The organism is Rhizobium sp. WYCCWR10014, from assembly GCF_001657485.1.
In the GTDB taxonomy this organism is placed as follows: Bacteria; Pseudomonadota; Alphaproteobacteria; order Rhizobiales; family Rhizobiaceae; genus Rhizobium.
Genome location: NZ_LXFU01000050.1, coordinates 1 through 55828, shown reverse-complemented (window position 1 = coordinate 55828; position 55828 = coordinate 1). Strand labels below are relative to the sequence as shown.

The window sequence follows — 55828 nt, the reverse complement described above, 5'->3', positions numbered from 1 at the left end:
GAGCCGGTCATCAGGATGCCGACCTTGCCCGAGGCGAAGGCCTCGACGGCATTGTTGCCGTTGCCGGAACGCGAGGTCGGATGGATCGCACCGGCCTTCCACATATCGCGATAAGCAGCGATGGTCTCACGCAGCGCCGGCGTATCGACCGTGGCGCTGCGGCCGTCATCACTCAGCACATCGGCATTGGCGGCCCACAGATGCGGCAGGAAGTCGTAGATCAACCAGCTTCCCGAATTGGCGACGAAATAGAAGCCATAGGTCTCGTTGCCGAGCGCGGCGATCTTCTTAGCGTCGGCGGCAATCTCCTCCATCGATGCCGGCGCCTTGTTCGGATCAAGGCCGGCCTTGGTGAACAGATCGGTATTATAAGCAATGATCGAGGCATCCGGCAGGGCCGGCACGCCGTAGATCTTGCCGTCATAGGTGGCAAGACGGATGTGCGACGGGCTCATGGCCGCGGAATACGGCAGGCCCTTCACGAAGTCGGAGATATCCTCGAGACCGTCCGCGGCGGCAAAGGTCGGGAGATAGATCAGATCGAGCACGGCACCGTCAGGAGCCGCGCTGCCCGCAATCGCGGCACCCAGTTTCGGCACCATCTGCTCGGCCGTGATCTGGGTGACATTGACCTTGTCGGAGTGGGAGGCGTTGTATTTGTCGGCTAGGCCCTGAAGGACGGCGCCGGACGACGTGCGCACCCATAGGGTGATTTCTTCGGCGCTGGCGAGAGAAGAGCTTGCCAGCAGTGCAAGAGCGGTGATCGTCGTTTTCAGTCGAAGCATGCTTGTTCCCCTTTTTCTCGTTCAGGCCCAAGGCCATCGGACGAAATGAACGTTAGATCAGAAATTTTTTGATGTCGACAGTCTGTGTGCATAAATCTGATGTGCGATTGATAAAACCTTTTAACAGCTCATTTTTTTCTGCTAAAAGCTTTTATCATGGATCGAACACGAGGTAGATCTTGAAGAATACGGGCGATCGCAGACGGACGATTTATGACGTGGCAAAGGCTGCGGGCGTCAGCATTTCGACGGCGTCAAACGCACTGAACGGCACCGGCCGGACGAATGCCGAGACGCGCGAGCGGGTTCGGCGCGTGGCGGAGGAGATCGGATTTCGGCCTAATGCACTCGCTCGTGGGTTGCTGAGCAAGCGAAGCCATGCGATCGGCATGCTGACGAACGACACCTATGGGCGACTGACGCTGCCGATGGCGGCAGGGGTATCGGAGGTACTGGTCGATCACGGCGTCTCCGTCTTCCTATGCGCCACCAACAATGATCCAAGGCTCGCCCAGCTGCATCTGGAGGCGCTTCTCGACCGGCAGGTCGACGGTATCATATTCACCGCGACCCGCCTCGATCTCACGCCGCCAGTCCAGCTGTCCCGCTTGCCGATACCCGTCGTCTACGTCTTTGCCGAGGGTCCGGCTGACAGCGTCACCTTCTTTCCCGATGACGAACAGGGCGCCCGCCTCGCCGTCGATCACCTGAAAGAGCTCGGTCGATCGCGGATCCTCCACATCACCGGGCCGCGGGATTATCTGGCCGCTCGTATCCGTGCCCAATCCTATCTCGACGCCTGCGGTGACGGTGCCGAAGCGATGTTCGGCGACTGGTCGGAGGAATGGGGTCACGAGGCCGTTCAGACGGTGTTTGCCCGGCCCGGCGCAAAGCCCGACGCCATCTTCTGCGGCAGCGACGAGATCGCCCGTGGCGTCATCGACGCGCTGCGCGACCTTGATGTGGAGATTCCGACGGATGTCGCCGTGGTCGGCTTCGACAATTGGGAGGTCGTCGCACGGCAAACGCGCCCGCCGCTGACCACCATCGACATGGAGTTGAAGGAACTGGGCCATCGCGCCGGCCTGGCAATCCTCAGCCTCTCCAAGGGTGAACCGGCCCCTGCCGGCATCACCAGATTGCCGTGCCGCCTAGTCGTGCGGCAGTCTTGCGGCAGCCCCCTTCAATCCGACTGAAAACGACGGCAACGAACAGAGACACGGCGCCGCCGTCCCTATTATCTATCTGTGGAATTGCCTGAACGGGTCAGGCTGTTGCGGCTGACCAGCGACGGTATCTGGAAAATATGCTCGGAAGCGGTGCGGCCTTCTATTCTGGAAATGAGGGCCCGGGTTGCGACCTGACCGAGTTCCCTGCCCGACTGATCGATGCTTGCGAGATTGACGAGGCCGAGTGCTGCGGTCGGGGAATTGTCGTATCCGATGACGGCGAGATCGTCGGGCACGCGCACGCCCATTTCCATAGCCAGGCTCAGAAGGGTGATCGCGTCGAGATCGCTCCAGCAGAATACGGCGCGCGGCCTGTCCTTCCTCGATAGGAATTTTCGCATCGCCTCTTCCCGCTTCGGCGAAGCAATGGGAATTTTGCCGATCGCTGGCGAGGAGCCGAGGCCGCCACGCTGCATCGCCCGGCGAAACCCGATCTCACGCTGGCGTACGACGGAGACCGCGTGCCCCTGGCGCTCGCCAAGGCTCAGCATTTCGATGTCGCGATAGCCGCAGGCAAGAAGCGCTTCGACGGCGATCTCCGCTCCGCGCTGATCGTCGGCATTGACGGTATCGAAGGCCGTAGCGCTGGCATCATGGTAACCGACCGCGACGATCGGTATCTGGACTGCGAACTTTGCGAGGATCTCCGAGGGCAGACGCGGCGCAACGAGGATAAGGCCGTCCATCTTGTAGTCGATCATCGATTCGATCAGCGACGTCTCCAGCTGCACGCGCGCATCGCTGACGCCGATCATCGCCTGGTAATGCGAGGGCGCCAGCACCCCGTTCACGCCGGCAATCACCTCCGGAAGGAAAGGATTGCGGATATCGATCAGGAGCACTCCGATGGTGAAACTCCGGCCACGCAGCCCTCTAGCTGCCCGCGAGGGGCGATAGGCAAGTGCTTCGATGGAATCAGTCACCCTTGCGCGCAGCGCATCACTGACGCCATAGGCATTTCGCATCACCTTGGAAACCGCTGCAACCGATACGCCTGCGTGAGTTGCCACGGTCCGGATCGTCACGCGATCGTTTCGTTGCGGCTTTTGTTTGTCTTCGATTGACATGAAATCTCTGGCTTGCTGCGGGTCGTCAACATCGCCCGCAGAATCACCATGGCAGACTGGTAACGAAAATTCTATTGCACTTCCGAAGAAGATGTAGAACGTTATATGGAGAACGTTCTACAACTCGTCGGGAGGACTTGATGAACTTTCAGCCGGCAGCCATCAGCGGCAACCTCGTTTCGCGCGTCTGGTCTGGGGACATGATCGCGCCGCTATCGGATGGCGGTCAGGGAACGGCCGCAAGCTTCGTCTCCAAGACTTTCGAGCATGATGGCGCTAAGCTTCCCCTCGAGCTCTTTATATCAGCACTTGGCCTTTATCGCTGCTTCATCAACGGCGTTCGTGTCGGCAGCGACCTGTTGACACCCGGCTGGACGAACTACGACGATCGCCTTGCCTATCAGCGATACGACGTCTCGAACCTGATCAAGCCGGGGATCAACCGGATCGAGATCTGGCTTGCTGACGGATGGTATCGGTCGCCTTTGATGTGGGGCGCCCAGGCGATCCCGAATTGCTGGGGCGACAGGATCGGCGCCATTGCGGATCTGATCGGACCGGATGGCACCGTTCTTTCCACTGACACCACATGGCGAAGCGGCGTTCTGCCGATCCTGAAGTCTGGAATCTACTTCGGCGAAATCTATGATGCCCGCCAGGAAAACTACCTCGAGACCCACGGCACCGAGAGATTGCCGTTCGACAGAGAACTGCTCGTCGCGCATGAAACTGCTGCGGTGCGCGAATTGCGGCCACTCGCCGCGGTCGAAAGCTGGACCGACAATGAGGGCAGGACGATCTATGATTTCGGCCAGAATGCCGGCGGCTACATCAGATACACGGTCCGCGGCACTGCCGGCACCGAAGTCCGGGTGGAGCATTCGGAAGTTCTCGGTCCCGACCGTCATTTCGACAATCGCAACTATCGCACGGCTGCCGCGCACACCGTCTACACCATGCGGGGAGACGGCGACGAGACCTACGCGCCGCATTTCACCTTTCACGGCTTCCGTTATGCCAGGGTGACGATCAAGGGCGATGCGAAGATCCTCGCAATCGCGTCCATCCCGATCTCGTCGGTGCCCGAGCCTGCCGGCGGTTTCACCTCGGGCAATGCGCTGGTCAATCGCCTCGTCGAGAATACCATCTGGTCGCAGCGCGCCAATTTCGTCGAAGTGCCGACCGATTGCCCGCAGCGCGACGAGCGCCTCGGCTGGACGGGCGACGCCCAGGTGTTTGCCGCAACCGCATGCTGGCTGAGCGACAGCCAATCGTTTCTGAGGAAGTATCTGCGGGATGTGATGGCTGATCAGCGCGAGGACGGCGCAGTCTCGCACTTTTCACCGGATCCGACGCGCTTGCATCCGGCCAATTTCCCGGGCTATGCCGGCTCGACCGGCTGGGGCGACGCGATCGTCGTCATCCCCTGGGTACTCCATACCCATTACGGCGACCGGGCCGTCCTGTCGGAGTGCCTGGATTCCATGGTGCGCTGGGTCGATTTCGTCTGGTCGATCTCGGATGGTCCGCTCGTGCGTCCGCCGTCGCGCTGGGGCGACCGCGGCTTCACCTTCGGCGACTGGCTGCAGCCGGTCGGCGACAATCGAAAGCCTCGTCCGACGATCGCAGACGACTGCGCGGCCACGCTTTACCACTTCATCTCGACCGACCTTCTGGCAAGGATCGCAGCCACTCTCGGCGAGCATGCGCTTGAAGAGAAGATGAAACAGCGCGCAAACGAGATCCGGCGGACATTCGCCAACGAGTTCATCACGCCGGCAGGACGGCTCGCACACAACGACCAGACGTCCTATGCCCTGGCCTTCCTCCACGACCTGATACCGGTGGAGCACACGCAAGCCGCACAGCAGCATTTCCGGCAGGTGATCATCGATGCCGACTACAAGATCGGCACCGGTTTCATCGGCACTCCCGCCCTGCTGCCGGCGCTGACGAAGCTCGGCATGGACGACCTTGCCGAAAAGGTTTTCCTGCAGGAGGATGTGCCGGGCTGGCTCTACCAGGTGTCGAAGGGGGCGACGACGATCTGGGAGCGTTGGGATTCCATGGCGCCTGACGGCACCATCTACGAACCAGATATGAACAGCTACAACCACTATGCCTATGGCGCTGTCTGCCAGTGGCTGTTCGAAAGCGTCGCCGGAATTTCGCCGAGCCCGAGCGCACCCGGATTTGCCGAGGTGATCGTCGATCCCGCGCCGATTCCGTCCCTTTCGCCGGTTTCGGCCTATCATGATATCGGCCAGGGACGCATCGAGGCCGGCTGGCAGTGCGACGGCAACAAGGTCACCTATGTGCTGACCCTTCCGGAGGGCTGCATCGGCCGGTTCCGGCCCGGAAAACGGCATCAAAACCCGTCGCTCAACGGAGAGCCTGTTGTCGAGGAAGCCATTCTTCCCTCCGGGACGCACCAGCTGGTCTTTTCCCTACCCAATTCTTGAGGAGCATACACGTCACACCGTTCAGAGGAGGAACGTCATGACACATCGCATAAAACTCATTCTTGCGGGTGCCTCCGCGCTTTTGGCACTGGTCGCGGCTGGCCCGTCGCATGCAGACACCACGCTGTCATTCCTGATCGACAACAACCCGGACACCGTCGCGGCAGCCGAGGCACTGGTTGCCGCCTATCAGGCAAAGGCGCCTGACGTGACGATCGAAATCGAGCCGCGGGCCGGTGGCGGCGAAGGCGACAACATCGTCAAGACACGCCTGGCAACGGGGGAGATGTCCGATGTGTTTCTCTACAATTCCGGCTCGCTGCTACAGGCGCTGAAGCCGACACAGACGCTTGTCGATCTGAGCGGCCTGTCGTCGCAAGCGAAGGTCGACGAAGGTTTCAAATCGGTCGTCCGTGCCGATGGCAAGATCTATGGCGTTCCCTTCGGCACGGCGATGGCGGGCGGCATCCTCTACAACAGGAAAATCTACCAGGACCTCGGCCTCTCCGTCCCGAAGACATGGGCGGACTTCATGGCGAACAACGCTAAGGTCAAAGCATCAGGCAAGGTCGCCGTGGCGCAGACCTATCGCGATACCTGGACCTCACAGCTGTTCGTTCTGGCGGACTATTACAACCTGCACGCGGCCGTGCCGAACTTCGCCGCAGACTATACCGCCAACAAGGCAAAATATGCAGAGACGCCCGCAGCCTTGAAGGGCTTCGAACGGCTGAAGGACGTTCACGACGCCGGCCTGATGAACGAAGATTTTGGCGCGGCAAGCTACGACGATGGCTTGAGAATGGTGGCAACCGGCGAGGCAGCGCATTATCCGATGCTGAGCTTCGCGGTCGGCGCGCTTAAACAGAATTATCCAGAAAACCTCAACGATGTCGGCTTTTTCGCGCAGCCGAGCGACGACGCCGCAACCAACGGCTTGACGGTCTGGATGCCGCCAGCTCTTTACATTCCGTTGACCAGCCAGCACGCCGAGGAAGCGCGGAAATTCGTCGATTTCGCCGGAAGCGTCGAGGCCTGCAAGATCATGGTGGAAACCAATGCCGTTCAGGGGCCTTCCCTGATCGACGGCTGCGACCTGCCAGCCAGCGTACCGCCTGCGATAAAGGACATGCTCCCCTATTTCGAGGCCAAGGACAAGACGACCCCGGCGCTGGAATTCGTGTCGCCGATCAAGGGACCGGCTCTCGAGCAGATCACCGTCGAAGTCGGCTCCGGTATTCGCCAGCCGGCCGACGCGGCAAAACTTTATGACGACGACGTGCGCAAGCAGGCCAAGCAACTCGGTCTGCCCAACTGGTAGCGGTCTTTCGGGTCAGTTAGCCTCGCTCCTAAAGGGGCGAGGTTCCACCCGATCGAAGAGGTAGTCATGACAGAGACACGCCCCCGCTCGCGCAAATCGCCCTACCCGCTGTGGTTTTTCATTCCGGCCGCAATCATCTACGGCGTGCTGTTTCTGGTTCCCACGGTATCCTCTCTCTGGTTCAGCCTCACCCGCTGGGATCTGTCGACCGCCGAATTCATCGGACTCGAAAATTTTCAGCAGTTCTTTTCCGAACCATTCCTGGTCAAGGGACTGGTCAACACACTGATCTATGCCGTGACGACATCCGGCCTAAAGACGGTCTGCGGGCTGCTGCTTGCCGTGCTCCTGACGAGCAATATCTTCGCCCGCGGCTTCCTGCGCACGCTGGTCTTCTTTCCCGTCCTGGTCTCGACGATCGGCATCGGCATCACCTTCACGGTGATGATGCATCCGACCAGGGGCATTATCAATGTCACGCTCGAGACGCTCGGCGTTCCCGGCCCGGGATGGCTGACCAATCCGGCGCTGGCGCTTTTTTCGGTGGCTTTGGTCGATGTCTGGAAGGGAGTCGGCCTCGCCACCCTGATCTTCATCGCCGGGCTTGCCGCGATCAGCCCCGACTATTATGAGGCGGCGAGGATCGACGGGGCCACGCGTCTCCAGCAATTTTTCCGGATCACCCTGCCGCTCGTGCGTCCTGCCACCGTCATCGTGGTAACATTGTCGCTGATCGGCGGGCTTCGATCCTTCGATCTGATATGGGCCATGACCCGCGGCGGGCCTGGTTTCTCCTCCGATGTGATCGCCTCGGTCATCTACAAACAGTATCAGGCGGGCTTCTACGGTCTGTCGACGGCCGGAAACGTCATCCTGTTCGCGCTGATCGCCGTAATCATCCTGCCATTCACCCTGTGGTTCAACCGGCGCGAGGTCGAGGAATGAGAAGCACCCGCCCTTACGTGACCGGCGCGATAGCCCTTGCGGTGGCGGTCGTCATCTTCGTCATGCCTTTCGTTTTCGTCGCTCTCCAGGCAGTCAAATCGAAATCCGAAGCCTCTCGCCTCGATTTCGAATTGCCCGAGCATTGGCTGCTCTGGGATAATCTGATCGCCGTCTTCAAGGCGCGCGACTACCAGCTCGCGCTTGCCTATTTCAACTCCACGCTGATCACCGTCGTCTCCGTCACGATCCTGATCCTGCTGTCGGCAATGGTCGGCTATGTGATGCAGCGCCGCAAGACCGTCTGGAACAGGGTGGCTTCCATTGCCCTGTTCATGGGTCTAATGATGCCGCCGGCCGTCGTGCCCACCATCGGCCTCTTGCAAGAGATCGGTCTCTTCAAGACCATGACCGGGATGATCCTGATCCAGGTCGCCTATAATCTCTCCTTCTCGACATTGCTCTACCGGTCGTTCATTTCGACCATACCACGCGACCTCGACGAGGCGGCGCTGATCGATGGTGCCAAACCCCGACAGATTTTCTTCAGAGTGATCCTGCCGCTCTTGAAGCCGGTGACCGTCACCAACATCGTCGTCCAATCGATTGCGATCTTCAACGATTTCACCAACCCTCTCTACTATCTTCCCGGCAAGGAGAACGTGACCGTGCAGCTGACGCTCTATAATTTCCAGAGCATGTATACGAGTCAGTACAATCTGCTCTTCATGAATATCCTCCTCGTGACGATCCCGCCGCTGATCGTCTTCATCTTCTTCAACCGGCAGATCGTCGCCGGCATGACGGCCGGCGCAGTAAAAGGGTAACCGAATGGCTGAGCTCACTCTCAAGCAAGTTCGCAAGAGTTTTGGCGCCCTTGAAGTCATCAAGGGAATCGATCTGGAGGTTGCCTCCGGCGAGTTCGTCGTTTTCGTCGGCCCGTCGGGATGCGGAAAATCGACGCTGCTGCGGATCATCGCCGGCCTGGAGGAGACGACCTCAGGCTCGCTGACCATCGGCGGCAAGGACGTGACCTATGCCGAACCCTCCGAGCGTGGCATTGCCATGGTGTTCCAGAGCTACGCGCTCTACCCGCACATGACCGTGGCCGAGAATATCGGCTTCGGCCTTTCACTCGCCCGCCGCCCAAAGGCGGAAATCGCCGCCAAGGTCGCGGCGACGGCTGAAACGCTGCAGCTCACCCAACTGCTGGAGAGAAAGCCGAAAGCACTCTCCGGCGGCCAGAGGCAGCGCGTCGCCATCGGCCGCGCGATCATCCGCGATCCCAAGGTCTTCCTGTTCGACGAGCCGCTCTCCAATCTCGATGCTTCGCTCAGAGCCCAGATGCGCCTTGAGATCGCCGATCTGCACGCCCGCCTGAAATCGACGATGATCTATGTCACCCACGACCAGGTCGAAGCGATGACGATGGCGGACAAGATCGTTGTCCTGAAGGGCGGCGCGGTCGAACAGATCGGCAGCCCGATGGAACTCTACCGCAATCCCGCAACACCATTCGTCGCCGGCTTCATCGGCAGCCCGAAGATGAACCTCTATGGCGGCGAGACAGCGCGGCGATTGAACTGCACGACCTATGGCATCCGCCCTGAGCATATCAGGCTTTCGAAAAGTGTCGGGCAATGGCAGGGCAGGATCCGGCATCTCGAGCGGCTTGGCGCCGACGCGATCCTCTACCTCGACGTCCCCGAACTCGGCGAGATGGTGGTGCGCGCCGAAGGCGAGACGCCGTTTGCGCCTGGAATGACGGTCTGGGCAAATCCGGTCGAGGGAGCGGAGCATCGGTTTTGAGGGTGGAGAGGATTAGCCTTGTTGCGGTTGTTTGTTTGAGAGCGCCGCCAAGTCCTCTTTGAGCCGGACCGGGAGATCCATGCGTTCATGAAGAATGCTCATGACACCAAGATCACCGCTCTTAAGCTCCCGAAAGAACACATAGTGATGCTCGTAGCGACCGAAATAGGCAGAACGCTTGATGTCTGCCGGGACCGCCAGACGTTGCGGAAGCTGTCGCCAGATCAGCCGATCCTCGCATAAACGCTGCAAATAGGCGTGCAGCCCGAGAATATAGGCGTCCGCCTGCTTTTCTCCCCACGCCTCAACCGTATCGCGCCAAATCTTGTCCTGCGCGGCATCGGCGCGCGGATAAAATCGATAGGCCACCACCATGGTTATCGGCGCTTGTTACGGCGGAGGACGTCTTCAGCCGAAACGGCGACAAATTCGCTGTCATCGGCCCTCATCGCAGGCGCAAGCTCCTTTTGCAGCATATCCCACGCCTCATCACGCGTCTGCAAATCTCGCCGGATCAGAGCGCGGATATATTCACTGGCGTTTTCATAGAGGCCGTCATCGCCGATCTGCTGCTGGATATGATCCTGCAACTGCCCGCTGACCTTCACATGAATGCTACCCGATGCCATCGGCATATCTCTTTCGTTCCGCCCTTTATCATTGGCGGCGTAGCATATATTGTCAATATTCATCATATCTGATTTCACCCTGAGCACATCACCGGCTCAGAACCGATCGGGACGCAGGGGCGCCAGATCGACAGCCGGGGCCAGTCCCGCGACCAGTTGGGAAACGAGATAGCCGGTCAGAGCCGACAGCGTCAGACCGAGATGGCCGTGGCCGAAGGCATAGGTGACGCGGGGCAAGTGCCGGGAGCTGCCGATCACCGGAAGTGAATCCGGCATGGACGGGCGAAAACCCAGCCACTCGTCGCTGCCCTGTCCGGCTGCCGGGAGGAGCATTTTCACGCCGTCACGGATCATCGCAGTCCGCCTGGGGTTCAAAGGAGGGGCAAGGCCGCCGAGTTCGACGGTTCCGGCCGCGCGCAATCCATCTGCCATCGGCACCATGTAGAAGCCGTGTTCGGGATAGCAGACCGGGCGCGACAGCAGATGGCCCGCTTGCGGGAACAGGACATGATAACCGCGCTCGGTGTCGAGCAGGACGCGATCGCCTATCGATGCCGTAAGCTTGCGTGAATGGGCGCCGGCGGCGACGACCGCATGGTCCGCAAGGAATTCCGTATCCGCGATCCGCAGGCAGATGCCATTGTCACGCGGCTCGATCCCCGAGACTTCGCCGCGGACGATCTCCCCATTGCCGTTTATAACAGCCTGGGCGAGCGCGAAGGCGAGCTGCTTGGGACTGGAAAACACATAGGCGTCACGGAACAGCACGCCCTTGTGGTAAAGCGGCGCAAGATGAGGCTCCATGTTCTGGATATCGGCCCGCTCCAGCGGGTCCATGGCGACGCCATGACGCTCACGCAGCGCGTTTTCGGCGTCAGCCGTCCGGAATTGCGCTTCGCTCTTGTAAAGATACAGGCAGCCGTCATGCCGCTTCAGCCCTTCGGCGCCTGCCTGCATCACAAGCGGTTGCCAGGCGGTATCGGCGTGGGAAAGCAGCGCTGCCAGGGTGCCGGCGATCCGCTCGACCTCTGCTTTCGTGCTCGATGCCAGGAAGGCGCGCAGCCAAGGGACCAGGTGCGGCAGGTATCTCCAGACGATCGCAAGCGGACCAAGCGGATTGAGCAGCATTCCCGGCACACGCCAGATAACGCCTGACGTCGCGACGGGAACGACGCCGTGCGGGGCAAAGGTGCAGGCATTTCCGTAGGAACAGGCCTGCCTGTAGGATGCATCGCCCAAGGGCGGCGCCGGATCGATGATCGTGACCCGGTGCCCCATTCTTTGCAGCCAGAGGGCCGTGCAGAGGCCGACCAGTCCGGCACCGACCACGGCCAAATGCCGGCGCTCGGCGTCGGGCAAGGGCTGAAGCTCCGGCAGCGGCTTGTTCATCGGCTAGACCAGGCCTGCCAGAGCGCGGGGGCGATCGTTCAGCGTGGCGGCAATGATGCGCAGCGCCGTTGCAAGTTCGTCCCGCGACGATGCGCAGCCGACATTGACGCGGACCGCATGCTCGACCGGCTGGCGGTCACAGGCAAAGGCGGTGGCGGCCATGACGGCAACGCCATGGGCGCGCAGATTGGCGGCAAAATCCTCGCACCGCCATGGCGCCGGCAGCCTCAGCCATAAAAACATGCAGCGCGGATCGGCGGAGAAGGAATGGCCGGCAAGGATTGTCGTGACGATCGCATAGCGCGCGCGCAGCTCCGTAAGCTGGGCCTTCAGGATCGCTTCGGCCGTGCCGTCCTCCAGCCAGCGGGTCGCTAGCAGCAGCGGCAGTGGAGAGGGCATCCAGGCGGTTGTGCGGACCGCCTCGGCAGACAGCAGCGCCCGGCCGGGCGGGCACAAGAGATAGCCGACGCGCAGACCTGGCGCCAGCGCCTTGGAGAGTGCTGATATATGGTAGGTTCTGGTTGGAGCAAGCGTGATCAGCGCGTTTGCGCGGCTCCCGAGCATCGGTCCATAGACATCGTCCTCGATGATGACGAGATCGTGCTTTTCCGCGACGTCGACCAATTCCCGCCGGCGAGCCTCGCTCATGGTGACGACGGTCGGATTGTGCATCGAAGGAACCGTGAAGACCGCGCGCACGCTCTCCCGGCCGCAGATATCGTCCAGCTCCGCCGCCGACATGCCCTGATCGTCACTTCCGATGCCGATGATGCGGAAGCGGAACATCTGGGCAAGCGCGATCAGGCCATAATAGGTCAGCCGATCGCAGACGATAGTGTCACCGGGCTCTATCAGACTGCTGATCACCGCCAGCAAAGCATGCTGGGCGCCACTGGTGACGACGATATCGTCTTCGGACGGATCGAAGCCGTTGAGCGATATCCATTTTCTCGCGGCGTGGCGCGCCCAGGCAGGACCTTCCGGCGGTTGATACTCCTGCATCTGGCGGAAGCGCCGGTCCGATGAAAGGTCGGGCAGGGATTGGGCGAGGCGCTGCTGGAAATCGTCGACGGCCGGCCGGTTGACCGTCAGATCGATGATACCGGCCGGGCTCGCTGCCCGGTCAACCCGCGGCATGGCGCCGTCGCCGATGACGATCGTGCCGCGCCGGGTGCTGCCCATCACAAGGTTGAGGTTTTGCAATTCGCGGTAGGCGCGCGTGACTGTGGATACGTTGAGCGACCGCTCCCGCGCGAGGTCGCGCTGCGGTGGGAGCTGGCTGCCGGGGGGCAAGGCGCCCGAGCGGATCCTCGCCTCGAGCTCGTTTGCGAGCTCCAGATAGGCCGGTGTCCGCGTTTCCCGCTCCTGATTTGTCCGGGTCACTTCCGATCTTTCAGACATACAATTCCTGTAACAGCGGCATAAATTCCATAGGCCGGACGCGCGTATCAATCCCCGAGACGCTACGATTCAGCTTGCTTTCGTGCGACATAGCACGCTTTCCCTGTGTTTTCGAGACCCTGCCGCTGCCGCCACACAAAATTATTTGTGTGGCTTGACAAGCAGAAATAGACCGAGACAATATGACCTAGCATCGAGACAAAGAGGCAGGGACCCGGCCGATGCAAACAGGAGGACTTCATGAGTGAGCGCTTCATTGCTTTCGAGGGCGTGCGTAAATCCTATGACGGCGTCAGCTATGTCGTGCGCGGCCTGGACCTCGAGGTCGCCAAAGGCGAGTTTCTGACCCTTCTCGGCCCTTCCGGATCCGGCAAGACCACGACGCTGATGATGCTGGCCGGTTTCGAGGCGCCGACCGACGGGACGATCACTCTTGCCGACAACAGGATCGACAGTGTCCCGCCGCATCGCCGCAATATCGGTGTCGTCTTCCAGAATTACGCGCTGTTCCCGCATATGACCGTTGGCGAGAATGTCGCTTTCCCGCTGAAAATGCGCCGGCTCGGCAAGGCTGAGATCACCGAGCGGGTGCGCCGCGCCCTCGACATGGTGCGCATGGCGAGTTTCGAAACGCGGCGACCCAACCAGCTTTCCGGCGGACAACAGCAGCGCATCGCGCTCGCCCGGGCTCTCGTCTTCGAGCCGCAGCTCGTGCTTATGGACGAGCCACTCGGTGCGCTCGACAAGCAGCTTCGCGAACATATGCAGCTCGAAATCAAGCACCTGCATGCCCGCCTCGGCATCAACGTCGTCTACGTCACCCACGACCAGAGCGAGGCGCTGACCATGTCGGATCGAGTCGGCGTGTTCAATGACGGCATCCTTCAGCAGATCGCGCCACCGCATGCGCTCTACGAGACGCCGGCAAACCCCTTCGTCGCAACCTTTATCGGTGAGAACAATGCGATATCAGGCGAAGTCGTCGCGATCGAAAATGCGGTCTGCCGAATTCGCGCGCCCGATGGTTCGATCATTACCGGCCATGCCGGAGAAGGATTGAAGGAAGGCGCGCGGGCAACGCTGGTGTTGCGGCCCGAGCGGATTCAGCTGGCGCCCGCCACCGAGATTCCCAACCGGTTCACCGCGACGCTCAAGGAAATCATCTATCACGGCGACCACGTCAGGTTGCGCGTCTCGGCCTGCGGCTGTCACGACATCTTCATCAAAGTTGCCGCGGCTCAGGACATTCCGGTTCAATCGCTAGGCTCCACTGCCGTCATCGGCTGGGCACCGGAGGATTGCCGCGCGCTCGCGCTCTCCTGACCGGACATTCATTCTTTCGCAAACGCAGCTACAAAAAAGGGGAACCACCATGATGCGTTTACACTGCATGCTTCTCAGTTCCGTCATAACTCTTGCCGTCGCAGGAACCGCATTTGCCGAGGATACGCTGACCGTCACATCCTGGGGCGGCGCCTATACGAAGAGCCAGGAGGAGGCCTTTCTCAAGCCCTTCGCCAAGGAAACCGGCACCAAGATTCTCCAGGATGAATGGGACGGCTCGACCGCCAAGCTGAAGGGCATGGTCGAAACCGGCCAGGTGACCTGGGATGTCGTCGATGTCGAACCCAGCCATGCGCTGCAAGGCTGCGACGAAGGTTGGCTTGAAACGATCGACTACTCGAAGCTCGGCGGCAAGGACGCCTTCATCGACGGCGCTGCGATGGATTGCGCCGTCGCGACGATCGTCTTCGGCACCATCTATGCCTATGATGCCGCCAAGTTCCCGAATGGCGGGCCAACGACCATGGCCGATCTGTTCGATACGGCCAAGTTCCCCGGGCCGCGCGCCTTGCGCAAGTCGCCGAAGACCACGCTGGAATTCGCGCTGATTGCCGACGGCGTCAAACCCGCCGAGGTCTACGACGTGCTCGGGACGCCGGAGGGCGTCGACCGCGCCTTCAAGAAGCTCGACACGATCAAGAAGGATGTGAAGGTCTGGTGGACGGCAGGCGCACAGCCGCCGCAGCTTCTCGCTGACGGCGAAGTCGTGATGACCACGGCATGGAACGGCCGCATCTACGATGCCGTCAAGAACAGCGGCAAGAACTTCAAGATCGTCTGGGACGGCCAGGGAATGGACTTCAATCTCTGGGCCGAGCCGAAAGGCTCGAAGAACAAGGAACTGGCGGACAAATTCGTCGCCTTCACCGTCAATCCCGACGTGATGGCGCAGCAGTCCAAATACATCTCCTATGGCCCGACCATGAAAGCGGCCATCGCCAAGGTTCCGGCGGATATTCTCGTCGATCTGCCGACCGCGCCGGAGAACACGAAGACCGCCTTTGTCGTCTCCTCCGAGTTCTGGGCAGACCATGATGAGGAGTTGACCGAACGCTTCAACAAGTGGCTCGCACAGTAACCTCTTCGGTCGGACGAGTGTCCCCCTGGCTTCGTCCGCCCCTTTCTCTACCGCAGGAAGGCATGAGCGATGGTGATCGCGACAATGAATGAAGGCGACGGCTCGATGATTGCCGCACGCACGCGGGTGAAAAGTCTCGGCAGTGCGAAAAGCAAGGCGCAGCTGAGAGCGCTGCTGCTGGTCGCGCCTCTGCTGATCTTCCTGCTGCTCGTCTTCGTCCTGCCCATTGCCCTGTTGTTGACACGCGCGGTCGACAACCGGGCGGCTTCTGCCGCCCTGCCCTACACGATGTCGGCCCTTTCCGGCTGGGATGAAAAATCCCCGCCCGACGAAGCACTGTTTGCTGCCTTTGCCACCGATCTGAAACAATCGCCGCGCGACCAGATCGCCGAGGTGGCCAAGCGTCTCAACTATTACGAGACGGGCATGCGCTCCATGCTCTTGAAAACCGCGCGCACGATCCGCGACGCGAAGCCGCCCTACAAGGCCGCCTTCGTTGCCATCGATCCCAAGTGGGAGACCCCGCACTACTGGACGCTCATCAAGAATGCGTCACCGCCCTTCACCGACTATTACCTGCTCGCCTCGCTCGACTTGGAGCGCGACGCCTCAGGCGCCATCGGCAGGGTCTCGGCGGAGAATGCGGTGCATGTCGATGTCCTGATCCGCACATTCGTCGTCAGCGCTTCAGTGACCGTGATCTGCCTGTTCCTCGGCTATCCCCTCGCTGCCCTGATCGCCCGGTCGAAAGGCGCGGTTGCCAATACGCTGCTGATCCTGGTGCTCCTGCCGTTCTGGACCTCGCTTCTGGTCCGCACCAGCGCCTGGGTCGTCCTGCTGCAGGGACGCGGTGTGATCAACTCGGCGCTCATCTGGTTGGGCCTGGTCGATCCCGCGCATCCCCTCGACCTGATCTACAATCGCGTCGGCGTGCTGATTGCCATGACCCATATTCTGCTGCCCTTCATGGTGCTGCCGATCTACAGCGTCATGAAGAGCATACCCCCGGTCTATCTGCGTGCTGCCTCGTCGCTTGGCGCGCCGCCGGTATCGGCCTTCTTGCGCATATACCTGCCAATGAGCATGCCTGGCGTCAGCGCCGGCGGGCTGCTCGTCTTCATCCTGGCGCTTGGCTATTACATCACGCCGGCTTTGGTCGGCGGGCCGGGAGACCAGATGGTGAGCTATTTCATCGCCTATTACTCCAATCAGGTCACGAACTGGGGCATGGCGGCGGCTTTGAGCACGATCCTGCTGGTGGCGGTGCTGATCCTCTACGCCGTCTACAATCGCATCGTCGGTATCGACCGGCTGAGGATAGGCTGATGACGAACTTCCTTTCTTTCCCGCGGCTGTTTTCGATCCTTCTGTGGCTGGTGGGTGGCCTCGTGATCCTCTTTCTGATCGCGCCGATCGTGGCGATCGTGCCGCTCTCCTTCAATGCCGAGCCGTTCTTCACCTATCCCATGCCCGGCCTGTCGCTCCGGTGGTATCGCGAATTCTTCGATTCCAACGTCTGGCAGCTGGCGCTGAAAAACAGCATCGTCGTCGCCGTCTTCTCCACGCTTCTTTCGACCTTCCTCGGCACGCTTGCCGCGATCGGCCTCAGCCGGCCCTCCTGCCCGGCGCGTGCAACGCTGACCGCCATTCTGATTTCACCGATGATCGTGCCGGTCATCGTTTCGGCGGTCGGCATCTATTATGCCTTCGCCGCCGTCGGGCTGCTCAACAGCCTGACCGGGCTGGTGCTGGCGCATACGGCGATCGGCGCCCCCTTCGTGGTGATCACCGTGACCGCGACGCTCGCAAGCTTCGATCACAATCTGATGCGGGCGGCATCCAGTCTCGGCGCAGCTCCGGTCGAAGCGACGTTGCGCATCATGCTGCCCGTCATTGCGCCGGGTGTGGCGTCCGGCGCGCTCTTCGCCTTCGTGACGTCCTTCGACGAAGTGGTGATCGCACTCTTCATCGCCGGCTCCGAGGAGCGCACGCTGCCGCGCCAGATGTGGAGCGGCGTGCGCGAAACGCTGAGCCCGACGATCGCCGCCGTCGCCACGCTCCTCATCCTGTTTTCGACGCTGTTCCTCGCCACGATCCAATGGCTACAGCGACGCGCCGAACGTCAGAAGATTGCGCATAGGGATTGATTGAAGGGGGTTTAAACATGCAGATCGAACGCTACGAAACCGGAAAAAGGATGAGCCAGGCCGTGACCTATGGCGGCTTTGTCTTTCTCGCGGGTCAGGTCGCAATCGACGCACCGGGCGCATCCGTCCGCGAACAGACGACCAACATCCTGGCGCGGATCACTGGGCTTCTGGAAGACGCAGGCAGCGATCCGACACGGATTCTCAGCGCTTCGATCTGGCTTGCTGATATGTCCAGGTTCGAAGACATGAATGCCGTCTGGGACGCCTGGGTACCTTCAGGCCATGCGCCGGCGCGCGCCACGGTTGAAGCAAGGCTCGCCGGACCGGAATTCACTGTCGAGATCGGCATGATCGCAGCGGTCGGGAGCTGACGGTCCGCGCCTGTCGTCATCTTGCCAGCGCGGGTATGATAAAGACTGACGCTTTCAAAATTGGCAACAAACGGACACAAAATCCACTAAACTTTAACCTGTGATTGATAATAGGTCACGGACACGTTAAGGGGCTATCCCATGTCCGAGACATCCAGAGCGCGAGCCTTTTTGATAGGCCTAACCGGATGTGCCTATGCGATTGTTCCGATACTGGCTTGGCTCGTTGGCCTGTCGGTGGATCCAAGAGGCTTCACGCAGCTAAGCACGGTCGCCCTGATTTTTCTCTTGGGCTTCGGCCTCCTGTGCCATTGGCGCGGAATCCCGTCACTGCTCTGCATTGTTGAGTGCACTGGCATGGGCCTATTGCTCACAAGCCCGCTTGTCGTGTCTACCTACGTTGCTTTTGCCCTGAAGCTGCCCCTGCAGGATCAACAGCTTCTCCAACTGGATCGCCTTCTTGGCATCGACTGGTTGAGTTTGATTTCCTTTTTCGACGCGCATCCGCTGCCCGCAAAGTCACTGATGCTGGCATATCAAACATTCCACTATCAGCTTTTATTCCTTCCAGTGGTGCTAAGCCTGTGCGGTCATCGCTCTCGCGCGTATCAGGTGGTGGGGACATATGGCCTCATTTGCGTCATCGCGAGTATCATCACCATTTGGTATCCAGCGCTCGGAACCTACACAGATTTTTCCCTCCGCCCCGGCGATCTCAAAAACATCAATGGCATACTCGGCGTCGAATACGTGCCACAAATTGTAGCCGTCAGAAATGACCCAAATTTTGTCCTCCAATTGGAGCATGCAAGCGGCATCATCTCGTTTCCGTCGGTCCATGCGGCGGTAGCTGTGTTGTGCAGTTGGGGCGCATGGACAATACGATGGATACGATTTCCGATGATTTTCTTAAATGCGCTAATGCTGCTGGCCGCCATCACCGAAGGCGGACACTATGTCGTCGATTTGGTTGCTGGAATCGGTGTTGCGGGTTTCAGCATAGCATCGGTGCTGTATATTTCGCGTAGCGGCAGCGTTCAATTCTATCGCAGCCAATTTCAGGGAAACGCGCAACAGATCTAATGGTCGTGTATTTTTCTCCTCTATCGCAGTGAGGTGAGATGACAACACGGCGGAGCTGCTTTTCGCAGTTCGCACGACAGACGAAGGATACCGATCAGATCCGGCGGTTGCTGGCTCTTGGGGCGATCTTGTGACGACGGTTCGCGTTCGGATGCGGCCCGAACCAGCAGCGGGACGCTGCTGATCGTGCAAGACCGGGTATGGCGCTTGACGCGCGGCCCCGTTGTAAAGCGCAAGCATCGACCAGATCAGGCAATGCCGCCGAGGCATACATATTTAAGTTCGGTATATTCGTCCAATCCGTGCCGCGACCCTTCGCGGCCGAGACCCGACATTTTCACACCGCCGAACGGAGCCTCAGCCGTCGAGACGAGACCGGTATTGACGCCGACCATCCCATATTCGAGCGCTTCGGCGACGCGAAATACCCGCGACAGATCGCGGGCGTAAAAATACGAAGCAAGCCCGAACTCGGTGTCATTTGCCTGTTCGATGACGTCCTCTTCGTCGCGAAAGCGAAACAGCGGTGCAAGCGGCCCGAAGGTTTCCTCGCGAGCGACCTGCATGCCGGCAGCGACATCGCGCAGGACCGTCGGCTCGAAGAAATGGCCGCCAAGCGCGTGGCGCTTGCCGCCTGAAACGATCACGGCACCCTTTGCAACGGCATCGCGGATATGGCTTTCGACCTTGGCGACGGCATTGTCGTCGATCAGCGGGCCAAGCACGACGTCACGGTCGAGACCGTTGCCGACCTTCAAGCCCGAAACCGCCGCGGCGAGCTTGGCGGCAAACGCCTCGTAGACGCCGTCCTGGACATAAAGCCGATTGGCGCAGACGCAGGTCTGGCCATTGTTGCGGAACTTGGCGATGAGCGCACCTTCGACGGCAGCGTCGAGATCGGCGTCATCGAAGACGATGAAGGGTGCATTGCCCCCAAGTTCGAGACCGAGCTTTTTGATCGTCGGCGCGCATTGCCGGTAAAGCAGCTCGCCCGTCCGGGTGGAGCCGGTGAATGTCAGGACCCGAACGTCACGGCTTGCCGTCAGCGCCCCGCCAATTGCCGCTGCGTCACCCGTGACGATGTTGAGAAGCCCCGGCGGCAGGCCGGCGCGCTCAGCGAGAACGGCGATCGCGATGGCGGAGAATGGCGTCTGCAGCGCCGGCTTGAGAACGACGGCACAGCCGGCGGCAAGCGCGGGGCCGATCTTGCGGGTGATCATCGCGTTCGGAAAATTCCAGGGCGTGATCGCCGCCACCACGCCTACCGGCTGGCGCAGGACGAGGATCCGCTTGTCCGGCTGATGCCCCGGTACGACCTCGCCGTTGATGCGTCTCGCCTCTTCGGCGAACCATTCGATGAAGCTCGCACCATAGGTGATCTCCCCTTTGGCCTCGGCCAGGGGTTTTCCCTGCTCCAGCGTCAGGATCATCGCCAGATCGTCGCGGTTTTCGATCATCAGCCGGTGCCATGCCTTCAGAACGGCGGCGCGCTCCCCGGCGGTCTTCTTCGCCCAAAGCTTCTGGGCGGTGACCGCGGCGCGGATCGCATCTTCCGTTTCCGCGGCGCCGAGGTCAGGGACCACTCCCAGCGGCTCGCCTGTCGCCGGATTGCGGACCGTCGCCGCCTTGCGGCCTTCCGCTTCGATCCAGCGATCGGCGATGGGGCATGCCTGACGGAACAGCGAGGGATCATTGAGCTTCATATGACAACTTTCAACAGAATACGTGAGCGGCACCGGGATCGAAATTCAGATGGACTATATCGCCACGGCTGAGCCCCGCGATAGCCTCGTGACCAAACGGTAGGCGAACCGCCAGTGCCTCGCCCGTCGCCGTCTCGGTCGAGACGTGAATATTGTTGCCGAGGAAGGTAATGTCGCTGACCGTTGCGGCAAGACCCGCTCCTGCTGCCTGGTTTCGCGACAACCGAATACGTTCCGGCCTTAGCATCAGGGCCGCCCTCGTCCCGGAGGTTCCTTTTCCATGCACCGGAATATGATTGAAGACGCTCCCGCCGCCAAGCGAAATGGTGGCCTGCCCATCGGAGGATGACAGCAGGTCGCATGAAATGAAGTCGCTGTCGCCGATGAACTCGGCAACGAAGCGGGTCCGCGGATTGGCGTAGAGTTCCGGCCCCGTGCCGATCTGATCGATGACGCCCTTGGAAAAGACGGCGATGCGGTCGGAGAGCCGCAGCGCCTCCTCCTGGTCGTGCGTGACATAGAGGATCGTCACTTCGGTCTGCTGGTGGATCCGGCGTATCTCATGCTGGATTTCCTCACGCAGCTTCTTGTCGAGCGCCGATAGCGGCTCGTCCATCAGAAGCACCGGCGGATCATAGGCAAGGGCTCTGGCAAGGGCGACGCGCTGCTGCTGGCCGCCGGACATTTGTGCGGGCTTGCGATCCTCGAAGCCTTCGAGCCTGACGAGACGCAGCATCTCCTTCACCTTGCTATCGACCTCGGCTTTGGACTTGCGCCGGACCTTCAGCGGGAATGCGATGTTTTCGCCCACCGTCAGGTGCGGAAACAGGGTGTAGCGCTGGAACACCATGCCGATGTTGCGCTTGTGCGACGGCGTGGCGAGCAGGGTCTTGCCCTCCAGCGTGATGTCGCCTTTCGTCGGAGTTTCAAAACCGGCCAGGATGTAGAGGGTGGTGCTTTTCCCTGATCCGGACGGTCCGAGAAAGGTCAGGAACTCCCCACGCCGAACGTCGAGATTGACGTCGTGGACGGCGACGACAGGGCCGTATTCCTTTCGTATTCCGCGGATCTGAAGGAATGGTTCTTTCATTGTTTCAGTACCTTACGCACGACGGCAACCAGCGCCATCAAGATGATCGTCAAAAGGATGAGAAGGGTCGACGCCGCAGCGACGACCGGCGTCAGATCTTGCCGCAGCGTCGCCCATACTTTTACCGGCAGCGTCTGCAGGGTCGGGCTGGACATGAAGATCGCCACCACCACCTCGTCCCAGGATGTCAGGAACGAGAAGACGGCAGCCGAAAACAGCCCATGGCTGATCGCAGGCAGGGTGACCCTGATCTTTGCTTCCAGAGGCGAGGCCCCGCACAGAACCGCCGCATCCTCGATCGACTTGTCGAAGCCCTCCAGCGCACTTGAGATGGAGAGGATCGAGAAGGGCAGCGCGAGAACGAGGTGCGAAATGACGAAGCCTACCAACGTGCCGCCAAGGCCGATCCTCAGGAAGAAGGCATAGAGGGCGACCGCAAGGACCACCACGGGAAGGATCATCGGCGTCAGGAACAGCGCTTTCAGCGCATCGCGGAACAGGAACGAACCGCGCACCAGCCCGAACGAGGTCACGAGCCCGAGCAGCACCGACAGGATCGTCACGATGACCGCGATCTTGAAGCTCGTCCAGGCCGATTCCAGCCAGCGCGGATCGGCAAAGAGCTCGCTGTACCACTGAAGCGTCCAGCCGGGCGGCGGAAAGATCAGCCACTGCGAGGAGCCGAAGGACAGCGCGGCGATAAAAACGATCGGCAGCAGCAGAAAGGCTGCAGTCAGAACCGTTATCGTCAGCAGGATGTATTTCCACCAGCCGAGGCGGTCGAAGTTGAGCAACATGTCAACGCCCTCCCGGGTTCTGGTTGCCGACGAAGCGCAGTTGCACGGCATAAAGCGACAGGGTCACCACGAGCAGAACCAGCGCCGCAGCACCTCCCATGCCCCAGTTGACCAGCGACTGCACGAATTGCGCGATCAGCTCTGCGAGCATCATGTTCGCGGTGCCGCCGAGAAGCGACGGCGTGACGAAATAACCAAGCGACATGACGAAGACCATGAGGGCACCGGCCGCCATGCCCGGCATGGCCAAGGGCAGCAGAACACGGGTCAGGCACTGCCACCGGTTGGCGCCGCAAAGTGCTGCCGCCTGCAGGGTCGACGGGTCGATCTTCTTGATCACGCCGTAGAGCGGCAGGATGATGAAGGGCAGCATGATATAGGTCATGCCGATCGTCACCCCGGTCAGGTTGTTGACCAATGCCAGGGGTTTGTCGATCAGCCCCATTCCGATCAGCATCTTGTTGATGAGCCCCGTCCGCTGCAGCAACACCATCCAGGCATAGGTGCGGGCAAGCAAGTTGGTCCACATCGACAGGAGCAGGATTGCAAAGATCACCGAGGTCAGGCGCCCGGGCATGATTGCCAGCGCCCAGGCGACGGGAAATCCGATCAGCAGCGAAATCACCGTGACGAGACCCGAGACGATGAAGGTGTTGGCGAAAATCTTGAGATAGGTAGCGGACCCGATCAGCTGTGCATAGTTTCCAAGGCCCGGCACGGGTTCCAGCACGCTTCGCAACAAGAGCACCGCCACCGGCGCGATGAAAAAGATCGCCACGAAGGCGAGAGCCGGAAGGACCCCGCCAAACCCTGTTGCCCTGCGCGCCTTTGGCAGGGGTGCAATTGCACCGGAGGCATCGCTAAATGTCGACATGACAGTCCTTCCCACCCGTCAATTTCCGCAGGCGCCGAGGTCCAACAATGGGCACCGACGCCGCGGGAGGCACTGCGAACATTCGCCGTGCCCGTTCATCTCAAGTTTCAGTTTATTTCGCCTGCCAGGCGTACCACTTCTCGCCGATGGCATCGCGATTGTCCGCCCAGTAATTCATGTCGGCATTCACCTGGTTGGCCGTCTGCTGATCCGGCAGGGTCTTGGCCGTCTCCGGATCCATCAGCTTGGCCGAGTCAACGTTGATTGGTGCATATCCGGTGGCTTTTGCAAGGGCGGCCTGCGGTTCGGCCGAGGTCGCCATGGCAATGAACTTCATCGCCGCTTCCACGTTCGGCGAACCCTTCGGCACGACGAGCGAATCCGCAGCGGTGATGTTCTGTTCCCATGAGGTCTCGGTCTTGATACCGCTCGCCGCAAGCGCGGTCATGCGGCCATTCCAGACACTGCCGAAGGGAGCCTCGGCGGATGCCAGAAGCTGTTGCGACTGTGCGCCGCCCGACCACCAGACGATATCCGATTTGATCGTATCAAGCTTCTTGAAGGCGCGGTCGAGATCAAGCGGATAGAGCTTGTCGGCGGCCACGCCGTCGGCAAGCAGCGCCGCTTCGATCACGCCGGGAGCCGACCACTTGTAGAATGTGCGCTTTCCCGGAAACTTTGCCGTGTCGAACAGGTCCGCCCATGTTTTCGGGCAGGCGCTGACGGCATCGGCGTTGCAGCCGATCACGAAGGAATAATAGAAGCTGCCGACCGAATAGTCGGTCACGAAGCGCGGATCGAGCTTGGACTTGTCGATGACGGAGAAATCGAGTTTCTCGAGCTGGCCATTCTTGCCGGCCTGGGCGGCATAGTCGCCTTCGACGTCGACCACGTCCCAGGTAACCTGACCGGCCTCGACCATCGCCTTGAGCTTGCCGTAGTCCGTCGGCCCGTCCTGTACGACGGTGATACCGGTCTTCTCGGTGAACGGGCTCGCCCATGCTGCCTTCTGCGCGTCCTGGGTCGTTCCTCCCCAGCTCGAGAAGACCATGTTGTCAGCGTGCGCCGGTCCGGACACAGCCACGAATGCGGCAACCGCCGCGAAAGCAAATGTTGTTTTCATGTTCCCTTATCCTTGTTCTGGTTTGTCCTGTATGCCTTATGCCGTCAGTGCGCCTCGCTCCTGGGAGAAAAGTTGGCTGGCTTCATAATCTTGTTTTCCGCCACCTCGATGAGATCGCGGATCTTGGGCAGGAAGGCCTGCCACCGGGGATCGGCCAAAAGCCTCTGGCGCCTCGCTTCCCGGTCGTCCAGGCTCGCAAAGGCCCAGATGTGGACGATTTCGTTGATCGTCCCGATCTCCGAAAAGAAGTAGCCGACGAGCGTGCCAAGATGGCTCTTCTGGATCTCGATCCCCTCTTCCTCGACGACCTTGAGATATTGCGGGATCGTGCCGTTCTTCAGTCGATAGGTGCGGATCTCGTAGAACATCGGCACTACCTCATCACGAAGGGATCGGGGATCGGATCGTCCGATGTCCTGAGCCAGATCGTCTTGGTGCGGGTGTAGTCGAGAGCCGCGGCCATGCCGCCTTCCCTGCCATGGCCAGACAGGCCGAAACCGCCAAACGGCGCGATCGGCGAGACCGCACGGTAGGTGTTGACCCAGACGATCCCGGCACGGAGCCCCTTCATCAGCCGGTGCGCCCGGGTCAGGTTCCGGGTGAAGACGCCGGAAGCCAGGCCATAGCGGGTATCGTTGGCAAGCCGCAGCGCCTCGGCCTCGGTCTCGAACGACACGACGGACAGGACCGGTCCGAAGAATTCCTCGATCAGCGACGGCGAGGCGACATCGTCGCAATCGAGAATCGTCGGCGGGAAATAATAGCCGTCGCCGTCGATCTTGCTTCCGCCCGTGACGAGGCGGGCGCCGCTTTCAATCGACTTGGCGACGAGGGCGCCGATATTGTCCTGCTGGCGCTTGGTGGCAAGCGGGCCGACTTCTGTCGCCATATCGAGCGGAGCACCGATCCGGATCGCCTCCGCCTTCTCACGCAGCAGGGCGACGAACTTGTCCTTGATGCTGCGTTCGACGATCAGGCGCGATCCGGCAACGCAGCTCTGCCCTGTCGCGGCGAAAATGCCCGCGACCTGAGCATTGGCCGCACTTTCGAGGTCCGCATCGGCAAAGACGATGAATGGCGACTTGCCGCCAAGTTCAAGCGAGGTGGAGGCGAGGTTTTCGGCCGAGTTGCGAACGACGTGCCGGGCGGTTTCAGGGCCGCCGGTAAAAGCGACATGCGCGACCTTCGGGTGCCGGCCGAGGGCGGCGCCGCAGGAGGCGCCGAAACCCGTGATGATGTTGACGACGCCGGCGGGAAAGCCTGCCTCGTGCACGAGCCGTGCAAATTCGAGCAGCGGCGCCGGCCCGTCTTCCGAGGCCTTGACCACCATCGTGCAGCCGGCCGCGAGCGCCGGGCCAATCTTCACCGCGGACAGGAAGAGCTGGCTGTTCCACGGCACGACCATCGCAACGACGCCGATCGGTTCGCGGCGAAGCCAGACATCCATGTCGGGCTTGTCGATCGGCAGGTAGGCGCCTTCGATCTTGTCGGCGATGCCGGCATAGTAGCGATAGTATTCGGCGACATAAGCGATCTGCGCAGATGTCTCGCGGATGATCTTGCCGGTGTCGCGTGTCTCCAGTTCAGCGAGGATCTGCGCGTTGGCGGCAACCAGGTCGGCCAGCTTGTAAAGCAGCTTGCCGCGTTGGGTGGCCGTCAGTTTCGACCAGGGGCCTTCGTAAAGTGCCCTGTCGGCCGCGTTGACAGCCCGATCGACATCCCCTTCGCGCGCTTCGGGCATATCAGCCCAGACCGCGCCGGAGGCTGGATCGATGCTCGGATAGCTGGCCTCGCCATCTGAAAATTCGCCATCGATGTAGTGCTGGAAACGCCGCATGGTCTTACTCCTGAAATGCTGGCATGACCTCGGTGATGAAGCGTTCGAGCGACGCCTTCTTGCGCTCGAAGCTCATGCCGGTGTCGATCCAGAAGGAATATTCGTCATAGCCGAGCGCTTCATACGCCTTGAGCCGGGCGATGACGGTCTCAGCGTCGCCAACGACATTGTTGGTGCGCATGACCTCATCCGACAGCATCGCGTTTGCTCTGACCTGTTCGTCCGGGATCCGTTCGATCAGACCCTGGGTAACCGGCTTCTCATTCTTGAACCAGGCGAAGAAATAATTGTAGTAGACGCTGAGTTCATGGGCAGCCTGGGCGACATCGTCCTCTGACGAGCCGACATAGGTGTGACGCAGCAACATGATCTTGGGCCGCTCGATCTCGGGATTCTTCGCGCAGGCATCGTTGAAGCGCTCCATCAACGACTGAACCTCGTCGTCGCCCTGCCAGAGGGGCGTCACCTGAACGTTGCAACCGTTGGCGACGGCAAATTCGTGCGAGTTCGGATCGCGCGCCGCAACCCATATGGGCGGGTTCGGCTGCTGCAGTGGCTTCGGCGCCGACGTGGTCGAAGGAAACTTGAAGAATTCCCCGTCATGCGCGTAGTCGCCGGCCCATATGCCCTTGACCGCCGGGATGAGCTCGCGCATGCGCTGGCCAGCACCCCAGGCATCGAGACCGGGCAGCAGACGCTCGTATTCGAAAGAATAGGCCCCGCGCGCGATGCCGATGTCGAGTCGTCCGTCGCAGATGATGTCGGCCATGGCGGCCTCGCCGGCGAGTTTGATCGGATGCCAGAAGGGGGCAATCACCGTTCCCGTCCCAAGCCGCGCCCGCGATGTGCGGCGCGCCAGATCGGCAATGGTCACGAACGGATTGGGCGCAATGGTGAAATCCATGCCATGGTGCTCGCCCGTCCAGATCGCATGCATGCCGCCCTTGTCGGCGATCTCGCAGAGCGCGACGAATTCCTCGTAGAGGCTCTTGTGGCTTTGGCTGGCGTCGAGCCGTTCCATATGGACGAAGAGGGAGAACTTCATGCTTTTGCGTCCTTGGCTGGAATTGGGTGAACAGTGCCGCCGGTCTCGTCGCCGAAATAGACGCCGAAATTGCCGATCGAGCTTTCCATCGCAAAACGGTTGACGATATCGGCTGTCGAACTGGTCTTGAACTTTGCCGCAACCAGTGCGTCAGGCTTCAGGAACCTGCCGACGGCGGGCTCACCATCTCCGGCAACGGCGTGATAGACGATATGCTGCTTGCCGTCGCTCTTGCCCTCATAAACCGAATAGAGAAAGCCGATGCTGACCTTCAGCCCGGTTGAAATCTCCAGGTATTTTTGCAGTGCGTCGGTCGGGCTGCCGTCATAGGCGTCGACACTTGGCAGGGAGAGCACATCCTCGCCGAGCAGCAGAACCTCCCCGCGGCGCTCGACAACGGCCGCAAGTTCCATATTGCCTTCGCTTGCCGCCGACACTGCCTTGCTTGCGAGCGTCGGTGTGAAATAACCGCCACGTGCATAGCCGAGACCGTTGCGGCCGCTATTGTCGAAAGCTTCGATGCGGCCCATCAAGATGACGTGGTCGCCAGCCTCGATGACCTGCTCCATGGCACATTCGAACCAGGCCGCCACATTCGAGAATACCGGGCAGCCTGCCGATCCCCTCGCCCACTCGACCGCCGCAAATCTGTCCTCCACCGGTCGCGCAAAGGTGTTCGACACGTCTTTCTGCGTTTCCGAAAGCACGTTGATCGCAAAATGCTGCGCTCCGGTCATGATAGCGAAATTGCGCGACGTCTTGGCAAGGCAGACGAGGAGAAGCGGTGGATTGAGCGAGACCGAGGTGAAGGAGTTCGCCGTGAAGCCGATCGGATTTCCCTCCCCGTCACAGGCGGTGACGACAGTCACCCCGGTCGGAAAGGCCCCGAATGCATCTCGCAGTGCCCTTGGGTCGACAGTCTGGATTGTCATCGTTCATCCTCCCCGAACGACAGCCACTCAGCGAGCAGCGAATTGACGATATCAGGCGCGGTCAGGTTCACCATATGACGATGGCCTTCGACGATGCGAGCATAGCCCCGCGGCGCAAGCCCTGCCATTTGCGTCGCCATCAAGGGCGTCGAGTTCGGATCATCGGACCCCGTCAGAAACAAGGCCGGACCAGACACGTCTTTCCAACCGTCAGCATAGGTCTCGTCTCCTCCCGCGAAGGCGGCGTAAGCGACGGCATATCCCTGGGGATCAACGAGGTTCAGCCATTTTCGCGTCAATTCACGCGCAACGACGCTGTCTGTGTCATCGCCGAACCAGCGGGCCAGAGGGCCTTCCTTGTCGACGCCGGATACCGGAATGGCCGCGGCGCGCGAAAGCACGGCCGCCTTTGCTTCAGGGTCACGCTTGTAGACACCGTTGAGGTAGGCGACACGGGTGATCCGCTTGCCAAAGGTCGCGGCCGCCCCTCCTGAGACCAGTGCGCCCATCGAGTGCCCGGCAACATTCGCCGTGTCGATTGCCATCTCATCGAGAAAGCGTCCGAACCAGGCGACGAACTCCTCAAGCCGACTGCCCGCCGGCAGCTTTGCGCTTTCCCCATGTCCCGGCATATCGACAGCGATGACGCGATGGCCTGCAGACAGGAATGCGATCTGCGGAGCCCAGGCCTCGAGCCGCATGCCGACGCCATGAATTAGAACCAACGGCTCACCGCTGCCGGCCTCATGATAGGCCGTTCCGCTTGCCGTCGCCTTTCGGGGCAAGGCACCGGCGGCGTTCGTTGCTGCAGCGGTGCGTGTGGTCGATCCGGCTGTCAGCATCTCAGAGCGCTCCTTCAAACGCCCGCGGGATTGGCAACGTCCTGCCCCAGGTCTTTCAGATCCTGGTAGCGGTCGCCGATGCGGTGATGCGGGCGCCCGCCTATCGAAGCACCGAGAGCCACGACGATCTCGTCGGCGGCAGGCGCGTCGGAGATCGACGTCTGGATGGTCAGGTAGTGCGAACGGCGGCCTTCATCGTTCTTGTCCATCAGCGGGATCATGATCGGCGCATTGGCCGCACCGCGTGTGTTGCAGAAGGCGAGATAGGACTTGGCGCCGACGGCCTGGCGATAAAAATTGCCGAAGCGCAGGGTGTGGATGAGCGCGGACCCGTGTTCGATCTCGCCGTCCAGGCCGACGACAGCAGATTTTCCATATCCTTCGACAGCCTCGCCGGACCCGACCGCATCGATGATCATCTTGGTCAGCAACTCGCCGAGCACCGGAGCGCCTGCGTGAATTTCGGGTTTGAGGTCGTCGACAAAGCCGCGACCGGCCCAGGGATTCTTCACGACCGCGAAGGCGGTAAACAGCTTCAGCGGAACCGCCGCGGCCTTGCCGCCTTCGATCAGCGTCGTTTCGATCTGCAGTCCCGTTTTGCGAATTTGAATGGCCATCGAACACCTCATTTCTCAATTTCGTATTATGGTATACCATAATATATGAGTGTCAAGTTGGCTGCTGCGTGGACGTAGTTGAGGCCGAGGCGGAGATTTTCAGTTTGGGAATGCGCTCTCGACCCATCGGGCAGCGCTTCTGGTCAGCGCGTTGTCAGCTGACAAACGACATGGCGGCGCCCCGCGCAGGCAGGCCGAGTCCAAAAGTCACGGTCTTCCCAGTTCATGGTACCGCCTTATATATTATTTAATATGGCATACCATCACATTGGACAAAGTTAGGTGTCAAGCGCGGAGTATGGATTCCACTGAATTGCGGAACATCATCGCGAATGGAGTGATATCGACAGCCCGAGGTGAGCGCATTGCCAGGGCCTGCGGGGAAGCGGTAGGTGCCTGCTCGTGCCTATTCGGCAGGCTTCTTGGCGGACAGCACCGCTTCGGCAATCGCGCTTGCGGCGGCGACGTGATCCATCGCCGCCCGGTAAGCCCCCTCGCCGTCACCGCGGCGGATGGCGTCCACGATCTTCGACATCTGCAGCGGCCCTTCGATGCCGCGTCTCTCCGTCTTGATCGTCATCGAGCGCAGGTGGTTTATGCGCACGGTGAGAAGATTGACGACACCCCAGGCAACGTTCCTGTCAACCATCGTGAACAGCTTATGATAGAAGGAAGAGGTGTTCGTCAGCACAGCCGCCATATCGTTGTCGCGGTAACTGTTGCGGATCCCGGCCAGAGATTCCTCCAGCGCAGCGACGATCTCGGGGCTGCGGCGCTCCGCGCACAGCCGCGCCGCCATGCCTTCCAGCGCGCCACGGATCTCATAGATCTGTTTGGCTTCGTCGATGTCGAGCTGCGCGACGATCGGCCCCTTGTTCGGCAGATTGGCGACAAGCCCTTCCGATTCCAAATGCCTCAGAACCTCGCGCACGACTGTCCGGCTGACGCCGAGCTGGGCGCAGAGGTCACGCTCGACAAGGCGATCTCCGGGACGGAAATATCCGTTGACGATCGCCTCGCGGACCTTGTCGAGCGCCAATTCCCGCAAGGTCTTTGCAGGACGCTCGACTCTAATTGCGTCCTTCAGAGCACCGCTCATTCCGTACCTCAGTGTTGGACTTTGCACGCTCAACTTCCGCCGCGGCAGCCGAATGCAAGAATCGTATTATGGCGTACCAGATACTGTAGCTGTCGGCGGCCGGCAATTCAACAAGCGCCGTGCCACCTGCCGTACCGCGCGTCATTTCAGGCATGCAAAGGACGCTCTGCCGCCTGCACGTCGGGAGCTAGCCTCTTGAAACGATCTCCTCGACCACGGCCTTGGCCTGCACCCGAATATCCGGAACGGCCGTGATCTCCCAGAATTGCCCTGCCGTCAGGGCGCCGACCGCGAATAGTCGGGCAGGCGAGATCCGGGACGGGGCAATCACCTCGGAAGCGGCATCCACCTGGATCCCGAGGCCGAGAGGATCGGGGACGATCAACTCAAAGCGGCTCATCTCCTTCAAAAGCGGTGAATGACTGATCCCGGCCCGTTCCATTCCCGTGCAGTTGACGAGCCAGTCCGCCCGGATCTCGGCGATCTCGCGCGTCGCTCTGACCCTGTAGCTGGCTGCGAGCCTGCCCTCCTCGGCGCCAAGCGATTTCAGGAAGCCCGCGTGGAAACGAACGGTTCCGTCTAAGACCAGCTTCTCAAACCTGTCGAACACGTCAGGCGCGACCCGGTGACGGTGGATGTTCCACCAGGGAAGCGCATGCCTGAGGAATCGTGCCCGCTCCTCGCCCGAAAGCCGTTGCCAGAGAGCCTGCGTTGCAGGCCTCAGACCGTCCATCACGGCCCGCCAGTCGGCAACCGTCCTACTCTTCGCTCGCAGGGTCTTCAATATGCCGCTGATCGTATTCGGAAGCCTCTCGACGTCGATCGGCAGAGGCGCCGGCGGCTTCCACGCGTGTCCGAGCGGTGCGAGCCCGCGCCGCGAAAGCACCTCGATCTTGCCGGCGTGGCCATGGGCGCGAAGCGCGAGAACCTGATCGATCATCGTCAGGCCGGATCCGAGGATACACACCGCATCGGATGGTGCGACGCGCCTCAGCCACGAAAGCCGCCACGGGTTCTCGATGATCCGCGATCGCAGCGATGCCGGGATCCCGTCCGGAGCGACCGGCAGGGTCGCGTTCCCGACGCCGAGGCAGAGCACCACGGTCTTCCCGGCAATCTCGTCGCCATTGCCGAGATGGAAGGCCAGCGTGCTGTTGTAACGTTCAACGCATCCCGCCGCCTTGGCTTTGATGAAATCGACCCGGCAACGGCCTTCCCGCTTTCGAAGCAGCCGTGCAAGCGTATCGCGGACATAAAGACCGTAATCGCCGCGCGAGGCGAAATCGCCGGCCTGCAACCGGCGGCCATGGCTTTTCAGCCAGTCGACAAAGTCGTCGGGTTGATGTGGCAGCAGGCTCATGCGGCCGGCGGGAACATTGAGGCGATGCAGATAGAGTTCCGTCCGGTAGGCCGTCCCGCGGCCGAAGCCAGGATCGTCGCCGACGACGGCGACCTTCGCCGAAGCGGGAAGCTGCTCGATGAGATTGCAGGTAACCGCTATCGCTGAAAAACCGGAACCGACCACGATAACATCATAAGTCAAATGCATTCTCCCTGAAGCTCAGAACGTCATCGAGACATTTCGTCATTCAAGCGCCGTGTCGCTCACCGATCCCTGCTGATCGCACGAGCGGTAGAATCATGAAAACAATTATCTCTATAGTCTATAAATATAGTTTGTTATTTCTCCCGCTAGCCCCTTCCCAACCATTACGCTTTTGAGGGTGAGATCAAGGGCCATGCGGCCCTGAACAAAGGGGCTCAAGATGAATTTCAAGAATTTGGTTGCCGCAATCGCCGTCGGCGTCGGCACTCTTGCAACGGCTGTTGTCGCCGAAGCGGCGGACAAGAAGGTCGTCGTCGCCTATCAAACCGACGCCTTGCCGTCGTCCGTGGCGATCGCCAATGGCGAATTCGCCAAGGAGACGGGATACGAGATCGACTTCCGCAGGTTTAACTCGGGCGCCGAAATCTTTGCGGCGATTGCCTCCGGCGACGTCCAGGTCGGCTATGTCGGCTCCAGCCCGTTTGCGGCTGCGGTATCGCGCGGGCTCGAGGTCAAGGCCTTTTACCTCGCCTCCATCTCGGGCATCGACGAGGCTCTCGTTGTCCGCAATGGTTCGGGCATCGAAAGCCTGAATGACCTGAAGGGCAAGAAGCTTGCGGCCGCGCCGGTATCCACGGACCACTATCAGCTCCTGGCGCTCATCAAATCGCTGGGCCTGACCGAAAAGGACGTTCAGGTCTTCGCCATCCCCCAGCCAGAGATCGTCGCGAGCTATAACCGCGGCGACATCGATGGCGGCTTCGTCTGGGATCCGGCGCTGACCGAATTGAAGAAAAACGGGAAGGTCCTGGTGACCTCCAAAGAGGTGGCAGACAAGGGTGCGCCGACATTCTCGGCATGGGTTGCGACCTCGACGTTTGCCGCCGACAACCCGGACTTTCTGAAGGGCTTCGCTTCGGTCATCAACAAATACTACGCATCCTTCGCCTCGGACAAATCCGCCTGGGGTCCCGATAGCGACAACGCCAAGTCACTCGCCAAGCTTCTCGGCGGAACAGCCGACCAGCAGGCATCGGCCCTGAAGAACCTCACGCTTCTGACGCCTGAGGTCCAGGCATCGGATGCCTGGCTCGGCGGCGGCGAAAAGGCGGGTGCCGGCAAGATCCTCAAGGACACGGCATCGTTCCTGAAGGAACAGGGCAAGGTTTCCGACGTGCTGGCGAATTACGGCGCCTTCGTCACTGCAGATGCCGTCACCGGCGTCAGCAACTGATCCTCCCCAGCGCCGGCGCGGCTTGCCGCGCCGGCGTCGAACTTGCGAGCGGCAATATGCTTAAAGTCGATCACGCCAGCGTTTTCTTCGCAGCCCGCGACGGACGCACCGTTCACGCGCTCGATCGCGTTTCCTTCGATATTCCCGAACGAGGCTTCGTCGTCGCACTCGGGGCGTCGGGATGCGGAAAATCAACCCTCCTCAACGCGATTGCCGGTTTCCTTCCGCTTTCGGATGGCCGGATCACGCTTGATGGCCGCGCGGTCGAACGACCCGGCGCAGACCGTGGCGTCGTCTTCCAGAAGGACTCGCTGCTGCTCTGGAAATCGGTTGTCGAGAATGTCGCGCTCGGTTTGAAATTCGCCGGGGTCAAGCGCAAGGAGCGCGAAGCGCGCGCCCTGGAGCTTCTCCGTCTCGTCGGTCTCGACGAATTCGCTGGCGCTTTTCCCTACGAGCTGTCGGGCGGCATGCGGCAGCGTGTCGGCATCGCACGGGCTCTGGCGACAAATCCCGACATCCTGCTGATGGACGAGCCGTTCGGCGCGCTCGACAGCCTGACGCGCGAGCAGATGCAGGAACTGCTGGTTTCCATCTGGGATAAAACGGCAAAGAAGGTTTTCTTCATCACGCACTCGATCGAAGAGGCCTTGTTCCTGGGCACCCAGGTCCTGGTCATGTCACCTCGACCGGGACGCGTCGTGGCACGCTTCGACCTGGATTTCGTTCGCCGCTTCGCAGAGACCGGCGACGCCCGATCGATCAAGGCGTCGCCGCAATTTGCCGAGCTGCGCGAGGAGATCCGCGCCATTCTGCACAGCACCGAAGACCTCAGGAGCGCCGCATGAGCGATATAGTGCAGTCCCCGCCGATTGCGGCGGGGAGAGAGGACCGCCAGGTCAAGCTGGTAAAGATGGCAAGCTTCGGCGCCGGCGAGAAATCGACGGTGGCCATCAGCATTGCCACGGCGCTGGCCATACTGCTGCTGTGGTGGCTGGTATCGGCGCTCGGTGTCGTCCCACACTTGTTTCTGCCGCGTCCGGACGAGGTGCTGACACAGATCGGCGCCATCTATCGCGACGGTTACGCCGGAGCGTCGCTGTCCGAGCATGTTTTTGCGAGCCTGTTCCGCATCGTGGTCGCAGCCTTCATTGCCATTTCGGCCGGCATTCCGCTCGGATTGCTCATGGGCCTGAACCGCTGGGCAAAAGGGGTGCTCGACGCGCCGATCGAGTTCTACTGGCCGCTTCCGCCGCTCTCCTACCTGCCGCTGATGATCATCTGGCTTGGCATCGGCGAGACGTCGAAAATTACGCTGCTGGTGCTTGCGATGTTTGCACCGATCTGCCTTTCGGCCCAGGCCGGCGTTCGTTCCCTGCCGATCGAGCGCGTCAATGCCGCGCGTTCGCTGGGCGCAAGCCGGCTGCAGCTCTTCCTTGATATCGTCCTGCCGTCCGCCCTGCCCGAGATTCTCACCGGCATTCGGATTGCGCTCGGTGTCGGTTGGGGCACGCTGGTTGCGGCTGAATTGATCGCCTCCACGCGCGGGATCGGTTTCATGATCATGTCGGCTTCGCAGTTCCTGGCGACCGACGTCGTCTTCGTCGGCATCGGCATCATCGCCATCTGCGCGTTCACCTTCTCGGCCGCCATTCGTTTTCTGGAGGCGTTCCTCGTGCCCTGGAAGGGCAAGCTCTGACCAGATGGCGGCAGGTAGCCATATTCAATGGCTTCCCGCCGCCGCGTTCAACCCGTGTATGGCGACGAGCTCGTCCGCGACCAGCTTCTGAAGCCGCCATAAATTGCGGTCCCGGATGCCGCGTTCTTCCAGATGTTTCACCGTCAGATACAGATATTCGGCGCAAGAACCCATGTGTCCGCAGGCTCTCGCAAGCACCTGCGCCACCGTCTCCAGCGGCAATTTGCGGGAAACGCGCTCACCCTTCGGGCCAGCCCAAAAGACCAGCGCGCGCACGAGCCCATGTACGGTCGCGACAGGGATCCAGCGAACTGTCGCAGCGTCTTCGATCGTGCCGACTTCACGGCGGATCAACCGCCGAATCTGGCCAAGGCGATCATCATCGGCAAGCCTGAAGACGATGCCGTTGCAACGTCCACCGCGGTCGAGTGCCATCATCAGACCCGGCTGGGCCCGCGTTCCCCGCCAGCGGGTCATCTGCAGGCAGAAGGAGCGATGCCACCCTCTTGTAGCGCCATGCTGCGATTCGACGGCATCGAAGTCCGGCTTCCATATCAATGATCCATAGGCGAAGATCCAAAGCGGCGCACCGGTAGACTCCTGGAGAAGCCGGTTGGCGAGCATCTCCACCTCCGCTTCGGTCAGCGGTGTTCGGTGTGGCTCGGGGCCGACATCGACCGCGGGCCGAAGGCTCAGCGATACGAGCTCGTCCGTCAGAGCCATCCTTGATCCGGTCATCAAAAGATTGCTTCCCAGGACCGTCACCGGCTTATGCTCCCGGATATCCATCATGTGTCAATGCACCGTAAATCTGGCCGCATCGGCCTGGCGTTGCTGCAGGCTGCGTATCAGCATCGCAGCCTCCCTGACGATTGCCGAAAACGTCACATCATCGGCCTCTGCGATCCTTTCCGTCATCTCGCGGATGATCGTCGTCAGATGGAGGATCGAATGGCGATGCTGCGCATCTCCCGGTCCGATTTCGGCATCGGCCATGGCAAGCAGCGTCTGTACCAGCCGCTCCATGGTTTGGCGGCGCCTGGTTCTTGGATCGGCATTCGGATCTTCGCTAAGGCGCAACAGATCGGTGACAATATCGGACATTCCACTCTGTCTCACATGGCAAAAGCCGGCGGCATGGAAACGACATGCCTTCGACCGCGCGTTTGCGTCTTCAAGCCCTCGAGCAATCGGTAGCCGTTGCGCCAGCGGCCAAAGCCGCTGGCGACATTGATGTGCCCGGCAAGGCCGATATTCCTGGTCTCGGCGTTCCACAAGCGGCCAAACAGGGTCAACCGATCGACCGTCATGTAGGCATCGTTCATGCTGCCGACGACGATGCTTGGAAAAGGCAAAGGCGCCGTCGGCATGCCACCAAACGAGACATGCCCCGGATGCAGGTTTTCCGTGGCCGGCAGATCGCATGGAGCAACGAGCAATGCTCCTTTGACGTGCCGCGCAACACTTCGCCCGGCCAAGCGGGCGGCAAGCAGGCATCCGAGACTATGGGCGACCAGATAGGCCTCGCCGGCCTCTTCAAGCGCGCCTTCCAATCGCAGCAGCCAGTTGTCAAGGTTCGGATGATCCCAGTCGTCCTGAACGACGCAACGACTGCCTGGCTGATCCTGCAGCCAGTGCTGTTGCCAATGCCCTTCTCCCGAGCCGAAAAGCCCGGGAAGAATAAGTACGTCGATCATCTGACGGCACCCTCTCTGAAGCTGCGCGCCGGTCTTTTTCCCAACGGGAGCAAACATCGGACATCACTCATCAGATCCACCCGATCACCAGGGCGAACAGGAATGTGAAGGAGCTGACGATCGTGCAGATTCCGGCCGCATGTCTGAAATGCGACATGACGCTGCCTTCCGCTCTTCTCGCACCGTGCCGACGCAGGTCGGTCTCAACGACAATCGCCATCACACCGTTCTCCTCAATACCAAAGGCCGGGCATGGTGCCCCAATAATGGAGTTCGTATTCGCGAGCGGACCGGTCGCGATCGTCGTCCCGCGCGAACAATCCGTTCACAGGCTCCCGTGCAGCGGGGGGCTTGAGGGCGAGGAACCGGCCGATCGAAAGCTTCAGCCAGAACTGAAAATCAAGCTTCATGCGAACCTCCTGTCAGGGACCGGTATTCTTCGGTTAGGAAATCAGCGAATGACGTTGTGCATTGGCGAGAAGAACGTGAAGCGATGCCGTTGGTCCGTAGAGCATCAGCAGGCGGTTCTCCTCGCGTTTGGCGAGACGATATCGTCGGGCGAATTCGAAGACGCTCCACAATTGCTCGCTTGGCCCCGGCCTTTCCGCATCGGTGATCGTCGCTTCCTGAGATCGAGCCATCGCGACGATCCTTACTCGGCTGCCGCCAGGGCCGGGTTTGCGCCCGGAAAGAAGGCCGCCAATTCGCCGATCACTTCGTTGATGCGGGCCAAAAGCGCGTCGGATGAAACCGCATAGTCTGTGAAATCGCGGTCGGACGCATAGACGGCGGTCGGTAAGGTATGGGCCATGAAAAAACCAAACAGCGGCCGAAGCTGATGCTCGACCATCAACGCATGCCGGTCACCGCCGCCGGTCGCCGTGATGATGATCGGCTTGCCCCGAAGTTCGTGGGGGTCGATCAGGTCGATGAGGTGCTTGAAATGGCCGGGATATGAGCCCTTGTAGGTCGGCGAGCCGATGATCAGGGCATCGGCCTGCACGATCTCGTCGACGACATGCCTGGCCTGCGCGTCGAGATCCTTGCGCCACAAGGCGCTGCCCAGTGACGGACCGACATCATGCAGATCATAGGTCTTGCTCGTAAATCCGTAGCGAATGCTCGCACGTTCGGCGACGTGCCGCACAAGTGCCAATGTCTTCGATGGACGGTTGAAGCTGCCAGCGATGCCGACGAGTTTGAAACCTGACATGGTTTTTCCTCTCTTTGCGTTGCCTCAACTATTGTCTACAAAATTGATAGATTAAAGGAACATGCATCTCTCCTTCTTCGCCTGGTTGAAAAAAACGTTCGCCGACGCTCCGGCACGCATAAGCTGCATGGCGATCGTCACAAGGGATCGCCGATCCGGCGACTGCTTCGACCTCACGTGCGGGAAGACGGCAGGAAGGGAACTTGTTCGGCTTCTTTTGGAGACGCTGAGGCGGGCGCCATCGTGATGTCGCGAGCCCGGCGAGAAGCTCTTGCAAACTGCCCGCCATAAATGGCTTTGCCGCAAGGTCGACTATAATTGGTATAAGATTTCCGGTTCGGCGGAACGATTGGATGACAAGTCCTGCCCTTTCCTCTGCGGAAAATATACGCTTCTTATAGATTTTAGCGGGAGCTTTTCATGCCAGTGCAGACGGCTGTTGTCATCGATTTCCAGGCTTACCGGCAATCGCGCAGCAAAGATGCGCCCGATGCGCTGAAGGCGGCCGCGCCCGTATCCTTTGCGATGCAGCCGGTTCTGATGTGGGTGCCCTATTGGGGTTTTGTCCCGGTCATGGCAATGGGCATTGCGGGATATGGCGTCTGATCAAGCGCTTCTTCCCGACGGCGAAGCGAGAGACACCGCCGAGGAGATCACGGTTCAGACAGGACAGAATTTGCGGCGCATTCGCACCCGCCGCGGATACTCCCTGGACCGGTTGGCAAAGATCGCCGGCGTCAGCCGTGCGATGCTCGGGCAAATCGAGACAGGCAAAAGCAGCCCGACATTGAGCATTCTCTCGAAGATCGCACTTGCTCTCGGTATTCCCTGCGCCGCCCTGATCGCAGAACGCGGCGACACCTCGATCATTGCCGTACCGCGGGCAAGATCGAAGATCCTCGCCTCTTCCGAAGGGCGCTTCCGGACCCGGGCTCTTTTCCCCTTCGAAGGTGAAAGAAAGGTGGAATTCTACGAGCTCAGGATCGCTCCGCACCATACCGAAAGCGCCGATGCCCATCAGCATGGAACGGTCGAAAATCTGGTCGTTGCCCAAGGCACCGTCGAAATCATCGCCGGCAAGCAGGCACCCCATATTCTGGGTGAAGGCGATGCCATCATCTTCGATGCAGACGTGCCCCATATCTACCGCAACATGACGGGAACGGAAGCAATCCTCTACCTAGTGACGACCTATCTCGAAGATGTCCGCGTTTAGAGCCTTTCCGGGTTAGATTGAAGCATTCTGCCGGAGCAGGTTTTCGTCAGGGCAAAGGCGATTGGCGACGGGCATACCCCAAGGTACATCCGAGCCGATCGCCTTTGATCCTGGCGGAAAGATGCCCGGCCCACCGGCCGCACGCTTCGCCATGCGAAGCGACAAGTGCGCCGGCGACTTTAAGTCTTGCAGATTTGCCAGGCAAATCTGCGGGAGGGTTGGCTGAAACGGGCCGGCTGATCGACCGGCCATCCGACTCCGTTTGAGCCAACAGAATGCTTCAATCTAACCCGGAAAGGCTCTAACGCAAAAAAGAGCCCCCGTCTCCGGAGGCTCTTGGTCGTTTCCTTGAGAGGCGGATGGCTCAGGCGGCCATCATGCAGCACATCATCATGCCGCCGCAGTTCATCATCATCGGCATGCCACTGGACATCATGCGCTTGCAGCATTCCATGAACATGTCCTTGTCCATGCCTTCCATCGGCTTCATTTCGCAGACCATGCCCTCGGCGGTCATGCTGCATTTCATGGAGCCCATCATCATCATCATCGGCATGGAGGCCATCATCGGCATCATCGCGCCGTTCATCATCGGCATGCCGCCCATCGGCATCATTCCACCCATCATCGGGTTCATCATGGCAGGCATCATGTTGTTCATCATCGGCATCATGTTCATGGCGGGGTTCATTGTCTCTCTCCGATCAATACAGCGGCGTTTCGCGTTTCAATGAAACGGGAGATAAAAGAACTAATTGCAGCAAACAATGTAAAAAAATCTTCCCGTATCTTTTCCTCCAATAGAATGGAACGGTTTCGATGGGATTGTGCAATCTTGCCAAGATAACGGAATTTCGTCCGCTATCATCGCTCCAACGGAGCGACGCTCGCTTCACCGGCAGCACTCGCTGCTTCGCGCGAGCTATTCAGGACAGGCAATTCGACTCAAGTCCAGCAACGCTGCCACTCAAGTCACGGGCGTTGCGAGAGCACCGGCGGTCTCAGCCGGTGGCTTCGGATCTGTTATGAATGATGAGGATGCGTCGGATCGTCGTGCGGCTTCAGGAAAAACCGGCGCGCGATGTCCCAATAGCCGTCATAGACAAGCCCGCCATTCGAACGGACGAGCGCTTCACGGTTTTTGCGATAGACCGCCGGAAGGCGATACCAGGAGATGCCCGGCCGGTGATGATGGAGAACGTGCAGGTTGTTGAAGAGAAACAGCAAGCCGAAGAGATGGCTGTTTTCGACGATGGCGGTGCGTTCCTCATGGCTTTCGGCATATCTGTGCTCAGCATAAGATCTGAGCCGCGTCATCGCAGCACCCGTATAGACGAAAGCGAGATACATCAAAATCGGCATGCCGCAGACGATGGTCGCCCAGAAAAGAATGACGGCGCCACCGATGCCGTGCACACCCCATATCCGCCGTCGTCCCGGTTCGTTCGCCTGTACCAGCTGCCATTCCTGTCCAAGGAAACTCAACAGCATCACGGCGGGACCTATGGTCAAACGGCCGAACAGGGTGGTGTTCCACCGCGCCAGCAACCTCCCGGTGGCGCCGAGCTGCTCCCAGGTAGCCTTGGTAAAATAGGAAGATTCCGGATCTTCGATCGGATCGGTCAGATATTCGTCGCGATGATGCTCCAGATGGCTTTCCTTATAGATCGGATAAGGCAGCCACAGCGACAGCGGTACCGAGCCGATCGCGTCGTTTATCCCTTGGTTTCCCGTCGGATGACCGTGAATGACCTCGTGTTGAAGGGATCCGTGCCAGGCAATCAACCAACCTCCTGCGATGACGACCGCAATCGGCGGCAATGATTGCCACCACCAGGTCAGCGCAAGAAATCCACCATGGATGACGAGTGCGAGAATGACGGTCGGCCATTCCGTCGAACGCCTGGAAGCAATGGTTCCGGCCGCCTGCGAAGTCCTGTCGAGCATGCGTGTGATTTCCCCATCAACCACACCAATCTATCGCAGGGCATCAGGAGTAGAGAATAAAGCCTATCTATTTTATAGGCTTATCTGAAAAAATCCGTCTCAACCGGGGCTGAATTGCTTAATCCAAGCCTAAGGCTTGTCGCCGTGAAGATGACGTTCGAGGAAGGGCAAATTGTCCTGTCCCCAATAGATTTCGCCATCATAGATATAGGTGGGAAAGCCGAAGACGCTGCTGTCGCGCGCATGCACGCGGTCTGCCGACCATTTGTTCTGGACATCGTCGTCGGCTTGTCGTCTGAGGAGTACCGCGCCATCGAAACCCGCTGATGTCACGATCGCCTCGCGCACGTCGGGCTTGCCGATATCCCTCGCCTCGCTCCAGAAGGCATGCTGCAGGGCGCGGGCAACGCCGATCCAATCCTGTCCGTCGAGATAGGCCGCAATCACAAAGAGGGACGCCGGCGTCGGATCACTCAAATCAGGGCGATGTTCGAGCCGCAGTTCCTTGCCGCGCACGCGCGCCCAGCGCTTGAGGTCCCGCGTCCAGTAGGCGCGCCGGATCTCCGGGCGGTTGCGCGAAAAGATACCGCCATTTTCCTCGACCACCGTCGTCAGATAGGGTGTGATGACGACGTCGTTCTTCGCCGCAAGCTCGGCGAAGGCGTCGAAGCCGATGTAGGACCAGGGCGAGCCGATCGAAAAGAAGTACTCTACTGATTTGGTCACTGATGCATGTTCCCTGCGAGGTGATTGTTCCGGCGTCGAATGGGCGTGGCTCGATGAGGCTTCAGGAAGCGGCCCGAATGTCGGATGGCGCTTTCCATCCGAGTTCCGGTGCGATTGCTGTCACGAAGTCGTGGAGAATCTGGCGATATTCCTCGTGCTCGAACTCGTAAGGGAGCTCCAGCCTCAACTCGCTGACCTCGGGCAGGATCGGATCGGCAAAAAGCTGCGCCAATATCTCGTCTGATGTACCGACGACATCACGGGCGAACAGGGTGCGCCGCTCGCCCTGCGGTGAAAGGGTTCGCTCATGACGGCCATCGGCATAGTCTCGATACCGGCGGCGCGTTGCGGCATCGGCGCTATCGAAAGGCACGATGACGCGGCCCAGCGCGACCCGGCGCTGCGTGCCGGCGGCGCGATAGGTTTCGATCAGCCGCGATTGCGCGGTGAAGAAATCATCGGTCCCCTCGCCCGTTATCACATTGCCGGTCAACAGGTTGAAGCCATTGCGGCCGGCCCATTCGGCCGAGCGCTGCGACCCGCCGCCATACCAGATCCGGTCGATCAAGCCCTTGGCATAAGGCTGCAGCCGCGGCCGCTGCGGGCCGAAGGGCGTCTTGATCAAGGTCTGCTCGTCGCCGAGGTAGCTGCCGCGCAGATTGTCGGCAAAGCGCCGCACGCGATCATGCGAGAAATCGTAACCCGTCCAGTCGCCGTCGAAGACAAGCGGAGCGATCAGGTCTGCGTGCAACGGTCGTCCGGCGCTGACGCCGATGTTCAGCCGCCCACGCGACAGAACATCGACGGTGGCGAGATCTTCGGCCAGCCGGTAAGGGCTCTCGTAACCGATTGGGATGACCGCGGTTCCAAGCTCGATCCGACTGGTGCGCTGCGTCGCCGCCGCCAGGAAGGCGGTCGCCGAAGAGATTCCAGGCTCCAGGTGCCGTTGGCGGACCCAGGCGCTGTCGAAGCCCAGATCTTCGCCATATTGCAGTTGCTCAAGCGTCTGCTCCAATCCCGACAACGGATCTTCGTCGGGATAATTGCCGGGGGTGAGGAAGCCTATATGGTTGATGGATATGTTGCCCACTCGTGCCATCCGATGATTAGTATTTCGGCAGGCCGGGCGGGTTGGTCTCGGATGCCGGCAAGGCTTCCTCGGAGAGATGCCAGTGGTCGAGGATTTTTGCGTAGGTGCCATCCTTGATCAGGCCGTTGGTGGCGGCAGTCAGCGCATCGGCCAGCCCGCTTCCCTTGCGGGTGGTGATCGCGACATCCGAGCGATCCGGCCAGCCGGCGCTCAGCGTGCCGACGCGCTTGATGTTCTGGTCGCGCGCGGCGATGAAGACGAGCTGTGCATGCGGCTGGACGATGACATCGGCCCGGCCGGACCGCAGCGCGAGAAGGCTTGCCGCCTCGTCGTCGTAGTATTGCAGCTCGATCGGCTTCAGGCCTGCGGCAACATCTTCCTCGCTCCACTTCACCAGGATACGCTCCTGGTTGGTGCCGGCCCCGACAATGATCCTGAGGCCTGCCGCATCCTTGGGCTCCTTGATCGAGGTCACAGGGCTGTCGGATTTTACGAAGAAACCATGCAAGCCCTGGCGGTAGGTGGAAAAATCGAATTTCTCCTTGCGCTGCTCGGTGACCCCGACATTGGAGATGACAGCATCATACTTGCCCGAGGCAAGGCCGAGCGGCCAGTCGATCCAGGCGACCGGCACGATCTCCAGCGTCAGCCCGAGGCTGTCGGCGATGGCATAGGCATAATCGGGATCTGCCCCGACCACGGTCTTCGCATCCGTGGCATAGGTGGCAAGCGGCGGGCCGCCCGGGCTGACGGCGATGGTGAACTTGCCTGACGTGACGAACTTGAAATCCCTCGGGATCGCAGCGATAGCCGCATCGTTCTTGGCGGCGTGAAGCCGGCCCGGCTGCTCTGGGCTGAGGTCGAAATCCTCGGCTGCATGGGGTGCGCCGAAGGAAAGGGCCGACGCCATGGCGGCGATCAGCAGGGTCCGGAATGCCGGAAGGGCAATCATCGTCTTTAATCTCCAAACTGTCAGGCAGGGGGGCAGGCGGCAATGCCGCCGGCCCTATGGGAACTGATCAGGAACCGCTCTTCGGCAGGCCTGGGGGGTTGGTCTGGGCCTTGTCGATCGCCTCAGGACCGAGGTTCCACGTATCGAGGATCTTCCGATAGGCGCCGCTGGCGATCAGGTCGTTGACGACATCGGTCAAGGGCGCTGCCAGGCCGCTGCCCTTGCGTGTGGTGACGGCAATTTCTGCCGTGATCGGCCAACCGCCGCTGACGGTGCCGACGAGCTTGGTCTTGCCGTTGATCCCCGCCGAATAGGCTTGCGTCGCGTTCACGCTGAAGACGGTGTCGGCTCTGCCGGACTGAACGGCAAGATCCTTGACCGCGTCGTCGTCATAATATTGCACCTCGATCGGCTTCAGGCCGGCGGCGACATTCTGTCGGTCCCATTCCAGCAGAATCTTCTCCTGGTTGGTGCCGGCATCGGTGATGACCTTCAGGCCGGCAATATCCTTCGGCTGCTTGATCGCGGTGATCGGGCTGTCGGCCTTGACGTAGAAGCCAAGCTCATCCTTGCGATAGGTCGAAAAGTCGAATTTCTGCTTGCGCTCTTCCGTGACGGTCACATTGGAGATCACCGCGTCGAACTTTCCGGAGGTCAGCCCCAACGGCCAATCGGCCCAGGCAACAGAAACCAATTCGAGCTTCAGGCCCAGGCTGTCGGCAATCGCCTGCGCCAGATCGACGTCATAACCGATGACCGTCTTGGAATCGGAGGCATAATCATGCAGCGGCAGATTGCCGCTCGAGCTGATGCCGACGGTGAAGACACCGTTTTCGACGAACTTGAAGTCCTTGACTTCGGCAATGCGCTTCTCGTTCTTTTCCACCCGCAGCCGGTTCGGCTGCTCGGGGCTGAGATCGAACTTCTGCTGCGCCTGCGCTGAACCGAAACCGATCGCGGCCACGGCGACGGCTCCCGCTATCAGAAGCCTTGCCCTATCTGTAAATGTCATGCCCCTTCTCCATTCATCTTTAGGTTGTGGTTGTTGCTATTCGGCCGGAGCAGCCCGTCGCGGCCCGGCATTTCGCCAGCGCTATCAGGCGCTAGAGAACCTTGGCGAGGAATTCCCGCGTACGGGGATGTTCCGCTTGTGCGAAGATGCGGGCCGGCGGGCCAGCCTCCAGGATGCGGCCGCTGTCCATGAAGACGACCGTGTCGGCGACTTCGCGGGCAAAACCGACCTCATGGGTGACGATGACGAGCGTCGTGCCGGTGCGGGCAAGCTCCTTGATGACGTCGAGCACTTCGCCGACGAGCTCCGGATCAAGCGCCGATGTCGGCTCGTCGAAGAGCAGCACCTTCGGGCGGAGCGCCAGTGCACGGGCGATCGCCACACGCTGCTGCTGGCCGCCGGAAAGCTGGCGCGGATAGGCGTTGATCTTGTCGCTGAGGCCGATGCGTGCCAGCAGCTCCTGCGCCAGCTGCACGGCGTCCTCACGGCCGACGCCGCGAACCTGGATCGGTGCCTCGATGAGGTTTTCGAGCACGGTCAGATGCGGGAAGAGATTGAAGCTCTGGAAGACCATGCCGATATCGGCGCGGCGTTTGAGGATATCCTTCTCCCTGAGCTCGTAGAGCGTATCGCCCTTCCTGCTATAGCCGACGAAATCGCCGTCCACCGAGATGAAACCCTCATCGACACGCTCCAGGTGGTTGATGGCGCGCAGAAGCGTCGACTTGCCCGAGCCGGACGGACCGAGGATGGCGGTCACGCTGCCTGCAGGCAGACTGAGCTCGACATCATCGAGCACTTTCAGCGAGCCGAAGCTTTTGGAAATGCCGTGAATGCGCACCGCGCCGCCTGCGGCCCGCAGCGTCGCCGCATCCTGGAAACCGATCTTGCGCACGGTGTCGGTCGCCGTATCGAAGACAGGCAGCGGACGGCGGAAACGCTCGAAAAGTGCCTGGAAGGGCAACGGCGTCGGATTGCGCACGGCGCCTTTGGAGAAGTAGCGTTCGATATAGCGCTGAGCGATCGACAGCACCGTCATGATGATCAGATACCAGACGGTCGCGACCATCAGGAGCGGAATGACTTCGAGATTGCGGCGGTAGATCACCTGGACCGTATAGAAGAGCTCCGGCAGCGCCAGCACGTAGACCATGGAGGTGCTCTTCGCCAGTCCGATGAGTTCGTTAAAGCCGGTCGGCAGAATCGAGCGCATGGCCTGCGGAAGCACGATGCGGAAGGCCTGGCGGCGGCGCGGCAGGCCGAGTGCGGCGGCGGCCTCCAACTGTCCGTGGTCCACAGCGAGGATGCCGCCGCGCACGATCTCGGCGAAGAAGGCCGACTGGTTGAGAGTCAGGCCGAGAAAGGCAGCGGCAAAGGGCGTCAGCAACTGCACTGTGGGATAGTCCAGGAAGACGGTATCGGTGAAGGGAATCCCGATCTTGATCGTCTCGTAGAGGTAGCCGAGATTGTTCAGGATCAGCAGCAACACGATGACCGGGATCGAGCGCAGCAGCCAGATATAGCCCCAGGAAAGGCCGGAGAGCAGCGGCGACTTGGAAACGCGGGCAAGCGCCAGAGCCGTTCCGAGGATGGAGCCGGATATGGCGGCAAGCACGGTCAAAAGCAGCGTCCTGCCGAGACCGACGAGCACTGGTTCGGCAAAGAACCATTCAGCAAAGACGCCCCAACCCCAGCGCGGATTGGTGAAAATGGAATAGAGCACGGCGATGATGACGACGGCGGCAAAGATCGTGCCTGCCAGGCGGCCCGGATGACGCGCCGGCACGATGCGGTAACGGGAATAATCCTTCGATCCTGCCGTCCTGCTGCCCGGGTCGATGCCGGCGAAATCCGTCGTCAGTGCCATTGTGCTTCCCTTTTATGATTGTCGGTCTTTGCCGTTTTCAGAAATTTGCGCCGGCCACGCGCAGGCGCGGTTCGGCATCTTCATGCGCAGGCTCAGCGAGATGGGTGAGGTCCTTCTCGAAGGGCAGGCTCTTGTAGATCTCTGGATCGGCTGAGGTGTCGAAGAGAGCGGTGTAGCCGTAGTTCAGATAGAGGCCGACGGCTTCGGGCTGGCGAAAGCCGGTCGTCAGGTAGATGCGGCCATAGCCCTGGCGGGCGGCCTGGGCCTCCAGTTCCACCAGCACCTTGCGGGCAAGGCCCTGACGGCGCAGATCGGAGCGCGTCCAGATGCGTTTGAACTCGGCCGTGCGTTCGTCATAGTGCTTGAAGGCGCCGCCGCCGATGGTCTCGCCATCACGGACCAACAGGAGAAAATTGCCGTCAGGCGGCGCAAAGGCTTCAGGAGGATAGCGGTTTAGCTCGGCCGCAGCCCCTTCGGCATTGAAATAGTTGCCGTAGCGGCTGTCATATTCGTGGATCAATTCATCGATCAGCGGTTTGGCGCGCGGGTCGAGAGGGCTGGTATAGAGAAACGTATCGCTCATATCGTTCATCACCCCTTGTCATCAGTGAGGAAGGTTTCGGCGAGCCGCACCCAGTAACGGGCGGCGGGCGCGATGATCGCGTCGTTGAAATTATAGTGGGCGCTGTGGAGAGGAGCGCTGTCGCCATTCCCGACGAAGAGATAGCTGCCGGGATTTGCCTGCAGCATGAAGGCAAAATCCTCGCTCGCTGTCCTCGGCCGGAAATCCTTCTCGATCGCCGCGGGGCCGAGTGCGTCGTCGGCGACGTCGCGGGCAAAGGTCGTCTCCGCCGCATGGTTGATCAGCGCCGGAAAGCCGAGGCGGTAATTCACATCCGCCTCGGCGCCGAAGCTTTCGGCCTGGGCGCGGGCAAGTGCCGGAATGCGCTCTCGCAACAGCTGGCGGACCGTCTCGTTATAGGCCCGCATGGTCAGCTGCATCTCGACGCTTTCCGGGATGACGTTCGAGGCGGAGCCGGCATGGATCGAGCCGACGGTGACGACCGCCATCTCCTGCGGATCGACATTGCGCGAGACGACGCTCTGCAGCGCGGTAATGAAGGAGGCCGAAGCGAGCACCGGATCGACTGTCCGATGCGGTTCGGCGCCATGGCCACCCTTGCCGATGATCTTGATGATCGCCTTGTCGACCGAAGCCATGGCCGGGCCGGCGACGAAGCCGAATTGGCCCGTCGGCACACCCGGCCAATTGTGCAGCCCGAAGACCGCATCGACAGGAAAACGTTCGAACAGGCCTTCCGATATCATCTTGCGGGCGCCCGCGCCGATTTCCTCAGCGGGCTGGAAGATCAGCCGCAGCGTGCCGCTGAAATTGCCGCTTTCGGCGAGATAACGCGCGGCGGCGAGCAGGATCGACGTATGTCCGTCATGGCCGCAGGCATGCATGACGCCGGGATTGCTGCTGGCATAGGCAAGACCGGTCGCCTCCTCGATCGGCAAGGCATCCATGTCGGCCCGGATGCCGATCCGCCTTTTGCCCTCGCCGCGCCTGAGGGTGGCGACGATGCCGGTTCCGGCAATGCCCGTCGCCACCTCATAGCCCCAGGAGGAAAGGCGGGATGCCACGAGCTTGCTGGTCCTGAGCTCCTGGAACGCAAGCTCCGGATATTGGTGCAGATCGTGGCGAAGCGCGATGATCTCGTCGAGATAGGCGGCGATACCCTTCTCGACCGGATCGTTGCTGCGCGGGTTGTGAGCGATGATGTTCATGACGGTTCGTCGGCGCCTCAGGCGCCGACAGCCTTTCCGCACTCGACTTGATCTGCCTCCGCCGCATAGCGGCTTTCGCGGAAGGGCAGACCCAGATGGTCGCGCAGCGTCTCGCCCTTCAGGACCGGATCGAAATAGCCGCGCTCCGTGAGGATCGGCAGAACATAACTGGAGAAGTCATCGAAGCCCTCGGCGATGACAGGGAAACCAAGGATAAAGCCGTCGGCAGCACCATGGTCCACCCAGCGGATGATTTCGTCGGCGATATGCTTGGCCGTGCCAATGAAGGCCGTGCGCGGCGTTGCGGAATCAAGCGCGACTTGCCGGAGCGTCAAGCCCTTCTCCCGCGCCGTCTTCTTGATGCGGTCGGTGGTGGCGCGGAAATTGTTCCTGCCGATATCGCCGAGTTCGGGGAACGGCTCGTCGAGCGGATAGACGCTGAAATCATGATGATCGAAGAAGCGGCCGAGATAGAGCAGTGCCTCCTCTGTCGTGACGAGGTTGCGGATCGCCTGGTACTTCGCTTCCGCCTCTTCCTGCGTCGCTCCGACGATCGGCCCGATACCAGGATAGATACCAACTTCCGCGGCACTGCGGCCATGGGCAATCACGCTGTCTTTGAGCTGTCGGTAGAAGGCCTGCGCCTCCTCGAACGGCCCACCATTGGTGAAGACCGCGTCGGCATGTTTGCCGGCAAGCCTGATGCCGGAGTCCGAGGCGCCCGCCTGGAAGACGACCGGTTGGCCCTGCTTGGAACGGCCGATATTGAGCGGCCCCTCGACGCGGAAGAAGCGGCCCTTGTGGTTGAGGCGATGCATCTTCGTCTTGTCGACAAAGACGCCGGTCTCACGGTTGCGGACGAAGGCGTCGTCATCCCAGGAATCCCACAGGCCCTTGATCGCATCGATATAATCCTCGGCGATCTCATAGCGCAGTTCGTGCTCGGGATGTTCGCGGCTGTAATTGCGGCCGGAACCCTCGAGCGGCGAGGTCACCGCATTCCACCCTGCCCTGCCGCCGCTGATGAGATCGATCGAGGCGAACTGGCGGGCGATGGTGAAGGGATCGCTGTAGGAGGTCGAAACTGTGCCGACGAGGCCGATTTTCGAGGTCGAGGCGGCGAGCGCCGAGAGAATGGCGATCGGCTCGAACCGATTGAGGAAATGCGGAATAGACTGCTCGTTGATGTAGAGCCCGTCGGCAACGAAGGCGAAAGCGATGCCGGCCGCCTCAGCCTTGCGCGCCGTCTTGACGAAGAAGTCGAAATTGACGCTGGCATCGGCCGGTCCGCTTGGATGCTTCCACGCATTCATGTGACCGCCGGGACCCTGCAGCATGATGCCGAACGTGACGTGTTTTTGAGCCATGGGATCAATCCTCCTTGGAAACGGTCAGGCGACGAGGGAAAGCCGCTCCTTGGCGAGCAGCTCGATGGAAGCCAGGCGCTCGGCAACCGAAAGCGCCGGCGTGTCCAGCACGAACTCCTTGACCCCATAGCGGCGGTGAAGTTCGTCCAGCTCCTTGCGGATCTGTTCCGCCGTGCCATGCAGCACGCTCGGCACCTTTTCCTCGATGCGGTAATCGGTGACGCCGGCCTGGCGGGCAAATTCGGCCGCCTGCTCCTCGCTGCCGACATTGACGGTCTGGCCGTTCGGCAGGAACACTTTGACGATGCGCAGCTTGCCGACGCGCTCGCGGGCATAGTCCTCGCTTTCGGCGGCGAAGGCTGCGAGCGCCAGGATCGGGCGCTTGCCACAGGATGCCCGCTCATAAGCCTCGAAGGTCCTGCGCAGATTGTCGGGATCGCCGTTCAAATGACCGGCGAAAACAAGTTCCCAGCCCTTCTCGGCAGCGAGCTGGGCGCTTTCGACGCTGGCGCCCAGCAGAAAACGCTCAGGCGCAGTCGGCGGGAAAGGCGTCGCCTGCGCCCCGTCGTAATTCGGGTCGGCGGCGAGATAGATGTTGAGATCGGAAAGCTGGCTCGCGAATTCCGGCTTCCTGGCCGGATCGACGGCAAGCTGCAGGGCGCGCGTCGAGAGCGGAAATCCGCCTGGCGCCTTGCCGACACCGAGATCGACGCGGCCGGGCGCAAGCGATGCCAGAAGATTGAAGGTCTCCGCAACCTTATACGCACTGTAGTGCTGCAGCATGACGCCGCCGGAGCCGATGCGGATCCTCGAGGTCCTGGCGAGAAGATAGGCTATCAGCGCCTCCGGCGCGGAGCTCGCCAGATTTGACATGTTATGGTGCTCGGCGACCCAGAAACGGTGATAACCGAGTTCCTCGGCCCGAGCGGCAATCTTTACCGTCGCCCGCAGCGCATCCGCGGCCGTTAGACCCTGTTCGATCGGGCTTTTGTCGAGAAGACTGAGGAGGTAGGTCATGGCACCACGATCCGATCCTTGGTTGCAAAATTTAGTCTATAAAATCAGTAGACAAACTTCATTATAAGAAATGGCATTCTCTTTCGAACGCGATGAGTGAAAAAAAGCAGCCGCACCTAAGATGGAAAATCGCCTGCCGGGACTGTGTCTCACCGGCAGCGCAAGGCTTCCTTCAATCGCCACTTGATGGTCTATATTCTGGTCGAAAGGGAGTAACCGCATGAAGCTGTCAGAACAGGTCAAGCCGATCAGCTATCTCAAGGCGCATGCGCCGGAGGTCATCCGAAAGCTGAAGGATAATCCGCAGCCGGTCGTCATTACGCTTCACGGAGAGGCGAAAGCTATCCTTCAGGATATCGGCCAATACGAAGAAACACAGGAGACGCTGGCGCTTCTGAAGGTGCTGGCGCTGACCAACCGGCAGGTCGAGGAGGGCAAACTGCGCCCCGCTGCCGAATCCTTCGCGCGCATCCGAAATCGTCTGGCTGACAGCCAAGCCTGATGCCATCTCGTGTTCATTTCGCCGAGGACGCCGAACGCGACGATCGCTATCGCTTCATCGCTAGCGCGACGGCGCCGAGACGCCAGCGCACTGACGGAAATCGAGAGCGCATGCGCCGGCGGAAATATTCCGAAGGAGTTAGCGGGGATCGGAATTTCCGAATATCGGGAAGTACACCATAAGCCGTAGCGCATGATCTATCGCATTATGGGCACCGATGTCGTCGGCTACTGCGTCGTAGACGGACGGCGCGAGATGTGAAGCTTTCTCGAGCGAAGGCTCATCCGCTGACGTCCGGCATATCGTACTTCAGCGCTTTGGATATCCAAGCTGCTTTACTTGAGCTGAATCCAGCCCTCATGAGGCTTCCAGCGCCATTCCCCTTCCACAGGCTGCGTCAGCGGCAATAGGAAGCGTCCGAGATCAGCGACCACCGTGCCCAAGGCGGGTGGTGCGGCCTCCATCCGTTCGCGACCAAGGAACGCCCGCCGATGCCCCTACGTTTTTCTTGAGTTCACGCGCCATCGGCCACCGTCGCTTCGACATAGGGTCGCATGATCGACCAGATCCTCGCCTCTTTCGCATATGTCCAGAGGTCGTCGCTTGTGGTCTTGCGCCGACGGAGCCCCTCGCGCAGCCCCTCCATCGCAACGTCGAGGCCGACTTTCGCCCGATAGCGGAAGCAATCGACGATCGAACGCGCCGGATTTGTGATCGGCACCTCGACGCCCTCGATGCGATGCCGTTCGACGCCCTCGGTGAGAGCGGACCCCTTGAAGCGTACGAACTTGATAGGCGGATAATCGATCTTGGGGCGCCAGGCAGTGCGGTCGATCGCCATCCACACAGCCGAGGGCATCTGCAGCGTCAGTTCGTGGTATTGAAGGGCCGAGGTCAAGCAGACCACGCCCTTTGGAACCAGAACAGCCGCTTCAGCGAGTGCATGGGCCGCCTCAGCCTGAGTGTCCGGGAGTTGATACAGGCCTCGTGCCGGACGGACGACTGCCTCCTCCCGAACGAGACGGGCGAGCGTCTCCGGTCCAATGCCTTCGGCAACGAAATCCTTCAGCCGGAGCATCCCCCGCGCTTTCAGGAGGTCGAGCGCTCGAAGTCTCTGGGCGGTAGTGAATGTCATCGCCCGTGACGATTCCTCTATTCATCGAATATATAGCAGAGGTTTTATCACAAAGCCGCTTGCTCGGAAATCCCCCATTTCGACACCCCCTACAGCGAGCTGTGCGGCGAAGGCGGCGAGCATTCACGCAAAGGCTTATTCTGCAAGGTCTGGTGCTGGGGCCAGAGCTTGACGCGGAGGCGCGGAAATCGGCTTCTATTTCGTCACCGTCACCGTCACCGTCACCGTCACCGTCGGCGAAGGCCGGAGGCTGGCCCAGATGTGCGCGTGAAACGCAAGCAGATCAATAAGACCGAGCCGATCCGCCGCATCATCGACACGCAGAACGATCCGGCCCAAATCAAAAAGACCACCGGTCGGAGATGGAACTCTACATCCCCAATCCCAAACTCTTCGTGCGCGAAAGCGACCGCTTCAACTCCATCTGCTGGGTGAGCTCCGCACGATGGCTACGGTCGGCAAGGCGAGCAACCTGGCGGATACGCTCGACATCCCCAGCCTGATCGGGCCCGGCTCGCTTGAGCTGATCCGCGAGATCTGAGGGATCGGCGCGACCGAAGCGCGTTTCGATCGCGCTGACGATGTCCTTTGCCTCGGCAAGCGCTCGGCGGCCCTCCGGTGTCCCCGCCAGTCGTTCGACGAACTTTGCCTTGTCGCTGTAGGCGAGATCGTCGAGCTTGCGCAGCAGCGCCTCGCTCCGGCGGCTCGGGCCCAGAACTTCGACCACGTCCTGCTTTTCCCGCTTCCAGCGTTCGGAGCCGCATTCGACCGCGAGGCGACGCTGCCAGGTGTTGGCGGATTGGCGGACATGCGACGCCAGCGCATCGATCCGGGAAAGCGCGTGTTTGCGTTCGGCGTTGTCTCCCAACAGGCCGGTCTTGCCAGCCAGCGCGCCGATCGTCTCGGGCGAAGCGCTGAGTTGGTTGGCGAGCTCGACCGGATCCGTATTCTCATCCAGGATGCGGCCGCGCAAGGTTCGCATTGCCGCTCGCGCGTCTTTGAACACCTGCGGCGAAAGCTGCTTTGCCGCCTCCCAATCTCGTTCGAATGCCGGCATCGCCTTTGATCGTCCAACCTCTTCCACGCTCATCGCATAGGTCTTCACGGCCGCAACGAGCACGCGGCGTTCATCGTCACGTTGATGGTCACTGCGATCCTGGTGCGAAGAGCCGCCATCGGCGATGGTGCGGGCTGCGAGCGGCCGCGGTTCCTGCGTTGGCTTGGGAACCGTCGTGTCCGCGATGCGCTCCGCCTCCCTGGTGATTACCGCAGGTGCGACATCACTCTCGCCCTGCCCCCGGCGATCCTCCATGCCGCGCCGATTGGCAAAGTCATGCGTATAGTCAAGCGTCGCCTCCTTCACGCCTGACCGGCTCAGCGTCTCTGTCAGGGCGCGCACCGTCTTGAATGCATCGAGCCCCGCATAGAGCTGCACCGCCTCGCGGTGACGGGTCATCGCCACATAGGTCAGATGCCGGTCCATGGTCGTCGACGCCAGAACAAAACTCCGGTCGACGGTAGCGCCTTGCGTCTTGTGGATTGTCGTTGCGTAGCCGTGGTCAAAGGATTGGTAACGATTGACCGGGATAGTCACGTGGCGCTGGCCATCTTGCGTCTGCGCCTTGCCGTCAAGCCGAACCTGTATTGCGTCCGGCGCGACGGCGATCACCTCGCCCAGCATGCCATTCTTGACGGCGAGATCACGATCATTCTCCAGGAAGACGATGCGGTCGCCACGCGCAAAGGATCGCTTCCCATTGTTGGTCTGGTAGGTGAGTTCCTCACCCTTATCACCAGGCGGGTTACTGCCCTTTGCCAACTCGCCGCTTTCCTGCAACCGAGCACGAATGCCGGCATTGATCGCAGCCACATCTATCCGCCGATGAGCCATCGCAATGCGCGTGTCGTTGGGATGAGCCGATCGGTCAGCGACGTAATCGGCAATGATCGCCTTCAGCGTTTCCGCTCGATCCGTCTTCAGATGAACGCTTCCCCGTGCCTCGTAGGCCGACAACCCGGCTGCGGTCCGGTGAGATGCAAAGTCGATCGAAGCCTGCTTTTGCCAATCGGCTTTTTGCCGGCGCACTTCCGAAAGCTGCGCATGACCGACGGCTTCCGCGATTGCCCGGAACGGTGCCCCTGCTCCGATCGCCTGAAGCTGTTCATGATCGCCGACCAGGACGAGCTTGGCGCCGGCCCGTTTGACCTCGTCCACGAAGCGGGCGAGCTGACGGCTGCCGACCATTCCGCCTTCGTCGATGACGAAGACGTCACGAGCGTTGAGCCGTCCGCGATCAGCCTGCCAGCTGTATTCCCACGACGCCAATGTGCGGCTTGCGATCCCGGACGATTGCTCCAGGCCTTCCGCCGCCTTGCCGGCCAAAGCCGCGCCATGAACACGATAGCCCTGCGCTTCCCAGGCGTGGCGGGCAGCCGCCAGCATCGTGCTCTTGCCGGCACCGGCAAAGCCGATCACCACGGCGATCTGAGCTGGACCCGTGACATGCTCGATCGCCTGACGTTGTTCCGCCGACAGCCCCTGCCCCGGTGAAGGATTCCCCGCCTGGATCGATCTGTCCTGTTCGGCAATCGCAGCGTCGACATATCGCTTGAAGACACCGTGGTTTTGGCGCGTCTTCATCGCAACAGTGGCTGTTGCGATCGCGCCTTCGATCGCCACTATCTCGACGGTTGAATAGCGGGCCTCCCCGTCACGGCCCCGAAGGCTTGAACTGTCGGGCCTCAACTCGACCAGAGCCTTCGACGCCATGACCGCGGCAAAAGCATTCTGGAAGGTCTGC

57 protein-coding genes and 1 pseudogene (1 of these 58 cut by a window edge) are annotated in these 55828 nt (G+C 60.8%); 19 read left to right on the top strand and 39 right to left on the bottom strand.

From position 1 onward, the window contains the following. A protein-coding gene (locus tag A6U98_RS28940) for a sugar ABC transporter substrate-binding protein (RefSeq protein ID WP_064654373.1) crosses the window boundary here: on the bottom strand, positions 1–785 show its 5' portion. 463 nt of this gene lie to the left of the window's left edge; the window shows 785 of its 1248 coding nt (coding positions 1–785); its start codon is at positions 783–785; its stop codon lies off the left edge, out of view. A 179-nt stretch (positions 786–964) separates the two neighbouring features. On the opposite strand from A6U98_RS28940, the gene A6U98_RS28935 reads away from it, so the two are divergent. Next, positions 965–1981, top strand: coding sequence for a LacI family DNA-binding transcriptional regulator (locus A6U98_RS28935; RefSeq protein WP_064654372.1), 1017 nt, complete (start codon positions 965–967; stop codon positions 1979–1981). Between the two features lie 41 nt (positions 1982–2022). Here A6U98_RS28935 and A6U98_RS28930 read toward each other — a convergent pair whose 3' ends face one another. Then, a complete protein-coding gene (locus tag A6U98_RS28930) occupies positions 2023–3081 on the bottom strand; it encodes a LacI family DNA-binding transcriptional regulator (RefSeq protein ID WP_064654371.1) in 1059 nt (352 codons plus the stop codon). A gap of 140 nt (positions 3082–3221) precedes the next feature. Here A6U98_RS28930 and A6U98_RS28925 point away from each other — a divergent pair, with 140 nt between their 5' ends. The 5 genes from A6U98_RS28925 to A6U98_RS28905 all read left to right on the top strand — a co-directional run bounded on the left by A6U98_RS28925 (position 3222) and on the right by A6U98_RS28905 (position 9615). Further along, entirely contained in the window at positions 3222–5543 is a 2322-nt protein-coding gene (locus tag A6U98_RS28925; protein WP_064654370.1) for an alpha-L-rhamnosidase, read from the top strand. 37 nt (positions 5544–5580) lie between these two features. Further along, positions 5581–6864: an extracellular solute-binding protein gene (locus A6U98_RS28920; protein ID WP_064654369.1), complete on the top strand. Its 1284-nt coding sequence runs from the start codon at positions 5581–5583 to the stop codon at positions 6862–6864. A gap of 66 nt (positions 6865–6930) precedes the next feature. After that, the gene (locus A6U98_RS28915) at positions 6931–7809 is read left to right on the top strand and encodes a sugar ABC transporter permease (RefSeq protein ID WP_064654368.1); all 879 of its coding nucleotides are present in this window, start codon (positions 6931–6933) and stop codon (positions 7807–7809) included. Further along, on the top strand, positions 7806–8633 hold the full coding sequence (locus A6U98_RS28910; protein WP_064654367.1) for a carbohydrate ABC transporter permease: 828 nt from the start codon (positions 7806–7808) through the stop codon (positions 8631–8633). The genes A6U98_RS28915 and A6U98_RS28910 overlap by 4 nt, the downstream gene beginning before the upstream one ends. Positions 8634–8637: 4 nt before the next feature. Further along, on the top strand, positions 8638–9615 hold the full coding sequence (locus tag A6U98_RS28905; protein WP_064654366.1) for an ATP-binding cassette domain-containing protein: 978 nt from the start codon (positions 8638–8640) through the stop codon (positions 9613–9615). A gap of 12 nt (positions 9616–9627) precedes the next feature. Here A6U98_RS28905 and A6U98_RS28900 read toward each other — a convergent pair whose 3' ends face one another. The 4 genes from A6U98_RS28900 to A6U98_RS28885 all read right to left on the bottom strand — a co-directional run bounded on the left by A6U98_RS28900 (position 9628) and on the right by A6U98_RS28885 (position 13034). Continuing rightward, complete coding sequence (locus tag A6U98_RS28900) at positions 9628–9987, bottom strand: type II toxin-antitoxin system RelE/ParE family toxin (RefSeq protein WP_064654561.1); 360 nt, start codon at positions 9985–9987, stop codon at positions 9628–9630. Positions 9988–9992: 5 nt separating this feature from the next. Continuing rightward, positions 9993–10244 (bottom strand): hypothetical protein, encoded by a 252-nt coding sequence (locus tag A6U98_RS28895; RefSeq protein ID WP_064654559.1) that lies wholly within the window; start codon positions 10242–10244, stop codon positions 9993–9995. Positions 10245–10340: 96 nt separating this feature from the next. After that, the gene (locus A6U98_RS28890) at positions 10341–11633 is read right to left on the bottom strand and encodes an FAD-binding oxidoreductase (RefSeq protein WP_064654365.1); all 1293 of its coding nucleotides are present in this window, start codon (positions 11631–11633) and stop codon (positions 10341–10343) included. 3 nt (positions 11634–11636) lie between these two features. Next, the gene (locus A6U98_RS28885; protein ID WP_064654364.1) at positions 11637–13034 is read right to left on the bottom strand and encodes a PLP-dependent aminotransferase family protein; all 1398 of its coding nucleotides are present in this window, start codon (positions 13032–13034) and stop codon (positions 11637–11639) included. Between the two features lie 240 nt (positions 13035–13274). On the opposite strand from A6U98_RS28885, the gene A6U98_RS28880 reads away from it, so the two are divergent. From A6U98_RS28880 to A6U98_RS28855, 6 genes are all read left to right on the top strand, one after another. After that, positions 13275–14357, top strand: a complete 1083-nt coding sequence (locus tag A6U98_RS28880; RefSeq protein ID WP_064654363.1) for an ABC transporter ATP-binding protein — start codon at positions 13275–13277, stop codon at positions 14355–14357. Positions 14358–14406: 49 nt separating this feature from the next. Continuing rightward, on the top strand, positions 14407–15456 hold the full coding sequence (locus A6U98_RS28875; RefSeq protein WP_064654362.1) for an ABC transporter substrate-binding protein: 1050 nt from the start codon (positions 14407–14409) through the stop codon (positions 15454–15456). A 69-nt stretch (positions 15457–15525) separates the two neighbouring features. Then, the gene (locus tag A6U98_RS28870; protein WP_064654361.1) at positions 15526–16782 is read left to right on the top strand and encodes an ABC transporter permease; all 1257 of its coding nucleotides are present in this window, start codon (positions 15526–15528) and stop codon (positions 16780–16782) included. Further along, positions 16782–17603, top strand: coding sequence for an ABC transporter permease (locus tag A6U98_RS28865; protein WP_064654360.1), 822 nt, complete (start codon positions 16782–16784; stop codon positions 17601–17603). The genes A6U98_RS28870 and A6U98_RS28865 overlap by 1 nt, the downstream gene beginning before the upstream one ends. Positions 17604–17620: 17 nt before the next feature. Further along, the gene (locus A6U98_RS28860) at positions 17621–17977 is read left to right on the top strand and encodes a RidA family protein (protein WP_064654359.1); all 357 of its coding nucleotides are present in this window, start codon (positions 17621–17623) and stop codon (positions 17975–17977) included. A gap of 141 nt (positions 17978–18118) precedes the next feature. Then, positions 18119–19060 carry a phosphatase PAP2 family protein gene (locus A6U98_RS28855; RefSeq protein ID WP_064654358.1) on the top strand — a complete coding sequence of 314 codons (942 nt, stop codon included), beginning with the start codon at positions 18119–18121 and terminating at the stop codon, positions 19058–19060. Positions 19061–19308: 248 nt separating this feature from the next. Here the strand turns inward: A6U98_RS28855 and A6U98_RS28850 are convergent, their stop codons facing one another. The 13 genes from A6U98_RS28850 to A6U98_RS28790 all read right to left on the bottom strand — a co-directional run bounded on the left by A6U98_RS28850 (position 19309) and on the right by A6U98_RS28790 (position 32568). Further along, positions 19309–20763, bottom strand: a complete 1455-nt coding sequence (locus A6U98_RS28850; RefSeq protein WP_064654357.1) for an NAD-dependent succinate-semialdehyde dehydrogenase — start codon at positions 20761–20763, stop codon at positions 19309–19311. 10 nt (positions 20764–20773) lie between these two features. Continuing rightward, on the bottom strand, positions 20774–21853 hold the full coding sequence (locus A6U98_RS28845; RefSeq protein WP_011654284.1) for an ABC transporter ATP-binding protein: 1080 nt from the start codon (positions 21851–21853) through the stop codon (positions 20774–20776). Further along, positions 21850–22650: an ABC transporter permease gene (locus A6U98_RS28840; RefSeq protein ID WP_064654356.1), complete on the bottom strand. Its 801-nt coding sequence runs from the start codon at positions 22648–22650 to the stop codon at positions 21850–21852. The genes A6U98_RS28845 and A6U98_RS28840 overlap by 4 nt, the downstream gene beginning before the upstream one ends. A 1-nt stretch (position 22651) precedes the next feature. Then, on the bottom strand, positions 22652–23524 hold the full coding sequence (locus A6U98_RS28835; RefSeq protein WP_064654355.1) for an ABC transporter permease: 873 nt from the start codon (positions 23522–23524) through the stop codon (positions 22652–22654). Between the two features lie 112 nt (positions 23525–23636). Then, positions 23637–24647, bottom strand: a complete 1011-nt coding sequence (locus A6U98_RS28830; RefSeq protein ID WP_064654354.1) for an ABC transporter substrate-binding protein — start codon at positions 24645–24647, stop codon at positions 23637–23639. 44 nt (positions 24648–24691) lie between these two features. Then, on the bottom strand, positions 24692–25015 hold the full coding sequence (locus tag A6U98_RS28825; protein ID WP_003538302.1) for an NIPSNAP family protein: 324 nt from the start codon (positions 25013–25015) through the stop codon (positions 24692–24694). 5 nt (positions 25016–25020) lie between these two features. Next, the gene (locus tag A6U98_RS28820) at positions 25021–26484 is read right to left on the bottom strand and encodes an aldehyde dehydrogenase (RefSeq protein WP_064654353.1); all 1464 of its coding nucleotides are present in this window, start codon (positions 26482–26484) and stop codon (positions 25021–25023) included. Between the two features lie 4 nt (positions 26485–26488). Beyond that, positions 26489–27529, bottom strand: coding sequence for an LLM class flavin-dependent oxidoreductase (locus A6U98_RS28815; RefSeq protein ID WP_064654352.1), 1041 nt, complete (start codon positions 27527–27529; stop codon positions 26489–26491). Then, positions 27526–28461: a flavin reductase family protein gene (locus A6U98_RS28810; protein ID WP_064654351.1), complete on the bottom strand. Its 936-nt coding sequence runs from the start codon at positions 28459–28461 to the stop codon at positions 27526–27528. Before A6U98_RS28810 ends, A6U98_RS28815 begins: the two co-directional genes overlap by 4 nt. Next, positions 28458–29303 (bottom strand): alpha/beta fold hydrolase, encoded by an 846-nt coding sequence (locus tag A6U98_RS28805; protein WP_064654350.1) that lies wholly within the window; start codon positions 29301–29303, stop codon positions 28458–28460. The genes A6U98_RS28810 and A6U98_RS28805 overlap by 4 nt, the downstream gene beginning before the upstream one ends. 14 nt (positions 29304–29317) lie before the next feature. Beyond that, entirely contained in the window at positions 29318–29920 is a 603-nt protein-coding gene (locus A6U98_RS28800; protein WP_064654349.1) for an amino acid synthesis family protein, read from the bottom strand. Positions 29921–30326: 406 nt separating this feature from the next. Beyond that, positions 30327–31019, bottom strand: a complete 693-nt coding sequence (locus A6U98_RS28795; RefSeq protein WP_064654348.1) for a GntR family transcriptional regulator — start codon at positions 31017–31019, stop codon at positions 30327–30329. Positions 31020–31206: 187 nt separating this feature from the next. Beyond that, on the bottom strand, positions 31207–32568 hold the full coding sequence (locus A6U98_RS28790; RefSeq protein ID WP_064654347.1) for an FAD/NAD(P)-binding protein: 1362 nt from the start codon (positions 32566–32568) through the stop codon (positions 31207–31209). Positions 32569–32785: 217 nt separating this feature from the next. Between A6U98_RS28790 and tauA the strand changes: the two genes are divergently transcribed. The 3 genes from tauA to A6U98_RS28775 are packed head-to-tail and all read left to right on the top strand — an operon-like array spanning position 32786 to position 35495. Then, positions 32786–33799, top strand: coding sequence for a taurine ABC transporter substrate-binding protein (gene tauA, locus A6U98_RS28785; RefSeq protein WP_064654346.1), 1014 nt, complete (start codon positions 32786–32788; stop codon positions 33797–33799). 56 nt (positions 33800–33855) lie between these two features. Further along, entirely contained in the window at positions 33856–34644 is a 789-nt protein-coding gene (locus tag A6U98_RS28780) for an ABC transporter ATP-binding protein (RefSeq protein ID WP_064654345.1), read from the top strand. Beyond that, a complete protein-coding gene (locus tag A6U98_RS28775) occupies positions 34641–35495 on the top strand; it encodes an ABC transporter permease subunit (RefSeq protein WP_064654344.1) in 855 nt (284 codons plus the stop codon). The genes A6U98_RS28780 and A6U98_RS28775 overlap by 4 nt, the downstream gene beginning before the upstream one ends. Before the next feature lie 24 nt (positions 35496–35519). Here A6U98_RS28775 and A6U98_RS28770 read toward each other — a convergent pair whose 3' ends face one another. The 7 genes from A6U98_RS28770 to msuE all read right to left on the bottom strand — a co-directional run bounded on the left by A6U98_RS28770 (position 35520) and on the right by msuE (position 38405). Further along, on the bottom strand, positions 35520–36287 hold the full coding sequence (locus tag A6U98_RS28770; RefSeq protein ID WP_064654343.1) for a gamma-glutamylcyclotransferase: 768 nt from the start codon (positions 36285–36287) through the stop codon (positions 35520–35522). A gap of 3 nt (positions 36288–36290) precedes the next feature. Beyond that, positions 36291–36599, bottom strand: coding sequence for a hypothetical protein (locus A6U98_RS28765; RefSeq protein WP_064654342.1), 309 nt, complete (start codon positions 36597–36599; stop codon positions 36291–36293). Between the two features lie 11 nt (positions 36600–36610). After that, positions 36611–37192, bottom strand: coding sequence for an alpha/beta fold hydrolase (locus A6U98_RS28760; RefSeq protein WP_064654341.1), 582 nt, complete (start codon positions 37190–37192; stop codon positions 36611–36613). Positions 37193–37262: 70 nt separating this feature from the next. Continuing rightward, on the bottom strand, positions 37263–37412 hold the full coding sequence (locus tag A6U98_RS37355; RefSeq protein ID WP_164902886.1) for a hypothetical protein: 150 nt from the start codon (positions 37410–37412) through the stop codon (positions 37263–37265). Positions 37413–37425: 13 nt separating this feature from the next. Beyond that, positions 37426–37602 carry a hypothetical protein gene (locus A6U98_RS37350; RefSeq protein WP_197496454.1) on the bottom strand — a complete coding sequence of 59 codons (177 nt, stop codon included), beginning with the start codon at positions 37600–37602 and terminating at the stop codon, positions 37426–37428. A gap of 33 nt (positions 37603–37635) precedes the next feature. Continuing rightward, positions 37636–37833, bottom strand: coding sequence for a hypothetical protein (locus A6U98_RS28755; RefSeq protein WP_027667287.1), 198 nt, complete (start codon positions 37831–37833; stop codon positions 37636–37638). 11 nt (positions 37834–37844) lie between these two features. Then, positions 37845–38405 (bottom strand): FMN reductase, encoded by a 561-nt coding sequence (gene msuE, locus A6U98_RS28750; RefSeq protein ID WP_064654340.1) that lies wholly within the window; start codon positions 38403–38405, stop codon positions 37845–37847. A 420-nt stretch (positions 38406–38825) separates the two neighbouring features. On the opposite strand from msuE, the gene A6U98_RS28745 reads away from it, so the two are divergent. Next, the gene (locus tag A6U98_RS28745; protein WP_064654339.1) at positions 38826–39011 is read left to right on the top strand and encodes a hypothetical protein; all 186 of its coding nucleotides are present in this window, start codon (positions 38826–38828) and stop codon (positions 39009–39011) included. Then, positions 39001–39621 (top strand): XRE family transcriptional regulator, encoded by a 621-nt coding sequence (locus tag A6U98_RS28740; RefSeq protein WP_064654338.1) that lies wholly within the window; start codon positions 39001–39003, stop codon positions 39619–39621. Before A6U98_RS28745 ends, A6U98_RS28740 begins: the two co-directional genes overlap by 11 nt. 364 nt (positions 39622–39985) lie before the next feature. Here A6U98_RS28740 and A6U98_RS36950 read toward each other — a convergent pair whose 3' ends face one another. The 11 genes from A6U98_RS36950 to A6U98_RS28685 form a co-directional block, all read right to left on the bottom strand. Then, complete coding sequence (locus tag A6U98_RS36950) at positions 39986–40312, bottom strand: hypothetical protein (protein ID WP_156667903.1); 327 nt, start codon at positions 40310–40312, stop codon at positions 39986–39988. A gap of 332 nt (positions 40313–40644) precedes the next feature. Then, a complete protein-coding gene (locus A6U98_RS28730; RefSeq protein ID WP_064654336.1) occupies positions 40645–41568 on the bottom strand; it encodes a fatty acid desaturase in 924 nt (307 codons plus the stop codon). A 129-nt stretch (positions 41569–41697) separates the two neighbouring features. Next, on the bottom strand, positions 41698–42294 hold the full coding sequence (locus tag A6U98_RS28725) for a DsbA family protein (protein WP_064654335.1): 597 nt from the start codon (positions 42292–42294) through the stop codon (positions 41698–41700). A gap of 61 nt (positions 42295–42355) precedes the next feature. Continuing rightward, positions 42356–43393 (bottom strand): LLM class flavin-dependent oxidoreductase, encoded by a 1038-nt coding sequence (locus tag A6U98_RS28720; protein ID WP_064654334.1) that lies wholly within the window; start codon positions 43391–43393, stop codon positions 42356–42358. Between the two features lie 7 nt (positions 43394–43400). Next, the gene (locus tag A6U98_RS28715) at positions 43401–44336 is read right to left on the bottom strand and encodes an ABC transporter substrate-binding protein (RefSeq protein ID WP_064654333.1); all 936 of its coding nucleotides are present in this window, start codon (positions 44334–44336) and stop codon (positions 43401–43403) included. A 67-nt stretch (positions 44337–44403) separates the two neighbouring features. Then, on the bottom strand, positions 44404–45348 hold the full coding sequence (locus tag A6U98_RS28710) for an ABC transporter substrate-binding protein (RefSeq protein ID WP_064654332.1): 945 nt from the start codon (positions 45346–45348) through the stop codon (positions 44404–44406). A gap of 91 nt (positions 45349–45439) precedes the next feature. Continuing rightward, positions 45440–47215: an amino acid ABC transporter permease/ATP-binding protein gene (locus A6U98_RS38080; RefSeq protein WP_082934004.1), complete on the bottom strand. Its 1776-nt coding sequence runs from the start codon at positions 47213–47215 to the stop codon at positions 45440–45442. Between the two features lie 37 nt (positions 47216–47252). Further along, on the bottom strand, positions 47253–47810 hold the full coding sequence (locus tag A6U98_RS28700; protein ID WP_064654331.1) for a GNAT family N-acetyltransferase: 558 nt from the start codon (positions 47808–47810) through the stop codon (positions 47253–47255). Next, positions 47807–49006, bottom strand: a complete 1200-nt coding sequence (locus tag A6U98_RS28695; protein WP_064654330.1) for a M20 aminoacylase family protein — start codon at positions 49004–49006, stop codon at positions 47807–47809. Before A6U98_RS28695 ends, A6U98_RS28700 begins: the two co-directional genes overlap by 4 nt. A gap of 17 nt (positions 49007–49023) precedes the next feature. Then, positions 49024–50373 (bottom strand): LLM class flavin-dependent oxidoreductase, encoded by a 1350-nt coding sequence (locus A6U98_RS28690; RefSeq protein WP_064654329.1) that lies wholly within the window; start codon positions 50371–50373, stop codon positions 49024–49026. A gap of 24 nt (positions 50374–50397) precedes the next feature. Beyond that, positions 50398–51390, bottom strand: coding sequence for an LLM class flavin-dependent oxidoreductase (locus A6U98_RS28685; protein WP_064654328.1), 993 nt, complete (start codon positions 51388–51390; stop codon positions 50398–50400). 220 nt (positions 51391–51610) lie between these two features. Between A6U98_RS28685 and A6U98_RS28680 the strand changes: the two genes are divergently transcribed. Together A6U98_RS28680 and A6U98_RS38160 are read left to right on the top strand one after the other, a co-directional pair. Then, positions 51611–51892 (top strand): type II toxin-antitoxin system Phd/YefM family antitoxin, encoded by a 282-nt coding sequence (locus A6U98_RS28680; protein ID WP_064654327.1) that lies wholly within the window; start codon positions 51611–51613, stop codon positions 51890–51892. Next, positions 51892–52153, top strand: a pseudogene (locus tag A6U98_RS38160) (type II toxin-antitoxin system RelE/ParE family toxin). The gene A6U98_RS28680 and the pseudogene A6U98_RS38160 overlap by 1 nt, the downstream one beginning before the upstream one ends. A 253-nt stretch (positions 52154–52406) precedes the next feature. Here A6U98_RS38160 and A6U98_RS28675 read toward each other — a convergent pair. Both A6U98_RS28675 and traA read right to left on the bottom strand, forming a co-directional pair. After that, positions 52407–53027: a type IV toxin-antitoxin system AbiEi family antitoxin domain-containing protein gene (locus A6U98_RS28675; RefSeq protein WP_003555692.1), complete on the bottom strand. Its 621-nt coding sequence runs from the start codon at positions 53025–53027 to the stop codon at positions 52407–52409. 370 nt (positions 53028–53397) lie between these two features. Beyond that, on the bottom strand, positions 53398–55828 hold a 2431-nt coding region (gene traA / locus A6U98_RS28670), incomplete at its 5' end, for a Ti-type conjugative transfer relaxase TraA (protein ID WP_064654326.1).

Bases quoted from the DNA above. Each gene is read 5' to 3' on its own strand.
- A6U98_RS28930 (WP_064654371.1), bottom strand. From the start codon at position 3,081: ATGTCAATCGAAGACAAACAAAAGCCGCAACGAAACGATCGCGTGACG.
- A6U98_RS28925 (WP_064654370.1), top strand. From the start codon at position 3,222: ATGAACTTTCAGCCGGCAGCCATCAGCGGCAACCTCGTTTCGCGCGTC.
- A6U98_RS28920 (WP_064654369.1), top strand. From the start codon at position 5,581: ATGACACATCGCATAAAACTCATTCTTGCGGGTGCCTCCGCGCTTTTG.
- A6U98_RS28915 (WP_064654368.1), top strand. From the start codon at position 6,931: ATGACAGAGACACGCCCCCGCTCGCGCAAATCGCCCTACCCGCTGTGG.
- A6U98_RS28910 (WP_064654367.1), top strand. From the start codon at position 7,806: ATGAGAAGCACCCGCCCTTACGTGACCGGCGCGATAGCCCTTGCGGTG.
- A6U98_RS28905 (WP_064654366.1), top strand. From the start codon at position 8,638: ATGGCTGAGCTCACTCTCAAGCAAGTTCGCAAGAGTTTTGGCGCCCTT.
- A6U98_RS28895 (WP_064654559.1), bottom strand. From the start codon at position 10,244: ATGGCATCGGGTAGCATTCATGTGAAGGTCAGCGGGCAGTTGCAGGAT.
- A6U98_RS28890 (WP_064654365.1), bottom strand. From the start codon at position 11,633: ATGAACAAGCCGCTGCCGGAGCTTCAGCCCTTGCCCGACGCCGAGCGC.
- A6U98_RS28885 (WP_064654364.1), bottom strand. From the start codon at position 13,034: ATGTCTGAAAGATCGGAAGTGACCCGGACAAATCAGGAGCGGGAAACG.
- A6U98_RS28880 (WP_064654363.1), top strand. From the start codon at position 13,275: ATGAGTGAGCGCTTCATTGCTTTCGAGGGCGTGCGTAAATCCTATGAC.
- A6U98_RS28875 (WP_064654362.1), top strand. From the start codon at position 14,407: ATGATGCGTTTACACTGCATGCTTCTCAGTTCCGTCATAACTCTTGCC.
- A6U98_RS28870 (WP_064654361.1), top strand. From the start codon at position 15,526: ATGGTGATCGCGACAATGAATGAAGGCGACGGCTCGATGATTGCCGCA.
- A6U98_RS28865 (WP_064654360.1), top strand. From the start codon at position 16,782: ATGACGAACTTCCTTTCTTTCCCGCGGCTGTTTTCGATCCTTCTGTGG.
- A6U98_RS28860 (WP_064654359.1), top strand. From the start codon at position 17,621: ATGCAGATCGAACGCTACGAAACCGGAAAAAGGATGAGCCAGGCCGTG.
- A6U98_RS28855 (WP_064654358.1), top strand. From the start codon at position 18,119: ATGTCCGAGACATCCAGAGCGCGAGCCTTTTTGATAGGCCTAACCGGA.
- A6U98_RS28850 (WP_064654357.1), bottom strand. From the start codon at position 20,763: ATGAAGCTCAATGATCCCTCGCTGTTCCGTCAGGCATGCCCCATCGCC.
- A6U98_RS28845 (WP_011654284.1), bottom strand. From the start codon at position 21,853: ATGAAAGAACCATTCCTTCAGATCCGCGGAATACGAAAGGAATACGGC.
- A6U98_RS28840 (WP_064654356.1), bottom strand. From the start codon at position 22,650: ATGTTGCTCAACTTCGACCGCCTCGGCTGGTGGAAATACATCCTGCTG.
- A6U98_RS28835 (WP_064654355.1), bottom strand. From the start codon at position 23,524: ATGTCGACATTTAGCGATGCCTCCGGTGCAATTGCACCCCTGCCAAAG.
- A6U98_RS28830 (WP_064654354.1), bottom strand. From the start codon at position 24,647: ATGAAAACAACATTTGCTTTCGCGGCGGTTGCCGCATTCGTGGCTGTG.
- A6U98_RS28825 (WP_003538302.1), bottom strand. From the start codon at position 25,015: ATGTTCTACGAGATCCGCACCTATCGACTGAAGAACGGCACGATCCCG.
- A6U98_RS28820 (WP_064654353.1), bottom strand. From the start codon at position 26,484: ATGCGGCGTTTCCAGCACTACATCGATGGCGAATTTTCAGATGGCGAG.
- A6U98_RS28815 (WP_064654352.1), bottom strand. From the start codon at position 27,529: ATGAAGTTCTCCCTCTTCGTCCATATGGAACGGCTCGACGCCAGCCAA.
- A6U98_RS28810 (WP_064654351.1), bottom strand. From the start codon at position 28,461: ATGACAATCCAGACTGTCGACCCAAGGGCACTGCGAGATGCATTCGGG.
- A6U98_RS28805 (WP_064654350.1), bottom strand. From the start codon at position 29,303: ATGCTGACAGCCGGATCGACCACACGCACCGCTGCAGCAACGAACGCC.
- A6U98_RS28800 (WP_064654349.1), bottom strand. From the start codon at position 29,920: ATGGCCATTCAAATTCGCAAAACGGGACTGCAGATCGAAACGACGCTG.
- A6U98_RS28795 (WP_064654348.1), bottom strand. From the start codon at position 31,019: ATGAGCGGTGCTCTGAAGGACGCAATTAGAGTCGAGCGTCCTGCAAAG.
- A6U98_RS28790 (WP_064654347.1), bottom strand. From the start codon at position 32,568: ATGCATTTGACTTATGATGTTATCGTGGTCGGTTCCGGTTTTTCAGCG.
- tauA (WP_064654346.1), top strand. From the start codon at position 32,786: ATGAATTTCAAGAATTTGGTTGCCGCAATCGCCGTCGGCGTCGGCACT.
- A6U98_RS28780 (WP_064654345.1), top strand. From the start codon at position 33,856: ATGCTTAAAGTCGATCACGCCAGCGTTTTCTTCGCAGCCCGCGACGGA.
- A6U98_RS28775 (WP_064654344.1), top strand. From the start codon at position 34,641: ATGAGCGATATAGTGCAGTCCCCGCCGATTGCGGCGGGGAGAGAGGAC.
- A6U98_RS28770 (WP_064654343.1), bottom strand. From the start codon at position 36,287: ATGATGGATATCCGGGAGCATAAGCCGGTGACGGTCCTGGGAAGCAAT.
- A6U98_RS28765 (WP_064654342.1), bottom strand. From the start codon at position 36,599: ATGTCCGATATTGTCACCGATCTGTTGCGCCTTAGCGAAGATCCGAAT.
- A6U98_RS28760 (WP_064654341.1), bottom strand. From the start codon at position 37,192: ATGATCGACGTACTTATTCTTCCCGGGCTTTTCGGCTCGGGAGAAGGG.
- A6U98_RS37355 (WP_164902886.1), bottom strand. From the start codon at position 37,412: ATGGCGATTGTCGTTGAGACCGACCTGCGTCGGCACGGTGCGAGAAGA.
- A6U98_RS37350 (WP_197496454.1), bottom strand. From the start codon at position 37,602: ATGAAGCTTGATTTTCAGTTCTGGCTGAAGCTTTCGATCGGCCGGTTC.
- A6U98_RS28755 (WP_027667287.1), bottom strand. From the start codon at position 37,833: ATGGCTCGATCTCAGGAAGCGACGATCACCGATGCGGAAAGGCCGGGG.
- msuE (WP_064654340.1), bottom strand. From the start codon at position 38,405: ATGTCAGGTTTCAAACTCGTCGGCATCGCTGGCAGCTTCAACCGTCCA.
- A6U98_RS28745 (WP_064654339.1), top strand. From the start codon at position 38,826: ATGCCAGTGCAGACGGCTGTTGTCATCGATTTCCAGGCTTACCGGCAA.
- A6U98_RS28740 (WP_064654338.1), top strand. From the start codon at position 39,001: ATGGCGTCTGATCAAGCGCTTCTTCCCGACGGCGAAGCGAGAGACACC.
- A6U98_RS36950 (WP_156667903.1), bottom strand. From the start codon at position 40,312: ATGAACCCCGCCATGAACATGATGCCGATGATGAACAACATGATGCCT.
- A6U98_RS28730 (WP_064654336.1), bottom strand. From the start codon at position 41,568: ATGCTCGACAGGACTTCGCAGGCGGCCGGAACCATTGCTTCCAGGCGT.
- A6U98_RS28720 (WP_064654334.1), bottom strand. From the start codon at position 43,393: ATGGCACGAGTGGGCAACATATCCATCAACCATATAGGCTTCCTCACC.
- A6U98_RS28715 (WP_064654333.1), bottom strand. From the start codon at position 44,336: ATGATTGCCCTTCCGGCATTCCGGACCCTGCTGATCGCCGCCATGGCG.
- A6U98_RS28710 (WP_064654332.1), bottom strand. From the start codon at position 45,348: ATGACATTTACAGATAGGGCAAGGCTTCTGATAGCGGGAGCCGTCGCC.
- A6U98_RS38080 (WP_082934004.1), bottom strand. From the start codon at position 47,215: ATGGCACTGACGACGGATTTCGCCGGCATCGACCCGGGCAGCAGGACG.
- A6U98_RS28695 (WP_064654330.1), bottom strand. From the start codon at position 49,006: ATGAACATCATCGCTCACAACCCGCGCAGCAACGATCCGGTCGAGAAG.
- A6U98_RS28690 (WP_064654329.1), bottom strand. From the start codon at position 50,373: ATGGCTCAAAAACACGTCACGTTCGGCATCATGCTGCAGGGTCCCGGC.
- A6U98_RS28685 (WP_064654328.1), bottom strand. From the start codon at position 51,390: ATGACCTACCTCCTCAGTCTTCTCGACAAAAGCCCGATCGAACAGGGT.
- A6U98_RS28680 (WP_064654327.1), top strand. From the start codon at position 51,611: ATGAAGCTGTCAGAACAGGTCAAGCCGATCAGCTATCTCAAGGCGCAT.
- A6U98_RS28675 (WP_003555692.1), bottom strand. From the start codon at position 53,027: ATGACATTCACTACCGCCCAGAGACTTCGAGCGCTCGACCTCCTGAAA.